Origin of the sequence: Sphingomonas sp. QA11, from assembly GCF_028473665.1 — a bacterium.
In the GTDB taxonomy this organism is placed as follows: domain Bacteria; phylum Pseudomonadota; class Alphaproteobacteria; order Sphingomonadales; family Sphingomonadaceae; genus Sphingomonas; species Sphingomonas phytovorans.
Genome location: NZ_CP098774.1, coordinates 3,910,211 through 3,965,995 on the forward strand (window position 1 = coordinate 3,910,211; position 55,785 = coordinate 3,965,995).

Genomic DNA, 55,785 nt, shown 5'->3' on the forward strand with positions numbered 1-55,785 from the left:
GACGAACCAGATGACGAAGCCAGCGACGCCGAGGAGCGCGAGCGCGAGCAGCGCACGCACCAGCGGCGGATCCCTGCGCGGGATCTCCGCTGGCCAAGGCAGCGTCAACGCCCGCAGCGGCGCGACGAAGGCCGCGGTCGCGCCCGCGACACGAACCCAGTCTAGGGCGATCCAGCGCTGTGTCATCGCGATCGACTGCGCGTCGGTAATGGTGTCCTTCGGGGAACTGATGCCGTGATAGTAAAGCGCTGCGTTCATCGGCCAGAAGGCGACCACCGTCAGGATCAGCAGCAACAGGATGCCGACCGACGGTAGACAGAGCAGCCACCGATAACGCCAGGGTGTGCGCCATCCCGTGACCAGCGCGCCGAAACCCGCGACGAGCATTCCGGCAGACAGTGGGATGAAGAAGACGCCGGTATCGACTGGCCACGCCCTTCCATAGGGCATCATTGCTAGAGACGTGGGTGGATGAGCGCTCCATGCGCCAGCCAGCACAATCAGATCGAACAGCTTCGCTCCCAGCAGCGGGCCGCCCGACAGGACGGCCAGCCAGAGAAACGCGCGCGTTATGCCTTGCCTATCCGCCATGTCGCCCCGCATCCGTTGGATCGGCCAATAATCCGGGAGCGCGGCCGCAATAGCAATGCTTACCAATTCGCGTTTCACGATCGTTTACGGAACGGCAGCTATAGCCATCTTGGCTCGGTAACCTGTCTATCAGCAGTCCACTAATGCCGACTATAGGAGTGCCTTGCTCCGCCGACCGCTTAAATGGGTAAAGCGCGAAGCTGACTGAACTGCGATATTCGTTGCCGAGGTGGCTCGAACAGAGTCCTGGCGGCGTCCGCGAGACATTGACCGATCGGGGCCAGACGGGATCCTCCGAAAATTGCGACCAAGAGTACGCTCCTCAGGAGTTTTTGCATCCGCCACAACGACAGGTGTGAGCCCGGCGGTGCCGGCAACGCAGGGGGGAAAAGCGAGGCTGTCGGCGACAGCCTCGTCGATCAACGATCCGAAAATGAGATACGCAGCAAGCCATGAGCGAGCGAGTTGGCTGTCACGCGCCGGTAGCGCATCGATCCCGAGCCCGCTTTTAAGGCGCTTGAACGCCAGTTCGATCTGCCAGCGCAAGCGATAGGCCGCGATCACATGATCCGCAGGCATCTCTCGCGCGGGTACCGAGGTTAGTAACAGGAGAAAGTCCGCCGACGCTACCGTCAAAGGATTCGGATGCGCGCCCACCCGCTGCTTCCGTCTATGGTCAAACCATATCGCCTTGCGCGTCCGTTCTGACGCAGCCTCGTCTTTGCGCCGAATGATCAGACGGGCGCGAAACGTCGAGGCGCTGGACGTTTCTCGCTTGTGGCCGGAATAATCAACAAGCACCTCGTGTTCGGATATCTGCCCTGGCTGCATTCCAGCGTAATATGCACTCCAGTCCAGCCTTGCACCGTTCGGCGTCAGCAATCGGATCGTCGACCAGCCTATCCGCATGATGAAGTCCGCTCCCATCTCCCGCACATGTAGCAATCCCGGTGTGCGGGCGTATCCTCGGTCCGCCAGAACAAGATCGCCCTTCTCGAATGTGTGGCGTGACAGACTCTCTCCACCATGCGTATCGTTGATCTCAAGTTGGCTGAACCGCCCTTCGGCTGGATCATAGGTCGCGTGGAGCCGCCAGCTCGTGCCGCCCTTGCCTGACGAGCGGATCACGCTGCCATCGACGACCCGCAGCCGTCGCCCGGCCTGCCGGGTGCGAACATCATCGCCAAGCAACGATGCGGCGATATAGCTCAACCAGTCGTCTGCCCCTTTGAGGCGCTTCAACAGTCCGACATCCGACAAATCCGCAATACCGCATCCAGCGGCCCATGCCGCTGCAGACCGAAGGCTCATCCCCCCTGGCCCATAGGCCAGTGCCAATCGAAGCATGGTCGCGCCATCCCGAACGATCCGCCTGCGCTTCAACGCGCCGTAATCGCGTGCGCTTTGATCGAGATCCAGATTGGCCGGCAAACGCGACAGCAACTCACGCCATTCAATGTCGAGATGGGGATGGGTTTCGGAGTCCATCCTCCTCATGAATCACAGACTGAGTCTTGCCGTCCACCTCTAAGTTAGCGCCTATGGGAGGGTTTTCCCCTTGCAGGATCTGACACGGCGAAATGTTGATCAGAATCTCGTTCGAAAAGGTCCGACCGATTTAGGGCGGTACACTGCGCCCAACCTGAGGCGCATTCGCATAGCCGCGGGCATGGTCGACACGCTCCGGTATGCGCTCATGGTCGAAATGGAACATTTTCTCGCGAAAATAGAAGTCTTCGAGGAGTGTAGGGCCTCGAGCACCCTGTTTAAGGCTATTCTGATCGTCCGCGACCGGAATGCCTTGCGCTGTGGTGAGTGTGGCAACGTCGTCGCCAGCGACTTGATGCGCTCCGGTTCCGACGCGCTCGTCGAATACGGGGCTGTCAAAGATATCGGCTACCACTCGACTGGCCTCGGTTGCGCGTTTCGTCGGCACGCGCGATTTCGCCGCGCGGTGGGGTCTTTGCCATCACGAATTCTCACCTGTTTATGGTCTGACGGGCCAATCCGGGCCGTTGCCGACATGAGCGGCTCGTTCATCGATCGGTTTCCGCAATATCTTCACGATTCACATAGATCATGACGAATTACGGGACGGTGCGGGATCAGTAGCGGATCACGACGGTTTAGCCCAGGTCAACCTGGTCAGGGATTCTGCGCGTTCTAATGTTTATGGACCGACTTCTCATGCATCGTCGCGGTGTCGAACTGACGCAGGATGAGCATGCCCTCCTGGAAAACGCGATCAGCGAGGTGCGCACACTCAATGCGCGCTCGACCTTGATCGAGGCCGGCCAACGGGTCGATGTCAGCACTTATTTGATCGACGGGATCATGTCCCGCTTCATCGACGACAAGCATGGATTGCGACAGTTGGTCGCCGTGCATGTTTCGGGCGAGTTCGTCGATCTTCACGCCTATCCGATGCGCGAATTGGATCATTCGATCGGCGCCCTGACGACGGCGACAGTCGCTATCGTGCCGCATAGCGCACTCAGGGAGATTCTCGATCCGCGCCCCGACCTTGCCCGCAAGCTCTGGTTCTCGACGCTGATCGATGCTGCCATGCACCGCGCCTGGTTGTTCCGGGTCGGGCGGCTCGATGCGGTCGGCCGCGTGTCGCATTTTTTATGTGAGATCAATACGCGACTTCACGCGGTAGGGCTGTCGGATGGTCACCGCTTCGCGCTGGCGCTGACCCAGGCGGACATCGCCGAAATTTGCGGTCTGACGACCGTTCACACCAACCGCTCGTTTCGTCAACTGCGCGAGGCCGGGCTCTGTCAGATGCGCGGGTCGTTTGTCGAAATCACCGATCCAGTCGCGCTCGCTGCGCGGGGCGATTTTTCCCCGGACTATCTCTACCTCGCGGTTCCAAATCTTGGAGAACATGATGCCCGATAATTCAGCGACCGAGCCGTTTAGCGAACCCGGGGTTGCGACGGTTGAGGAAGGCTATGTGATACTTGATGGACCGGACGGAATTGCCATCACACTGACCGCTTGGGCCGCAGTGGAGACCGGGCGCAGCTTGGTCGCGGCTGGGGAGGAAGCCTTGCGTCAAGCCGGCATTCCTTGAATATCGGCGTGGCCACGGTCGATGCAGTGGTCCCGATTAACTTTAAGCAATATGATTTACCCGTTCCGGCCATGATTGGGCCGGAACGAGCTCCGGCGGCAGTGGTTTAGCGGCCATGACAAAATCCAGCTCGTTGTTCCCGTGGAAGTCGCCCGAAGAGAGCGCGCTGCCGCAAGCCCTTTTTGACCGTGTCGCTGACGCGGCGTTCCCCTGTGTTGGCGCCAAGGCGGCAATGGCGCGGGGTTCCTTGGAAGTGCTCGTTGCGCGTGATCTGCGCAGTGCGTGGGACGATGTGCGCATTCACGACCGGCTGATCCATTTCGCCGAGGAATCACGCCAGGACGAAGGCCTGTTCAACAGTCTCGCGGTCATGTTTGAAGGCCCCGACACGCTGTCGGAAAACGAATTCGAGCACCATTTGTGGAACCGCGTGCAGTCGCTGTCCGACAAGGATCTGTGGCGCGGTCAGGCATATGACGGCGCGGTCAGCAGCGACCCTGCCGACCCGCATTTTTCACTATCTTTCGGCGGCGAAGCATTCTTCGTCGTCGGCTTGCATCCGCGAGCGAACCGCCCGGCGCGGCGCTTTCCCTATCCTGTCATGGTGTTCAATCCGCACGCCCAGTTCGAGACGCTGCGAGCGCAAGGCAAATATGAAGGCATACGCGAGAAGATCATGGTTCGTGATGAAGCGTTGGCCGGATCGCGCAATCCGATGCTGGCGCGTCACGGCACGACGAGCGAGGCGCGACAATATTCGGGCCGTCATGTCAATTCCGACTGGAAATGCCCCTTTCAGTATAAGGGCGCACAATGAGCGAGATCCATGAGATCGCGGAGCGCAGTGGCACGGCGTTCCGGCTCGGCCGGGGTGATCGCCTTGTCGTCATCGATCCGCGCGGCGAGCAAGTCGCCGACCTGCTCGCGTTCGACGCCGATGATCCGACAGAGGCGATATCATCGGGCCGCACGCTCGACTATGCCGAAACCATTTATCTTACGACGGGTCACAAGCTCTATTCCAATAAATCGCGCGTGATGCTCGAGATCGTCGAAGATACGGTGGGCCGGCACGACTTTCTGCTGACGCCGTGTTCGGTCGATACTTTTGTGCATTTCTATCCCGACCTGCCCATACATCGCGGCTGTTTCGGGAACCTCGCTGCGGCGCTCGCCCCCTTCGGTATCACGCCCGATCGTATTCCGACCGCGTTCAATTGCTTCATGAATGTACCGGTCGATGGCGAAACCGGCAAATTGCGCGTGCTCCCACCGATCAGCAAGGCGGGCGACCACATCACATTTCGCGCCGAGCGCGATCTCATCATTGGGCTGACCGCCTGTTCAGCGCCAGATTCCAACGGGGGTTCCTTCAAGCCGATCCACTACCGCATCGACCTCATTGAAGGGATGAGTGATGGGTGATTTCCTGTTCGCGGCGCCGGCTACAATGAAGCCCGTCGATGCTAACATGGAACGACGAAACACGCTGACCATTCTGGAGCGCGCGATCTATCGCGGCCCCAACATCTTCAGCAGGCGACCGATGATCCGCATGCGGGTCGACCTCGGCACGCTCGAAGATCGCCCGACCGATACCTTGCCCGGGTTTAGCCAGGCACTGCTGGCGCTGCTGCCCGGGCTGCGACAGCATCATTGCAGCAGGGGCCAGCCCGGCGGCCTCGTAGAACGCCTCGCGGAAGGTACATGGCTCGGTCATGTCACCGAGCATGTCGCGCTGGAGTTGCAAAACCTCGCGGGCGCGCCGGTCACGCGCGGCAAGACGCGTTCAGTGGCCCGCCATCCCGGCGTCTATGACATTCTTTTCGACTATCGCGACGAGCAAGCCGGATTGCTCGCCGGACTCCACGCACTGCGGGTGGTGATGCGGTTGCTGCCGCCAGGCCTGTCGTCGCTCATCGGCGAGCAGGTGCTCGTGAAAGATGCACTCGACCATGGCGGCGATATCGATGCCATCGTCGCCGCGATCCGGAGCGCGCTGCGCAAAAGTGCTTATGGCCCGAGCACGCAGGCGATCGTCGATGCGGCGCGGCGGCGCGGCATTCCGGTCACCCGTCTCGACGAGCGCAGCCTGATCCAGCTTGGCTATGGCCGCCGCCAGCGCCGTGTCCGCGCGAGCCTCACCGGCCAGACCTCGCATGTCGCCGTCGAGTTGGCCGGCGACAAGCATCTGACCCGGCAGTTATTGCTCGGCGCAGGCGTACCCGCTCCCAAAGGCGTCGTCGCGCGGACCCTGGACGATGCACGCCGCGACGCGGCGCGGCTCGCTCGTCCCCTGGTGGTCAAGCCGCTGGACGCCAATCATGGGCGCGGCGTCACCCTCAACATCATTACCGACGCCGAATTGGCCGACGCCTTCACGGTGGCGCGTGCGCATTCCCCCCGCGTGATCGTCGAAGAACAACTCTCTGGCGACGATCATCGCTTCCTTGTCGTCGGCGGCAAGGTCATCGCGGCCGCGCGGCGGATGCCCGCCTCGGTAACTGGCGATGGCACCTCCGATATCAGCATGCTGGTAGCCCGAGAGAATCAGGACCCGCGCCGTGGCGTCGGCCACGACAATGTCCTCACTCGCCTCGTCATCGACCCGGCCGTCGAGCGCGTGCTCGCGGCGCAGGGTTTTGACGCTCAATCGGTGCCGGCACCAGGCGAGGTCGCTCGCCTTCGCGAGACCGCCAATCTGTCTACCGGCGGTACCGCCGAGGATTGCACAGACCAAGTGCATCCCGACACGATAGCTGTCGCCGAACAGGCCGCCGCGATCGTCGGACTCGATGTCGCGGGCATCGATTTGCTCTCGCCGGACATCTCCCGGCCTTTATCGGAGACTGGCGGCGGTATCATCGAGGTGAACGCGGCGCCCGGCCTGCGCATGCATCTGTCGCCGTCTTCGGGGCAGGCGCGCGACGTCGCCGGACCCATTGTCGATCTCCTTTTCCCACGCTCGCACAGGAGCCGCATTCCGGTGGTGGCCATTACGGGCACCAACGGCAAGTCGACCACGGCGCGGATGGTGGCTCGCATTCTGCGCGAACACGGCTGGACCGTCGGCCTTACCAACACCAGCGGCGTCTATATCGGCGACCGGCTCGTTCGCGCGGCTGACGCGAGCGGGCCGAAAAGCGCGCGCATGGTGCTGACGAACCCGACTGTCGATGCCGCCGTGCTGGAAACGGCGCGTGGCGGCATCCTGCGCGAAGGGCTCGGTTTCGATCGCTGCGATGTCGGTTGCGTGCTCAACGTCACCGAGGACCATATGGGTATCAAGGGGATCGACACCGTCGAAGATCTCGCCAACGTCAAGTCGGTAGTGATCGAAGCGGTCGCGCGGCGCGGCTTCAGTGTGCTCAATGCCGACGATCCGCTGACGGTGAAAATGGCGCGACGTGCACGCGGCCAGCTATGCTGGTTCTCGATGCGCGGTTGGCAGGAACTGGTCGAGGCGCATGTCGCCAGCGGCGGCATGGCCGTAATATTGGAGATATTGGACGATCGTCAGCATATCATGCTGTACCAAGGGAGCGTCAAAACACCTGTCATCGACGTGGCGGCCATTCCGGCGACCCTGAACGGCGCGGCCGCATTCAACACGGAGAACGCGCTGGCGGCGGTGGCGATCGGAGCCGCGCTTGGTGTCGGGCCAGAAACGATCGCGGCGGCCCTATCGGATTTCGCGACCAGTTTCGCGGACAATCCGGCACGCCTCAACATCGTCGATCGTCACGGCATAACCCTGATCGTCGACTATGCCCATAACCCGGCAGCGGTAGCGGCACTCGGGCGTTTTCTGGCGACGCTGCGACGCCCGGGACGGCGAATCATCGGCACGTTCAGCGTGCCCGGAGATCGCCGTGACGCGGACCTGATCGGCATGGGCGTGCTGGCTGCCTCGATCTTCGACGAATTGGTGTTCCGAGAGACGCCCGACGGCCGCGGCCGTCCACGCGGCGAGATCAATGCAATGATGACGCAGGGCGCGCTCGCCGGCGGCATGGCGGTCGAGCATGTCCACCGCATCGTCGAGGAAGGCGAGGCGACGCTCTACAGCATGCGGCTGGCCAGACCGGGCGATATCGTGGTGTTGAGCCCGACCCAGGTCAATCTAGTTTGGGGCCTCGTCTCCAGCTTCGTGCCGGACTTTGCAACCGACGCCGCGGCGGAGGTCGTTGGTGGCTGAGGCTCTTTGGTCGATTGCGATCCATGGCGGGGCGAGGACGATCGCGCCCGGCCGCCATCAGGCCAATCGCGACGGCTGTCTTGTAGCGGTCGGCGTCGGAGCCAAGATTTTACGCGACGGCGGCACCGCGCTTGACGCCGCCGAGCAGGCAGTTCGCACGCTTGAAAATGACCTGACGTTCAACGCCGGGAGCGGATCGGTGCCGACCAGCGCCGGTACCGTCGAGCTTGATGCCGCGATGATGGATGGTGCGACCCTCGATGTCGGCGCTGTCGCTGCCTTGAGCGGCGTTCGGCATCCAGTCAGCGTCGCGCGGTTGCTGCTGACCGATAGGCCGGTGCTTTTGGTTGGCGACGGCGCCCGCGCCTATGCGCTGGAACACGGTGTGGCATCATACGATGTTCCCGCCGCGGCCGAGCTCGAGCCGCAGCATGACACGGTCGGCTGCGTTGCGCTCGACCAAGGCGGCAACGTCGTCGCCGCGACCTCGACCGGCGGGTTGCTCGGACAGCTGCCCGGCAGGGTCGGCGATGCACCGATACTGGGCTGCGGATTCTATGCTGACAATCAGGCCGGCGCCGTTGCGATCTCCGGGGACGGGGAAAGCATCCTGCGCGTGCTGCTGGCAACACGAGTCGTCGACCAGCTCGGGCGAGGCTCGCCAACCGACGCCATAGAGTCCGCGCTGGCGCGACTTGGCAGGGTCGGCGGCGAAGCCGGGATCATTGCGCTCGATACTCGCGGTCGGATCGGGGTAGCGCATAACAGCGACCATTTCGCGGTCGGGATTGCGGCCAGTTGGCTGGCCAATCCCGTTGCCGCCGTGCTCCGCACCGAACTCCAGGATTATCTGAATGACTGATGCACCCGGCCCGATCATCGTCATCGGCGGCCATGAGGACAAGGACGGCGACCGTCTCATCCTCAAGGAGGTCGCGGCGCGGATCGGCAAGGGCAAGCTGGTCATTGCGACCGTCGCCAGTCATGAGCCCGAGGGCTATTTCGATGCCTATCAGAAGGCGTTCGGTGCGCTTGGCGTGACGAACCTTGTCGAGCTGTATGTCAACGAGCGCGACGAGACTCGCTCGACCGCGACGCGGGAAATCCTGGCCGACGCAGCTGGCGTGTTTTTCACGGGCGGCGACCAACTGCGTATTTCCAGCCAAATTGGCGACACGCCGGTCGAGGAGATGGTGCGCGAGATTCATCGTCGCGGCGGCCTGGTTGCAGGTACGTCGGCAGGAGCATCGGTGATGAGCGAAACCATGCTGGTGCGCGGCTCCAGTGGCGAATCGCACCGCATCGGCGACCTCAACATGGCACCCGGCCTCGGCCTTATCCCCGCCGTCATCATCGACCAGCATTTCGCGGAACGCGGACGGATCGGGCGGTTGCTTGGCGCGATCGCGCAAAACCCGCGGGTGCTCGGTATCGGCATTGACGAGGACACCGCAATCATCGTCCACAAGGAAAGCTTCAAGGTGGTTGGAGCAGGCGCGGTGTATGTCGTCGACGGGGCGGACGTGACGCATTCGAACGTCGCCGAAGCGCGACGCGCAGAATCGCTATCGATCTTCGGCGTCCGGCTGCATGTCATCGCCAATGATGATTGTTTCGATTTGACCACGCGGCGGCCACATGTCGCGGGTTGACGCGAGATGGTCTCCCCGACTGGCCAAGGGATAAGTCGGACCGCCGTCGTGCGTGAAGGAAGACGTGACGAGCGCTGAGACCGATATCCTGTGGTTGTGGACTTGGCCCTGGCAGGTGGCGAAAACGAATATGGCGATTGCAGAGCTTTGCAACAGCGTGCCCACTGTCATCGCCGCTCGGATGCCGACCATCGAAGCGGCCGTAGGCGATCCGCTGTCAGCCGATCATCGGGAGTTGACGCGGATGCCGCAGGCGGCGGGGTGCTTGCCGGATGCCTGCTATGGTCCTTCTTTCCCGGCACCTCGGCCGCGCGCTCCCGGCAAGCTGGCATCTGCCCAAACGTCTCGCCGCGCATATCATCGGGGAGCCGACTTTATGGGAATCCGGTATCCGCCTGATGCGCGCAGGCTCGCCGCAGGCATGGGAGGCGATCACCGCCGCCGCGCAGATGCGGCATGACAACCGCAATACCATCGCCGCGTGCGAACAGGCCGCCGCCAAATCCAGGCAGCCGGTGCGATGCATCGTACGGATCGCTAGCCCCTCATCATGACCGCGTCATATGGGAGAGAGTGCGAAACTGACCGTATGGTCGGCTCTTGCCAAAAACCGCCGCTGATAGGAGCTAGCCTGATAGACAGTGCTGCTGCACGTTCTTCCTGGCAGGCGAGATACCTTCGGTCCGATCTTCTTCGGCAAGATGGCCCGATTTCTCGATCAGGTCATAGAGGCGGAGATAGGTTCGCCAATTGGCGCAGGCGTCGCCAAACCGACCATGTTTCCCCTGCTCGTCCGCCAGGTTGCCGAGCGTGACGGCATAGTTGCGCAGGCTACGCATATCCTTCGGGTTCCGCTGCCAGGCCCAGCGATACTCATCCGCCGAACTGCGCATGACGGCAAAGCCTTTGTCGAGCTGACCGAGAATGACCAGCGTTTCCCCGCGCGACTGTTCAAACATCGCCAGCCGCCGCTGTGCGTCATCGTCATCCGGTTCGAATGCCAGCACGACACGGATTTCCGCCACCGCGCTGTCGAGCAGCGCGAGGGCTTCGTGAGGATCGCCATAGTCCATCAGCGCGGTCGCCAAATTCCAGCGGATGTGCGCCAGCCTGCGCCGTACCTCGATATTGGCGGGGAAGCGCGCCAGCGCCAGTTCCAGCGGCACCACCGCCGCCCGATAGCTCGCCATCGCCTCCTTGTGGCGATGGAGGTAATAGAGTGCGTCAGCCTTCCGCTCAAACACCTTTGAACGCAGCTTCAGCGTGTCGAAATCGTCACTGGCGCGCAGCAGGGCGATGGCCTGATCGGCATCGCGGATCGCCAGATCGTTGTGCGAAGCCCAGCGATCTACCGAAGATTGAGCGAGATAATATCGGCTCTTCCGGTAGTTCGAGAGAGCGGAGCCGTCGGTGAGCATCGTCTTCGCCGACGCGAGATCGCGGGCCGCACGCATCTCGTCGCTTTCCCCGTTCTGGGCAAGAAAGGCGGAATCGAGCAGGGCGTCGAACAAGATCGCGCGCGCGGCAGGATCGTTCCGGGCCTGTAGCAGCGCGATCGCCGTATCGATGTTCCGGCGCGATGCCTTGCCGTCGCCCAGACTGGCCATGCCGGGGCTGCCCTGAACATTGGCAAGGCGCAACAAGCCCTGCGCCGCCTCCAGCTTCACCTCAGGAACCGTCGATCTGCTGCCCGCCAGTCGATCCAGATATCGTTGCGCGACCCCAGCCACCTGCCGCCGCAGCTTCAGGGTGCGGGGATGCGCCACAAGCTCGTCGTAAAGCGTGAACAGCAGATAGCGCGCGGTGCCGCGGGCGTCGTCGAACCGCGCGCTCGCCTCGATCCGTTCGCGCTCGGCCGCCTGATAGCTCCAGCCGGCATAGCCTAACACGCCGAGCAGGGCGGCGGACACAAGCAACCCCTTCCAGCGCCGACGAACGAACTTGCGCGCCACGTAGAGCCACGTGCGCGGGATCGCGGCCAGCGGTTCGTCACGCGACCAGCGATCGAGGTCGGCGGAAAGATCAGGGACGCTGGCATAGCGATCCTCCTCATCGAGCGCCGTCGCCTTGCGTGCGATCGCGGCAAGCTCGCGACCCTGCGCATCGCCTGCCGATACCTCCAGCAACCGCCCCAATGCGAATACATCGTCCGCGATGGAGGGCGGCGCCCCGGCCAGCCGCGCGGGACTCGCATAGCCGCTGGTCACCACACCGGACAGCAGGACGGCGCCTGCCTCGTCGGTCAGCAGACGGGCGATACCGAAGTCGAGCAAACGCGCGCGGCCGTCTCGATCGACCAGGATGTTTCCGGGCTTGAGATCGCCATGCGCGACGAGACGGCCATGGGCATAAGCGACCGCGCCCAACATCTGACGAAACAGTGCGATCCGCCCGGCGAGTGGTAGCGACGCACAGGCTGCATCGAGCGGTTCGCCATCGACATATTCCATGACGAGACAGGCGCGGCCGTCATCGGTGTTCCCGCCGTCGATGAGCCGGGCGATGTTCGGATGTTCGAACCGGGCGAGGATGCGGCGTTCCGCCTCGAACGCCTCGCCCGCACGCACCCGCAGATGCGACTGGATCAGCTTGATCGCGACCGTCTGGTCGAACAGGCCATCGCAGCGTTCGCCGCGCCACACCTCGCCCATGCCGCCCGACCCCAGGGGCGCGACGAACCGGAACGCGCCGAACCGCTCGGGCGGATCGGCGAACATCACGGCCAAGCCCTCCGGCCATTCGGTCGGCATCGCATCCGATAGCGACGCCATGCCGATGATCCTGCGCACCCGATCGACCACCGCCGGGTCTTCACCGGCGAGCAGCCGCGCACGCAGGTCCGCATCGTCCGGATCGTCCGCCAACTCCTCCATGATCTGCAGCACGCGACGCTCGATCTCGCTGCCGCCGATGTCGGTCACGCCCGGCTCCGATGAACCGTCGTGACCGACAAACCCGCCCCTCCGAACATCTCGCTGTTCCCCAATCCCGTCATCCGCCATTCCCCAATGCGCGAAACAGCGGAGAAATGGCCACGACGCGGACGACTATCGAGCGGGCGCCCTCCGCTCACGCGGCGATGCGATCGAGCAGCCACAGCCGCGCGGATTGCCAACGACGGGTCACCGTGCGCTGCGACAGCCCCGTCGCAGCGACGGCCTCGGCGAGCGACAGGCCGAGCATGAAGCGCAGTTCGACGATCTCGGCATGTTCGGGCGAATGGGCGGCAAGCGCCGCCAGCGCCTCGTTCAGCGCCTCCAGATCGATCAGCTTCCGCGAATCCGGCAACATCGTGATGATCAAGGGCGCCTGACGCTTGCCGGCCATCGCCTTGCGCGCCTCACCGATCAGTATCTGGCGCATCGTGCGCGCCGCCAGCGCGAGCATGTGGCCCTGGTCCGCCACCCCATCCAGTTTCGACCTGAGCAGGCGGATCGCCGCCTCATTGGCTAGTTCGGTCGGCTGGATGACCCGCGCCGCCGCATCGCGCTGCACCAGCCGCCGGGCGATCCGGCGCATATCGCCATAGCAGGCGGTAATCAGCGCCTCCGGCAGGGCATCCGTTCCGGGATCGTCGCGCACGTCGAGCAATATTCGATCTCCCGCGACCGGAGCGGCATGTCCCACCGATCGGCCCGACCCGATCATAGGTCATTTCAGCGCCGCCGCTTCAAGTGAATTTCTTGGTCCTGTCGGAATTTCATCGATGGTTCGGCGACGGCGGCGAAAATATTTTCGCCGGTCGTGGCCAGTTTTCGCGCCGTTCGCACATTCCGAAATGAATGGGGTGGTTGAGCGTGCCTCGCGGCGGCCTGCGTCCCCACGCATGGGTTTGGGGTCAACATCGCCTTCCGGGCGGAGGATCGGAGTTGCGTTGTGAAGGGGGCTTCATGAAGAACAGAAAAATTTCGAGAACTGCAATGCTGCGCGGCGCGACCGCGCTCATGGGCAGCCTGGCAGCCAGCCTGTTCCTGGCCTCGCCCGCTGAGGCTGCGACCGGGCAGACGTGCATCATCAACGGCTATCGGGTGGCGTTCAACACCGGCAACACCCCCATATTCGATGACTCAAGTGTCTATGCCACCGGCAGCCCGACAGTGTGCGATTATGCCGTAGCCAATCCGTCCAGCCTGACACTAGTAACGGATAGCCACGGGACATATTATCATTCGACCGTTCCGGTCGATCTCTATTCGGACCCAGTGAACAGCACGCGTTACTATCTGGCGAACACCCAGACGCTGGTGATCAACCCGGCCACGCAGGCCACGACGACAGTCAACACCTATGCGACGACGATCCAGGGCAAACTGCTCGGTGGCAGCCTGCTCTACAATCAGAGCTTCGACCAGCCTTATGCCAGTGCGACGGTCCAGGCGGGGGTCGCTGCGGCAAGGCTCGCCATCACGACCGCCGGCGGCCCCGGTGTGGTGCTCTCGGCGCCCACTCTCGTCTCGCATACGGTTGCGACAAGCTCGGCCACCACTTCCGTCTACACATTCAACCACGTCGCGACGGCCGACCACATCACCACCGTCGAATATGTGGGCGGCCCGGGCAGCCTCCCGCTGATCTCCCTCACTACCGGGCTGTCGCTGGTCGGCGATCCCGCCTATAATGGCGTGCAGACCGTTGGGGTGAACGGCGTCAACAGCACGACGCCGGTCCTCGTCGGGCAGCTCAGCGACTGCAGCGCGGCGGCGGCGACGCAAAACTCGACGACCAAGCCCGTCTGCACGACACTCGCCGGCCATCAGGTGCGCTTTGGCTGGGGAGCCGTAGCCTACGTCGCTACCACCAACGACACCTATTATGTCGACAAGGCTGACACCGTCACTACGACGACGCTGACCAGCGAGACCTATCTCCTTCAGGGCATCGTCAAGCCGATCGGCGTCATCCATGCGATCGCGGCACAGGCCGCGTTCGATACGAGCGAGGGATTCTGGCAACGCAGCCTCGACCGGTTCGGCGCCGATGGTGGCGATCGCTGGCGGCCTTGGATCGCCTATTGGGGGCAGTCACGCGGCACGGCCGGGCGCGGCGGCGCAGTCGGCGACTGGCGCAGCGGCACTGGCGTAGAGGGCGGGCTGGCCGTCCGGATCACGCCAGGCCTGATCGTTGGTGGAGGGATCAGCGCCGGCACGGGCCATCTCGCGCTCGACGACGCCAGCGAGAGCGCCCGGCTCCGACAGGTCGATGGCGGCATCTTCGCACGGATCGGCCGCGCCAGGGGGCTGGCGTTGCGTCTGGGCGCGGGCATGGGCGGTGGCCATGTCTCCTCGATCGTCACCATTCCGATGGTGACGGACAACGCCGCCGCGCGCGAAAGCGTTCAGACGCGCTGGGCGCTTGCGGAGGCGAGCGATCGGATCGCGGTCGCTGGCGGGCGAATGGTCATCACGCCGCTCATCGGCATCGGCTATACCCGCGTGCGGCTCGACGGTTTCACGGAGAGCGGCTCCGACTATGCGCTCACCGCCGGAGCCGCAACGCAGCACCGGCTTCGCGAATGGGCCGGCGGGGAGGTTGAAATCCCGGTCGTGCCCGCCCTGACGCTCACCGCGAGCGTCAAGGCGATCCACTATGATGGAGACATCGCGCCAAGCCGCGCCGTGGCCTTCGTCAATTATCCCGGCAATGCCGCCCTCAACGTGACGGCGGCGCCAATGGCCCGCTGGGGCGCCGCCGGCGCGCTCGGTTTCGAAGCACGTCTTGCACCCGCGATTTCGCTGTTCGGCACCGGCCAGATTCTCGCGCAGGACGGCCGCACCGACAAGGGTGTGACGCTCGGACTGCGGGGCCGCTTCTGAACGCACCTGCTCGCAACCACGATCGTGAGGAGCGCACCATGAGACCAGCCAAGGCGTTCGTTTTCCTGATTGCCGCGATCGCGACGGCACGCGGCGTCATCAGTGCGCCCGCGTGGGCCGAAGACCTTGAGCGGAAGGCCTGTTTCGTCGATGCCAAGCGCCTGTGCCCGACCGAGGTGAAGGCGCTGAGCCGGAGCCGGGTGCGCGTCTGCCTGCTCGCCAGGGTTGAACAGACCTCCCTCGGGTGCCACGCATTCATCCTCAAGGCACAGGCCGACAAAAAGGCTGGGACCAAGGGGGCTGCACGGTGAATGCGGTCAGCCCTGCCGCCACGCCCGCACTGAACATGCCGGACCTGGACAGCCCCGGCGTTCGGGTCTGGCTGGGCTATGGGCTGATGTGCCTTGGCTTGTTCATGGCGATCCTCGACCTGCAGATTGTCGCGACATCGCTGCCGACCATCCAGCGCGGACTGAACATCAATCCCGACCAGATGAGTTGGGTGCAAACGGCCTACCTCACCGCCGAGGTCGTCACGATCCCGCTGTCGGGGCTGATGATGCGGGCACTTTCGCTACGATGGTTGACCGCACTCGCAATCGGCGGCTTCACAATCGCATCGGCTGCCTGCGCACTCAGCACCGGTTTCGAGATGCTGGTGGTGACGCGCATCGTCCAGGGTGCGTTTGCCGGCATGATTATTCCTCTCGTCTTCACCGCCGTCTTCATGCTGTTTCCCTCGCGCCTCGAAGCGCTCGCGACCTCGATCGCGGGCGCGCTGGCCGTGCTCGCCCCGTCGCTCGGTCCCGTCGCGGGCGGCTGGATCACGCAAAGCTTCAACTGGCACTGGCTCTTCCTCGTCAATATCGCGCCCGGTGTTGCGGCAACAGTCGGAACCGCGTGGCTGCTGCCACGCGGCGACAGTGACTTCAGGCTGTTGCGTCACTGCGACGGTGTCGGCCTCGGGCTACTCGCCGCAGCGCTCGGGCTGCTGCAGGTCGGGCTCAAACAGGCCCCATCGGACGGCTGGTTGTCACTGACTGTGATCGGTTTGCTCGTCGGCGCGCTTGTGGCGATGCTTGCCTTCGTCCGGCACAGCCTGGCGCGGCCGGCTCCGCTCGTCAGGCTCGCGGTCCTGCGCGACGGCCGCGTCGCAACCGGCAGTGCGCTTAACTTCGCGCTTGGCGCGGGAATGTTCGGGGCTGCATATCTGATGCCGCTGTTCTTGGCACTCGTTCGCGACCTCGATGCGCTGGCTATCGGCGAGATCATGCTGGTGACGGGCGTCGCGCAATTGGTGGCGACGCCGCTGGCGGTCATTCTCGAAAAGCGTGTCGAACCGCATCTGCTGAGCATTTTCGGCTTTGCACTGTTCGGCGTGGGGTTCCTGATGAGCGGATTCCAGGCGCCAGACAGCGACGCGGCGGCGATGTTCTGGCCGCAGATCGTGCGCGGTGCGGCAATCATGCTGTGCATCCTGCCCCCGACGCGGCTTGCGCTCGGCCATCTTGCGGTGACCGATGTGCCCAATGCCAGCGGATTGTTCAACCTGATGCGCAATCTTGGTGGCGCGGTGGGCATCGCGCTGATCGACACTATCGTCTTTAACCGCACCCCGACGCTGGCATCGGGGATCATCGCGCGGCTGCACGCCGGCGACGTTCCGACCGCGCGCTTGCTCGGCCTGCCAATCGACGAGTTCCTCGCGCGACACAACGAGCCGATCGATGCCGATACGCGCGCGCTGATCGAGCCGCTGATTCGTCATCACGCGCTCACGGGCGCGATCAACGAGGCATGGCTGGCAATCGGGACCATCATGCTGATCGCCGTCGCCGCCACGCTCGCCATTCTGGTTCACAGGCACCGCGATCGTGCGCCGGTCAATCAGTCGGCCGCGCTGCACCCGAGCCACGAAATTTCCTCCCGAGATAGCAACCCGTTGACCCAAATGGAGATAAACGATGTACAAGCAGTATAGCCTGTCGGCGAAAGCCGCGGCCGTCTCGGCCGCCGCCACTTTGATTGCCGCGCCGATCGCCGCACAGACGGTACAGCCGAGTGCGCCGCAGGCCGCCGCCACGAAGATCAAACCTGCGAAGAAACATCGTCTGCGTCTGAGCACGGCGTTGCCGGTCGTCCTCGTCGGCGCGGCAGCGGCGGGCGGCGTTGCGCTCGCAAGCAACGCGAAGTCGTCCTCGCCGAGGTCTACGCCGACCCCAACTCCGACGCCAACTTCGACCCCAACGCCCACGCCGACACCGACGCCGACACCGACACCCACTCCGACGCCAACTCCGACGCCAACGCCAACGCCAACGCCAACGCCGACACCCACTCCAACGCCAACGCCAACGCCAACTCCGACCCCAACCCCAACTCCGACACCCACGCCGACGCCGACGCCAACTCCGACGCCGACGCCGACGCCAACGCCGACGCCAACTCCGACCCCAACGCCAACGCCGACCCCAACGCCAACGCCAACGCCGACACCAACGCCAACGCCAACGCCGACACCCACTCCGACGCCAACGCCGACACCCACGCCGCCGCCAACCAGCTACATGCCGCCATCGAATACGTTCTCGAGCTTTCCGGCGCCGGGAACACCGGGTGCGACTCCGCCGACGACTGCGGCAGGCGGCTATCAGACGGCGACTTCAAGCGGTTACAGCTTTTCAGATGGCACGACCAAGACGCCCGACAACATGGCCTCGCCCCGACAACTACCGCGGAACCCAGCACCCGCGGGAACCGTCTTCGCGCTTACCCAGTCCGCGATAACCTACGCGGCGAGCGGGCAGACGCTCAATTCGCTCGGTTATGCCCAGGGCGGCAGCGTCTCATTTGCCGCCGATACAGCAACCAACGCTGGCGGTGCGACGGTGACGGTCGGTGCATTGCAGAGTGTCTACGACGCATCAGGGGCGGGACCGATCGAGAAATATATCCTGACGATCAATATCCCCAGCCTGGGTATCAACCAAACCTACGATGCAAGCAATACGATCACGGTCGGCAATGCGCAGTCCACCACCACCACCGGCTATGTCCAGATCACCAGCGGCGCGAGCGCGGGCAAATATCTCGACTTCAACATCACATCGCTCGCCTGGCTCGCGACGGGTAGCTGGAATACGACCAATGTGGCGCCCCCGGCCAATGGCAACGATGCACTCAACGAGGCGGGCAGCGCCAGCACCTTTCTCCTCGGCTACCAGACGCCGGTATCGGCGATGCCCACGACCGGCCAGGCAATCTACTATGCCGGCGCGAACGATCCAAATGGCAATCCCGTCACCAGGGTTTCCATCGGTAGTTTCTTCAATGGCAATGGTGGCCCCAATGCCGCGATCGCCGGTGTCGTCACCATCACGGCGAGTTTCGCGGCGGGCGGCGGAAACATCACCGGAACTGTCAACAACACGACCGCGACTTATCTGACGGGATATAACGCCTCCGGGTCGGCGGTCTATGCCACCCAGCCGTGGAACAATTTATCGCTGACAGGCAACATTGCGGGCAACCTGATCTCGGGCACTGCCAATGTCACCAGCAATCCGGCGAACTCGACCTCGCTCGCGTCCGGCGCGTCCGGCGCGATCAAGGGTGGCTTTTACGGACCAAACGCTGATCAGATCGGGCTGATCGTCAACCTCAACGACTCGAAGAGTGCGTTCGTCGGGGCGATCGGGACCGCGACCAAATCCAACGTCATCATCCTGCCTTAGTAAGGCGCGGATGACAATGGTGAGGTTCGCCCAAGTCTGTTTGGGGGCGGTGGCGGTTGCAGGCGGCGGAGGTGCAATTGCCTCCGCCGCCGAGCGTCCGGCTCCGCCGCCCCAGGCAGTTCCCGCGCCCATCGCGCGGACGATGATGAGCGACAACGATGCCGCCGCGCTGATGATGCAGAACGGCGATATGGAAAACGCGCGCAAGCTGCTGCTCCGCGCCGAAAAGGAACGACCCGACGACCCGCAGACCCAATTCCTGCTGGCGATGCTTGATCTGGCGGCGGGCGATTATCCCGCCGAGATCCGTCGTCTTCGCCGTATCCTCGTCCGTCACCCCAAGGCGGCACGCGTGCGGCTTGAGCTGGGGCGCGCCTTCTTCCTGGCGCGCGACTATGACAATGCCGAACGGCAGTTCCGCTTTGCCACCGCAGGAGGGCTCGAACCCGGCGTCCAGACGAACATCAACCGCTTCCTGATGCAAATCCGGCAGCTGCGGCGCTTCACCTATAACTTCGCGATCGCGATCGCCCCAGACACCAACCTCAATGCCGGCCCGGCGATCGACTCGGTCAATCTCTACGGCCTTCCGTTCCAGCTCTCGCAAAGCGCGCAAAAGACCAGCGGCGTCGGGCTGTCGCTCGATCTCGGCGGCCAGCTGGCACTGCCGGTCGCGACGAACGTCAAGATGGTGCTTAGCGGCCAGCTCCATCGCTCGCAATATCGTGACGGCATGTTCGACGACATGACGCTCTCGGCGGGTGCGGGGCCGCGGATCGTGCTTCATCGCTGGGACGTCAGCGTGCAGGGCTTCGCATTGCGCCGCTGGTTCGGTGATCGAACGTACAGTGACACGATCGGCGCGGGCGTCGATGCGACCTACTACGCCAACGCCCGGCTCGGCGTGCAATACGGGCTGTCGCATCAGCGGATCGATTACGCCGTTAACCCGCTGCAGAGCGGCACCGGCACCACTGTGTCGCTTGGCGGATTCTACACACCCAATGCCAGCACGATCCTCAAGGCAACGATCGCGCAAACGCGTCAGGGGGCCGAGGTTCCAGGCTATGCGAACCGCTCGACGCAGTTCGGTGTGACTGTCTATCACGATTTCAAGGGCGGCTTTTCGGCGTCAGTTCAACCGAGCTACACGCTGACCCATTATGACGGAGTACTAGCGGCGTTTGGCATCGCGCGGCGCGACCAGCTCGCAGCAGTGCAATTGACGCTCCTCAACCGCCGGCTCGACTATTTTGGGTTCACGCCCAGGGTCATCCTGTCCTTTGCTAACAATCGTAGCGACATTCCCCTCTACACCTTCAAACGGGCCCGCGTCGAAATGGGCCTGACTCGCATTTTCTAATTGCAGGAGCACGGCCGCCAGATGGATTTGACCTGTTATGTGTTTCCGGAGTGGCAGCCGCGTATCCGGGCCGCAGTCATGCAACGCGACTGGATGGACAGGTCACCCGAATCCTTCGCGTATCGCTGCCTTCCCCTCGGGATTGCCAACGCCCACGGCTGGGAAATCCTGAGCCCCTGTGCGTTCGAGGCCGAATGGAACGGCGGCGGGCAGCCCGAAGACGTCACGATCCGCATCGACGAAGGTTGCACATATCCGACAAGGCCTGTCGCTCTGTTCGGACAGGGCACGCTGACCTTCCATATCGAAGGGCTGATCAAGACACCGCCGGGTTGGAACCTGTGGGTCGGCGGCTGCCCCAATACTGCGAAGGATGGCATTGCGCCGCTTGGCGGGGTGATCGAGACCGACTGGTCGCCCTACTCCTTCACGATGAACTGGCGCTTCACACGCGCGCTTCACCCGATCCGGTTTGAGGAGAATGAGCCTTTCTGTTTTTTCTTTCCGGTCGAGCGGCGCACGATCGAAGCGATCCGCCCGGCATTCAGGTCGATAGACGACGCGCCCGAACTCAAAGCGCAATTCGAGACGTGGAGCCGGTCCCGCGACGCCTTTCAGGCCGCGGTCGCGGCCTCACCGCCCGCCAAGCCCGCCGACAAATGGCAGAAGCTCTACTATCGCGGCGTCGATCCATCGGGGTTCGCACTTATCTGCGATCATCAGACGAAGGTGCGGGCCGCCGAATTCGATGCGGAATTGGCTGCCAGCTACGTCTCACCGCCACCTGCCGGACAGACATCCGATGCTAGGACGGTGGTCACCCCCGCCGACCAACTGACAGTGGCGTTATCCAAACGCAACTGGCTCCTGCGCACGCGGGCGGAACTTCGCGCGCTTTCCCCGGCGGCGAGCGGTATCCACAGGAAAACGGGGTTGTCGCCGCGGTCTTTTCTCGACGGGCATTACGCCCGCAATCATCCCGTCGTGCTTGGCGATGTCGCCGCCGGCTGGCCCGCGCGCAAACGCTGGTCCGCCGCCTATCTCCGCGACCGGCTGGGCGACGCAGTCGTCGAGGCTCAGTCGAACCGCACAGCCGACCGCAGCTTCGAGCGCAATAAGGACGCGCACCGGGATGAACTTACTTTCCGACAGTTCATTGAACGGATCGAGGTCGGCGGGAACGATCTCTACATCACCGCTTATAACTCCGGTGCAAACCGCGATGCGTTCACCGTCCTTGCCACCGACATTGGGCAGATCGACGGGATCATCGACCCCGAATCTTCAACCGCCACGGGCATGATGTGGATCGGGCCGGGCGGCACGTTCACGCCCTTGCACCATGACCTGACGAACAATCTGCTTGTCCAACTGGTCGGGCGTAAGCGGCTCGTTCTGGCGGCGCCCGACGAAGTTTGGCGGCTCTACAATGACCAGCACGTATTCAGCCAGATCGATGATCTCCGGGGCAGCATCGATTTCGCCGCATTTCCACTGCTCGAAGGGATCACGCTGCATGAGATCATCCTCAATCCCGGCGATGCCATTTTTCTCCCCGTGGGATGGTGGCACCAGGTCGAAGCGCTCGACTTCAGCGTCTCGATTACGTTCACCAACTTCGTCTGGCCAAACGATTCCTACGCGCATTATCCGTCTGCCGCCGTTGCAGAATCAGCTTAGCTTCCAAACGGACTGGTGCTCGCTGCCGATCCTCGGCTGACAGGCCGCCACGGTCAGGGCTGTTTCAGAATCACAAACAGCGGCGTTGCCGCAATCATCCAGCGAGCACGCGACGTTTGAGATCTCGGTGAACTGGTGGCGTGTCGGCGCCGCCTGCGCGATCCCCCCTTCAGGCGTGAAATCATAAAAGCGGAATGGTCGAACGCCGTGCGAGAACGGCATCCCATAAAAAGGAAGAGCGCGAGCGCCTCTGGCGTTGACATCCCGGCACGCTCCACCACCGCCGCTCATTCTCCCTAAGCCTCTCACATTAAAAACATCTTCCCGTTCATGGCAAAAAATTCATGCAACAGGGTTGAACGCAAGGCGTTTGGGCGACGTCCCCTGATGCAACGGGGACTCCATAAATGAGGAACCTGACATGGCTACCAACAAGCACGCGTCCAGCGATCACCATCACACCGCCGCCTCGCATCACGAAGCAGCCGCCCACCACCATCGCGAAGCTGCCCACCATCACAATCATGGCCGCCATGACGAGGCCAAACAGCACGCCGCGTCTGCCCAGGAGCACAGCACCGCGGCTCATGGCCATTCGAATACGGCGCACGGACACTCCACGAAATAGCAGCAGCAACTCCTTGGGCCGCCGCTGTCGAGCGGCAGGCTCAAGGAGCGGCGCTGGAATCCGGCCGGCATCGCCCTTTCGTCGCTCGCCTTCTACGCCAAAAATGGTGCCACGCCACGGAACGTCGGGCGTGCCGGAGGGTTAAGGGCAAGAGATTTTGCGAGCCCAGGACAATCGCAAGCACTGGACACGCGTCGCGGGGAAGCAATGCCCAAAGCATTTCACCTCGAGACAACCAAGTATCTCGATAAGGCGATCAAGTCTTACTACCCTTCCGACGTCAATGAATGCGCCGCCGGATTAGCCGCGGACATAGCGAGATCGGTGATTCTCCAACTTTCGTGAGAGGACATTATATGAAATTCCTACCAACCACCTTGCTCGCGGGCGCCCTGGCAATAGGCATCGGGAATCCAGCCTTGGCGCAAGGCCAGGCCAGCCCCGCTGCCAGTCCCCACGCCCAGCAGAATCCAGCGCTGAAATCGCCGAAACGGATGACCGGGGTACCGCTGGCCAAAGGTCATAACTCCTTCACCAGCACAGAAGCCCGCAACCGGATTCGGAAGGCTGGATATAGCGATGTCCAGAACCTGAAGCTGGATCCCGACGGCCTTTGGCAGGGAACGGCCTTGCGTCGCGGTCAAAGGCTTCATGTCGCTCTCGACTACAAAGGCAACGTGGCCTCGCGATAAGCACCGGATTACCCCTCCCCTTCAAGCCGGCGTGCCGGCGAAAGGAATTTTATGAACCACATCATCACCCGGCTCTTTGACGATTTTGCCGATGCGCAGCATGCCGTTATCGAGCTTGAACGCGTGGGCGTATCGCATGGCGACATCAGCCTGGTCTCGCACAAGTCCCACCCGAAGCACGCCGGCGTCAAAGTCCGCGAGCCTCATGACCATACCGCAGGCGAGGCCAGCGCGATTGACGGCGGCGTCGGTGCCGCGACCGGCGGCGTTCTCGGCGCGGCGGGCGGAGCGTTGGCCGGCCTCGGCCTTCTCGCTATTCCAGGTCTCGGACCGGTCGTCGCCGCGGGCTGGCTTGCCTCGGCTGCGGTCGGCGCGCTCGTTGGCGGCGCCGTCGTCGGGGCCGCCGGCGGCCTCGTAGGTGCGCTGACTCATGCGGGCGTGAGCCAGGAAGAGGCCGACGTCTATGCCGAGGGCGTACGCCGCGGCGGCACCCTGGTCAGCGCCAAGGTCGACGACGAGCATGTCGCCCTCGCCGAAGCGGCGTTGGACTCCACCCCGTCCGTGGACATTGCCACGCGCGGCGCTGCCTATCGACAAGCGGGCTGGACCGGTTTCGATGCCGAAGCGGCACCCTATTCCGACGCGGAAATATCGGCTGAGCGAACACGGTACGTTAGTCGCGTTTGAGGGTATCGCGGCGGGAGAGCACCTGCCCAGGCGGGTGCCTTTCGGCAGATGAGTACGCCTCGGCGATATCGCGGCCCGACACCACGTGTCGGGTTGAAAAAACCGCGTGTCTGAGCGCCTGCAAGGCGCGTAGACACGCGGCCGGTGCCGTGTTCATCGCTTCACGGAAGCTTCTGCACCACCGGGGCGTCCAAACATGCTCCCCAAAATTCATGTCATCGGTAAATGCTCGCCAGAGATGAGGCGAGTAATGCGGCGAAGCCGATTTCGCAGAGCATATCGGTCCCATTGCTCTGAAGTCGGAAACGGTCGGAACCGCTTGAAAGCAGCTATCCTATGTGATCGCTCCTTCGTACCGGTGCCCGCACCGCGATGAACCGACAGTTCTGAAGGTTGTTGTAGGCGGTCGGTGCGCGTGTTGCGAGGCGCACCAGACGCGCGTCAACTTCGATCTGGGCGGGCAATCATGGTGGGGATCCTGTGCGCCAACCCGGCAAGCCAGTTCCGCTCGATGGCATTTCCGCGCGCGCCGGTTATTCGACATGCGCCGCCCTAACCTGGAAAGACGACCATCGCGACGGCGGCGGCCCCCATCACGCCGGTTGCAAGCCAACCAAAAAACTTGAGCGACGTGGAGGCCACGAACTCACCCATGATGCTTTGTTTCGATACGACGATCATCAGCCCGATGAGGACGGGAACCGCCACCACGCCGTTGATGACCGCGCTCCAGAACAATGCCTTCATTGGGCTGACAGGAGACCAGTTGATCGCGAGGCCGAACAGCATGCCAAGCGTGATCACGGCATAGAAGGCCTTTGCCCGCATTGGCTTATGCTCAAGGCTGGCGTTCCAGCCGCCGATCTCGCAGATCCCATAGGCCGACGAACCTGCCAGAACCGGCACCGCCAGCAAGCCGGTTCCAATGATGCCGAGACTGAAGACGGCGAACGCCAGATTGCCCGCAACAGGTTTGAGCGCCTGGGCGGCGTCGGCGGCACTCTGAATATCGGTCTTGCCGGCGGCGTGCAGCGTCGTCGCGGTGCCTAGAATGATCGCGAGCGCGACGATGCTGGACACCGCCATGCCGACAAAGGTATCCCACCGGATACGACTGAGCGCATCGGGCGCCTGTGTCGGCTTCTTCTTCAGCGGCTCCCGCTCGTCACTCTGGTCGAGGTCTTCAACCTCCTGCGCCGCCTGCCAGAAGAAAAGATAGGGACTGATCGTCGTGCCGAAGATGGCAACAACCGTGGTGACCGCTCCTGCCCCGACAATCGTCGGAATAACCAGGCCTGTCGCCGCTGCGTGCCAATCCACCTTCACCATGAAGATCAGCGCGATATAAGCGAAGAGGATGAGCGTGAGCCATTTCAGGATATTCACGTACCGGTGATAGGGCACGAACAGTTGGAGGAGCAGCGAGAGGATCGCGAAGAAGATGGTGAAGCCGTGAGTCCAGCCGCCAACGACCAGAGAAGACGCCTCGCCCATCGCGGCGAGATCAGCCCCCACATTGATCGTATTGGCAATGAAAAGCAGCCCGATCAACAGGATGACAAGCCAGCGCGGCATGATCTTGCCGAGGCTGTTCCCCAAGCCCCGCCCTGTTACGCGCCCGACCCGCGCACTGGCGAGTTGCACGGCAACCATGAGGGGATAGCACAGCGTCATCGTCCACATCAGGCTCTTGCCAAATTGAGCCCCGGCTTGGGAATAGGTTGCGATCCCGCTCGGGTCGTCGTCGGCAGCCCCCGTCACAAGCCCCGGGCCAAGCCGCTTGACCTTGTCGAACATGCTCATGCTTTGCTCCGCTCGCTCTATCGTAAGGGAGCAGCCCAGGTCAGTGACCATGCCCTCCCTTTATTATGTTTCACAAGCGAAACGCTGCTCATGAGACGGAGTTGCGCAAGCCGGCCGAATTCGCATTGATCACGATTAAGGCGCCCACGATATCGGATCGATGGGGATGGTCGCGCGGACCAGGTAAAGCATTCTGTATCCGGTCGTCGACCCCTCTGAAGTGCTGGCCATGCCGCATATCGGCATCGGCGAAGCTTGGGAGTTCGGCGCTGCTAGAGCGCGCGAGTTCATCGGCGGCTAGCTCGTACCAGGCGCGACATAACGATCCAGCTGCCATATTCCTTCGCTAGACACTGCGGTGAGTGCGGGCGCAGAGTTGCGGGGTAGCATTGCGATCGTCAGGACCGATGAGTTGCCGCGACATGCCTATGCCTTCTCGCCAGCCGGCATACACTCATGGGGACGCGACCGCGTGTTTCATCTGATCATAAACCGCGCCGTCGCGCATCCAACGATCGACTATCGACTATCGACTATCGACTATCGACTATCGACTATCGACTATCGACTATCGACTATCGACTATCGACTATCGACTATCGACTATCGACTATCGACTATCGACTATCGACTATCGACGCATCATAATTCATTATTTCAATTAAATAGATGAGTTTCGTTTTTGCTTATATTACATCACGGAAATCCATGTCGTTATTTAGCATGGCGCCGTCGCCGGCCAATCACCAGGGTCGATATCGTCAAGGTCGGCGAGCTTACGCTCGCCCCCATCGAGGCAAAGCGCGCCGTCCGATACCCGAAGCCACGCCCACGGCAGTGCGACATGCCGACCGCCCCTGTCCGTCGCGTTACTGATGCGCGCGACGATATAGGCGAGTTTTCCGCTGCCTGCCTCGGCCATCGCGCCCATGCTGCGTGCGAGCGCGATCCCGTTGCGGTCGTTGATTTCCGCGCCGTTCAGCAAGGTGATCGGAAAGAGCGTCGGTGTTTCGCGTACGGCGCTCGCCTGAAGAGCGCGGGCCGCCCCGTCGTCGAGCGTCGCTTGGCGCCCGAGCCAGCGCCAGATACCGATGATATCGACCAGTCCAAGAAAAACGTTGCTCCACAGAAGATTGGACTGACCGGTGGCAAGCGCGACGGTAACCCAGGCGATCGCGCCGAACAGGAAGACCACGAACCCCCAGCCGGTAACGCGGGACCCAAGGTTGGCCGCAGTCATCATGGCCGCCATCATCGTCGCGATCGGGGCGACCCATCCAGCGATATCCGTCATGTGATTCTCCTCTTCGCCGAAAACGAGCGGAGGTGAAATTGGGCGCATCTTCCGCTAATTTCTCCGGCGAAAAGAGCAGACACGGCTGGTGACGAACAATCGATCTTTGTTGAGAGGGTTACAATATAGAAATGAAATATGGTTCCGGTGCCAGATCACTGGAACATACCGCTCGGTTGCCCCGTTCCAAGTCCAGAAAAACAAATCGACAGGGACTGGGTGTGGACCGACAGGGTGTCAGCCTATTAAAGATCTTTGCGATCTTCTGCGCCCTGCCCGTCGCGTTTCCCGATACGCCGGCGACAGCGCAGGTCATCACTGATCCCACCAAACCGCAGCCGCCAGCCGCACCCCCTCCTCCCAAGCCCGCTTCGGGACCTCCCTCGCCCTTCACCTTTACCGCAGCCTATACCGCCGATCTGGTCGATACCGTTTCCGGCGGCAAAAATCCGGGGCCGGGCTATATTCATCTCATCAAGCTCTCGGCCGCTTATGACGGCAACCTTGCCGGCCATGGCGGATTAAGCGGCCTTGTCAGCGTGGTGAATCTCAACGGTTCGACCTTCACGACCTCGAAGGTCGGCGGCGTGCAAAGCATATCCGCCTCCGAAGCACAGCCCGCCGCCACGCGACTCTACGAAGCGTGGCTGCAACAGGAAATCCTGCAAGGACGCGGTGGGGTGAAAGCGGGGTTTGTCGACATCAATACCACCTTTGATGTTCAGGAGACCGCGGCGCTCTTCCTCAATGCCTCGCACGGCATCGGACCCGATCTCAGCGACACCGGCCGGAATGGGCCTTCCGATTATCCGACACCCGCCCTGGCGATGACGGCATTTTACCGGCCCGCCGATGGCTGGACAGTGCAATTGGGTATCTTCGACGGTGTCGCCGGCGCTCCCGACCATAAAGCCGCCTTTCTCGCCGTGAAGCTGGAGGGGGCATTGATCGTCGGCCAGGTCGAAAAACGCTTTGGCGACGCGGCACGCGTCGAAGTAGGGGCGTGGACCTACACCGCGTCATTCCCGGCGCTTGACCAGGGACCGGCCGGGACTGCCCCACGCGCTCTGCACGGGAACAGCGGCCTTTATGGCCTTGTCGAGGGGCGGTTATTGAACGCGCCGGGTGATCGCGAAGGGGGACTGAGCGGCTGGGTTCGTATCGGCATTGCCAACGGCGCCATCAATGAGATCGACCGGTATCTGGGAGCTGGCCTCGTCTATACTGGCCTGATCAAGGGACGTGACAAGGACGAAGTCGGCATTGCCATCGCCAGGGCGGGTTTCGGATCTCCGGCACGGTCCGCCGAAGCGCGGCTCGGCAACGATCTTGGCAGCACTGAAACCGATCTGGAGCTGACCTATCGCTATGCTTTCAAGGACTGGCTCAACATACAGCCGGATATTCAATACGTCATCGATCCCCACGCGGACCGGCATCTACCCAACGCACTGGTCTTCGGTTTGCGCTTCGCATTTACCTATTCGAAATAGCCGGACAGGGTGGGATTGGTCTCTATTGCGGTCGGGCAAGAGGGGAAGGAGCGGCAATCACGGCCTTTACGGGGGAATTGATCGGACAAGCCTTGCCGCGGTCGAAACAGGCGCGCACCGCTTCCCCGTCCGCCATGGTCCAGGCAACGCGCGCTACATACCGGGTACAGGCCTGGTCGGCACTCCGGTAGATCGCGCCGACGGAAGCATGCGCCGTTTGCAGCCGATCTCCACCGACCCCGATATGCTCCAGGCGCACGCCGGAAGGCGATAGCAATGTCGTCCTTACCCTTCGGCATACACGACCAGCAAGTTCCATCCCGTTTTCGACCTTGTAGGCCACAGGTGCGCCAAGGCTGAAATACGGATTGCCCGAAGCCTGTGTCTGAATATCCACGGTCGACCCCGAGCTTGCGCAACCCGCAAGGCATAGGGCGCCGCCAAGATAGGCACTCATCGCCCGACCTGTGATCATCGCTCGCCTCACGACATCACCTCCATATGCTGCGTTCAAAACTTCACCCCATGTTTCAAGAGGTTCTTGCTTTGCAAATGCGCCGCAGCTCCTGAGCATCTGCCCGGTCAGATCGCAAAACGCTTGGTGCTTCCTTAAGGCTCCTTCTCTCTTTGCGAATTTCCATTCGTTCCTAGGGGTCAGCAGCAGTTTTCCGGACGAAGCACGGCTCTCGATCGCCGCATGCGCCACGCCGGCGTCGGCAAGCCCAAATTCCCGCGCTGGGGCGAGCGCCAGCTTGCCTGTCCGCGCCCAATCAAACAGCCGCGCCGTTCGCTCTCGGAGTAACGTCGGCGTGGAAATGTGGTCGGAGAAAACCGCGTAGCCAAGCTTGATGCTCTTCGGCAGCGACATGATGTCGATCGTGCTTTGCGCGCCGAGAACGGGACCGTACCAGCAAAAGGTGCCCGACCGCCGCAGCGAAGCCATCGACCCTGCGAACGTTGCCGGCCCGCTGCCGTCAAAGACGACATCCACTCCCGCGCCGCCGGACGGGCGGATCGCCGCATCGGCAAAATCACCTTCGGCGTCGACAATGACGTCAACGCTCGATGTCCGGCTAGGCGGTCAAGATGGAGGCCGAGCCGAAGTACGTAATGTCATCGACGCGTCGGCCTTTCCGCCGACCAACGGCCACCGCATCTTCGTCGACTACCTGCGCAATCAGCGCGGCGCGACCGCCGTCATGCCTTACAACGCGCGCCCGTTCCGGCGCGCTGGTCGCCGCACGATCAGCTGGAAGGAAATGGAGACGATCGACACGCCAGCGCATTGGCATGTCGGCGATGCCGCGGAACTGGTGAAGCACGCTGGATCGAAGACACTTGTCAGGTGGGGCCGTACCGACCAAGTGCTTCCGGAGCTATGAAGATCGCCACCTACAATGTGAACGGCGTCAATGGCCGCCTGCCGGTTTTGCTGCGCTGGCTCGAAGAGGAAGAGCCCGACATCGTCTGCCTGCAAGAGCTGAAAGCGCCGCAGTACAAGTTCCCCGAGGCGGCGATCCGTGATCTTGGCTATGACGCGATCTGGCACGGCCAGAAAAGCTGGAATGGCGTCGCGATTCTCAGCCGCGTGGGCGAGATTCACGAGACGCGCCGTGGACTTCCCGGCGATCCCGAAGACAGCCATCACCGATATATCGAGGCCGCGATCAACGGCATCCTGATCGGCGGACTCTATCTGCCGAACGGTAATCCGAAGCCCGGTCCCAAGTTCGACTATAAGCTCAAATGGTTCGACCGCCTGATCGAGCATGCGGCGTGCCTGCTCGAAACAGGGCTACCGGTCATGCTCGCGGGCGACTTCAACGTCATGCCGACCGATCTCGATGTCTATAAACCGGAGCGCTGGCTCGACGACGCGCTGTTCGCTCCCGAAGTGCGGGCGTCTTATTTTCGCCTTCTCGATCAGGGCTGGACCGATGCGTTGCGAACTATCCATCCGGGCGAAGTGATCTACACTTTCTTTGACTATTTCCGGAACGCCTATGCCCGCAATGCCGGCCTGCGGATTGATCACCTGTTGCTCAGTCCGGTCCTCGCCGATCGGCTCGTCGATGCCCAGGTCGATCGCCATGTTCGCGGCTGGGAGAAGACCAGCGATCATGCGCCGGTATGGATAGAGTTGGGCGACAAGCCGAAGCGTCAGCGCAAGCCGGCAGCCGCTATCGGGATGGAGGCACAACTATGAAGGTCGAGCGCTTCGTGTTGTCCGAGCATGACTGGGTGCCCAACAACCCCAAGTTGCCGGTGTTGCTCTATCGCTGTGCCGTCAAGGTCGGAAACTGCGACGAAACCGCCAAGGCGTTCGAGACGAAGTTCGAGGCCAATGGCTGGCCTCCGCAATGGCGCGACGGCATCTACGATTTTCATCACTACCATTCGACCGCACATGAGGCGCTCGGCGTCGCGGCGGGTTCAGCGACGCTGACGATCGGCGGGCCGGGTGGACGCGAAATCGATGTCGCCGCAGGCGACGCCCTGATCCTGCCGACCGGCACGGGCCATTGCAGCATCAAGGCCAGCGAGGATTTCCTTGTCGTCGGGGCCTATCCGCAGGGCCAGGATTGGGACATTTGCCGCAAGGCGCCGAGCGGAGAGGCACGCGAGAGGATGGCGGCCCTCCCAATTCCCGGCGCCGATCCGATCGAGGGCCAGCAGGAACGCTGACGGAGCAATGGAAATAGCGGCCGGACATAGCGCGCCTCGCGTCGACGTCTAGCGCAGCTGGCTATCCTTGCTGGCGCGCCGATTGATTCCGACGCTGCGAACGGATGCATCGCGTTTCGACTGGCAGGCAACACAGGTTCGCGTGCCCGGTAGAGCGGCCCGGCGCGCCGCCGGAATATCCTCGCCGCAATCGTCGCATTCATCGCTGCCGTCACCAGCAGGCATCGTGACCCGCGCGCGCATCACCGCATCCATGACGGTGTCGTCGACCTGATCCTGGACGGCGCCGTCGCGCGCCCAACCATTGGCCATCCTGTCCTCCGCTTCGCTCCATTGTTTCAACGGTTTAGATAAGAACTGATGGCCGGATTCAAAGATAGGGACTGTCTCTGATGGTTCGTCAGCTTTCTTTTCCGAGCGCCTCTCGAAAGCGGTCCCCCAAGCATCGCGATCAGGAATCACCGGTCTTCGCGAACCATTCCGCGTAAGGACTGTTGCGCGCCATGTGCCGGTTGAAGTCGGACTTACCGTCGCCCCACCAAACCGGGCCGCGTTCGCCGAGTTCGTGCTTTGCCAGATCCACAGCGGCGTGCGCCGCCGCCTCGGCTGATTGATCGCCTTTTCGCTTGGCCGCGCCGACTGCGCGACGCGCGTCCATCAAATCCTTGACGAGCCGATCGCGGACCACCGGATCGAGTGCCGGATTCGACCGGCGCCACAGGCGGCCCCGCACTACGAAGTAGCGACCATCCGGTGTAGTCGGATAGGTTTTGTCAGTCCTCGGACGCTCAGCTCTTTTTATTGGGAAGGCCTTTGCGCTTGGTGCTGGCGAAGTCTTCTAGCTGATCTTCCGACATGGACCTTTCCATCTGTTTGGAAGCGCCCTTCAGCTTGGACTTGGGCTCTTCGCCCCGCTTGGCGGCGAGCGCGGCGCCCGCGGCTTTCTGCTGTGCTTTGGAGGTGGCTGGCATGATCGGTCTCCTTCGCCTGGCATAACGCGCGAACGATCATCGCGTTCGAGAGACAGCGCGTTCTTTATCGGAAAAGGTGCGAAAGGTGACCGAACGACGCGGGGATGCGATCGGCGCGATACTATGTTCCCAGCCGTGCCGCACCTCGCCCGCGAGATGATAGATCGAGCGCGGCATAAGAGGCACGGTGTACCGCTCGAAACCCGTCGCTGTCCGCGGCCGCAATAATCCCGCCATCAGTCAATGCTCTTTGGAGCAAGGGAGCCAACGCTTCGCAAGGAGCATCGGCCCTGTGCCATCAGGCATGGCCACTTGTCGGGAGATATTGCGATTAGGAATTTTTCAAGCGCCGGCTCCTAGGACAGCCCTATGCTCTACGGGGGTCATGTTCGGCGAACTTTCGCACTGGGGCTGCTACTGGGGCTTACCGCCCTGGCGCTTGCCGGAATGACTGGCGGATTGTCGCGCAGCTTCCTCGATCCCGATGAATCCGCGCACTATGTCAACACGCTCTTCATCGCCGATTGGCTGCGCGCCGGCTTGCCAGCGCCGATGACCTTCGCGCGGGACTTTTACGCGCACTTTCCCAAGCTTTCGATCGGTCATTGGCCGCCGGGCTGGTATGCGCTGCTCGCACCGTCATTCGCGATCATGCGGCCCTCACCATTCGGCGCCGCAATGATAAGCGCGTTCATTGCCGGTCTGCCGGCCGTTCTGACTGGCTGGGGACTGTTCCGGTCGGGCGCACCGCGCCTCGCCATCGCCGCGGCTTTCGTCGTGCTGTTACTGCCGCTGACGGTGGAAAGCGCGCGCTATTTCCTGCTTGATCAGCCGGTGGCGCTTGTCGTCGGCATTGCCGCGATCGCCTGGCTCGCCGCTGCTGAACATCCCTCCTGGAGGCGCTACGCGCTGTTCGGCGCGCTCGCGGTCTTCGCCACCCTGGTCAAGGGCAATGGCACGCTGGTCGTGCTCATCCCCGCGATCGAGATCGGCCTGTCGCGACGATGGAGGCTGCTTGCGGACAAGCGGCTCTGGACCGTTGGGGCGATCACCTTTCTCCTGATCCTGCCCTGGTATCTGATCTCCTTCCGTATCTCGGCCGGCGGCTTCAACTACCAGCCGGGATTCGTCTATGCATGGGCCTCGCTTGCGACCAATTGCACGGCGGTCAGGGACAATATCGGCTGGGTAGGGTTGCTCCTCGCGTCGCTCGGGGCGATCCATGATTGGCGGGATCCCCGTTCGGGACCGGTCGTTAGAATCGCTCTTGCTACGATCCTGGCGACGCTGATCTTCCAGGCCGGCGTCCCGGTCGCACTGGCAGATCGCTATATTTTGCCGTTGTTGCCATGGTGCGTCCTCCTGGCGGCGCTGGGTGTCCGAGCGCTGTGGAACGTTCATGGCCTGGGACGTCTTGCCGCGGCAGCAAGCGTTGCCGTTGCTTTCATCGTGCCGATCACGACCTTGATGCATGCGACCGTCAAGCCTGATCTAGGGGCTCCGGCGATTGCGCAAGCAATGGTCAATAGGCCGGGCGTCTGGCTGGTCGACGGCCGCGCGGGCGGTGAGGGCGCGGTGATCGCCGCCGCTGCCTATGCCGATGGCGGTCGACGCCGCATCTGGGTTGCGCGCGCCTCGCAATGGCTGTCTACCAGTGACTTCATGGGGCGCGGGTACGCGCTGACCGCACGCTCGCCGCGCGAAGCGAGCGCCATACTGGACCGGCTCGGTGTGCGCGGTGTCGTTCTTGTCGGCGAACGGAGCAAGCTCGCCTACCCGCACAGCACTGTTCTCCAGCAAGCCCTTCGTCGATCGGCGTTTCATGGAAACACACGCCCATTCGCCGCCGGTCGTGGTGCTACCCTCGTCGCCGCGCGGGACGCGCCGGTGGTTGCACGCCCAGATCTGCTCGCTGCCGGTAGCGGCTCGCATAATTTTTCGATGATGACCGCCGGGACGCGATAAAAAAATCGACACGGCTTTTTTTGACAGATTTCGGCAGAGCATTGTTGATGGATGAATTTTAGGTAAACTCTCTGCTGGTGAGGCGCCTGTAAAGCGAGACAACACAAAAGAGGCGGTTAAAGTGATCAAAGTGGTTTTAGTCGCGATCGTAGCCGGATTTGCTTTGCTTGCGTCCCCACCAGCTTCGGCGACCTTTTCAATCGTGGCCTGCGACTCCAAGAATTGCGGCGCGGCGGTTGCCACCAACAATCTCGCGGTGGGTGCCACGGTCATCTACGCCAAGGCCGGCGTCGGAGCGGTGGCGTCGCAATTCGAAACCAATCCCTCCTACGGGCTCAAAGGCCTGGCTCTGCTTGAAGCCGGGCGCGGCGCCGAGGCCGCGCTTAGTGAACTCCTACGAACCGACGACGGTTTCGAAGGACAGGATATCTCGTTCCGGCAGGTCGGCATCGTTGGCATAGTGGGCAAGGGCGCGGCTTATACCGGCGAGGTCGCTGCTGGTTCGCCCTGGGCAGGCATGCTGACCGGCCCAGGCTATAGTATTCAGGGCAACGGTCTCGCTGGTCATATGGTTCTGGAGGCAATGCGTGAGCGTTTCCTGAAGACCCGGGGTACGCTCGCAGATCGCCTGATGGCGGCACTCGAAGCAGGTCAGGCGGCAGGAGGCCAGACGACGGGCAGACTCTCTGCTGCGTTGTTGGTCCGCACTTCCGAGGGCGGCTTTCAGGACATCGATCTTCGCGTCGATGCCGCTGATCAGCCGATTCCCGCGCTGCATCGCTTGCTTGGAATGCATGAAGCGAATGATGAAATGGTACGCGCAGAACGCGCGCTCCATAGCGGCCACATCGACGCGGCGAAGGCCAGCCTCGCGGATGCCGTCAGGCTTGGAGCGGGATGGGATCGCATCTGGCGCCGCGCCGCCCGGCTCGAAATGTCCATGGGCGACAAGGGCGCCGCGCTTCAGGCACTGGCTGCGTTCGCGAGCATCAACCCAGTGTGGGCACGAAGCGAGCTGGATGATCCGGTTTACGCAAGCTTGTGGCAAAATGCGGACGCCGTCGAATGGCGGCAAGGTTTACGGTAATGCCATGGACGAGACATCATAGGACATTGAATGTTGCGCCTGCCCCCCCAAAAGGCCGATCCAGCAAGAGATTCTGCAACGCCGATTGAGCTGCTGCCTCGTTCGCTTGAATAACAACCTTGGGCGCGATTGTCTCTGCGGCGATTAACTCGCTTTGCGAAATGCAATCCCTTCTGCGACATCGCCAATTGAAGGGCCTTTTGTGCCCCACAATGAGATGCGAACGGAGTAAGCGTGGTCTGAAACCGCCGTTCTCAACCAGCCCCGATGGCTAGCAGTCGTTTGCGGCGTGCTGGGCGAACGGCGGGCTGTTGCCGACGACGACTCCTTGTATGGCGTAGAACTCGCGTGGGATGCTGTTAGCTATGCGATACAGCGCCTCATCCTTCTCGTTGCCAAACCAGAACGAGATGTCGCCATCATCCCGGTGTTCGACGTAGATCGGCGTAAAGCCGCGTTCCTCGAATAGGCGAGCGGCTTCGCCCGCGCACCCTGCCTTGACTCTAATCCTCGCGCCTACGCGCTTCTTCGAGGGAGGCTTACCATCGTGCGGTGCTACCATCGTGCAAATCTGAACGGAAAGGAGCCCGACCACAACTGGTCGAATAGGCAATGTGCAACTCGCCCAAGACCGGGCGTCAGAATGCTGGGCTATCCAGAGGCTTCAGCTTCAGCCTTGCACGCTCTTGCGCGACGATTCCGTTCACTTTGCTCATGAATGCGTCGGGATCGGTCAAGAACGGCAACAGAGGAGCGGCGCGCCCAATGACCCGGTCATCAGATAGGCCGTACAAAAAACAGCCCGCTTCTTCGAACCTGACGACTAGCATTACAGTTGCGTCTTTGAGAGGATATGTGCGCGCTGAGCGGCAGCTTGGTGGGCTCGCCGCCAGCATGACCATGCGATGATGTGGGCGGGACGTATTCGTCTTTGAGCGAGCCTGTTGGCGATGCGGCGTATTTCCTGGAGCGACCAGCGGATCAGAGGCGGGTTATCGTCGTCGGCATGCTTTTTGGGGGCGATGCCTGGTTTGCGCGGTGTCGGATCGCCGCCATCATGGCGAAGGCGAGCATGACCAAAGACCCAACCAGACCGTATGTCGGCACGTCCAGATACTGCGGCGGCCGCGAGGCAGATCCGACCTGATCATGAACGCGCTCCCTCCCAGGACAAGCGTCATGAGCAACGAGGGGACGCCCAACAGCCACCCGAAATCTGGAAGCCGCGGGTGACGATCCGCCGATGGTTCAAAGGCGGACGAGGGGTAAGCCGGCTAGACAATCTCCGCGTCTTTTGTGGCAATGGTATCAGCAAGGGACATGCGAAAGCGTCCGCACGTTGCCACCATCATCCGGTATCAGAAGAGCAGAAGGCCTTGATGGGTTGTCAAACCTGTAAAAGAAGCCCGTAGTTGCATTGCCGACACGGAGATTGTTGCCACTTGCATCGTACCGCAAGTCGTTGACCGTATTTATTGCCGCATCGGTTTTTAGATAGAAGAAGCGCACGATTGACGTGTTCTGACGTGTAGCTACGACAGTTGCTCGGCTTCGGGTTAGAATGAGCCTGTTTGGACCCGAGCCATAGCATCCAACGAACGCTGATGGATCACCTAGATCGGGACCGTTCCTAGCCGAGTTCCAGATACGAGGTAGAAATACCAACCCCGCGATGAGCAGGACTAGAACGCCTAGAATGCCGGCCCGGCTCATTCTCCTCGCACCTTACAGTCATAAAGGCGAGTCCCCGAAGCAGTGAGGGAGAGGCCTACCTTGAGCGTTCCGAGACCCAGTCCGGCGCTCTTCCCAGCAGGAGTTATACCTCCCTTACCGAGCGATCCGTTTGCAGAGAATGTCGCAATTCCCGCACTAGCGTTGAAGGAGGCCCCGCCTTGATTCAATAGCGCCAGGCTCGATGCTGTTCCCACAACTTCCGCTGTCCCGATATCTGCCCCTCCGCCAGCGCCAACAGAAAAGAAACTCCCGGTTGTTCCGGTTCGCAGGTTGATGAAACTCCCTCGCGATCCGGTAATTCCGCCTAGGACAACCAACGATCCTGTGGTGGCCTCGAAGGCAATGTCCCCATCTTGAGTCAGGGCCAATTTACAGTTGGGATCGTCATTCGGCTTTTGCGACGCTCTCGCACCCACACCGCCTCCTGCTAAAGCTGCGCCCCCTCCAACTCCGCCGTGCCCTAGGGTCCCATTCAGAATGACGGAACGTCCGCTGCCATCACTGAAATTTCCGCCGTTACCATCCGGCGTTACCGCCGGCTGCATGACGACCTCGCATCCAATTTCAGCTTTGTTGCCTTTGCGAGGGCAGGTCTGCAATCCGAGCGGATCGACGCTATTCATCGGGTCGCTGCCAACATAATTGTACCAATTGACGCCGTCGGCATATCCCATCGGATCGGTCTGCATGAATCGGCCAAGCGTGGGCGAGTACATCAGCAGGAGCTACGACACAACTTCGGTAGGCTACTGCCCCTTGATTATCGGATCGCGCTCAATATCTTTCCGGCCAATGACACATCGAACGCGAAAATAAAAAAGACAATATCGAGCAATATCGCAAACGAAAGCACCACCCAGAAAAGTGCCGGGCCGTCCTCACGTCGAATCCCGTTCCCGTCAGGTGTCAGACTGCCGATAACAGCGGCTCGCAGAATAACGACGGCCCCGAACAATCCTACAAATAGCAACTGGTAGTTCATGATGCCTAAAATCCTACTTGTTCGTGCATCCGAATATCTCGGTATCTGTATACGTCGCCACCACACCAACCGAAGGAAGCGACGCAGAACCTAGATCAATGGACAGACCGGAACCCGTCCCAGAATCATTCGATGAACTCGCATACCCTAAGCCAATACTCAAATTCAAAAGCGGTATGGGCGCTGAGAAGCCCGCCGAAATGCCGTCAGACATACCAGTGAAAGCCGATATACTCGAATATAGTTGCGGGCTGAATGTGCCCCCCACAGCCAAACCTGCACCGAAGCCCAAGAACCTATAGTAGCCGTGCGCACCAGTGCTCAGATTCTTCCAGGTGCCCACCCCGCCCAGTAGGCCGATTGCTCCGACAGCCGTCAGGCCAACGCTGCTCGCCTTGATCTTTCCAGCCTGCTTCATCGCATCGGCGCATGAGAACGGCTTCGGCTTTTGCGACGCTCTCGCACCCACACCGCCTCCTGCTAAAGCTGCGCCCCCTCCAACTCCGCCGTGCCCTAGGGTCCCATTCAGAATGACGGAACGTCCGCTGCCATCACCGAAATTTCCGCCGTTACCATCCGGCGTTACCGCCGGCTGCACAACCACCTCGCATCCAATTGCAGCCCTATTGCCTTTGTGGGGGCAAGTCTGCAACCCGAGCGGATCGACGCTGTTGATCGGGTCGCTGCCAACATAATTGTACCAATTGACGCCGTCGGCATATCCGATCGGATCAGTCTGCATGAACCGGCCAAGCGTGGGCGAGTACATTCGCGCCTTGGAATATTGGAACCCCAGCTCCGATAGCCAGATTTGCCCGGCATACTGGAACCGCCCTGCGTTGCCGCTGCCCGGGATGCCATATTCGTCATATGTGTTCACGGCGACTGCGTTACCGGCATCGTCGCTGACCCTGACGATCGAACCGCGCTCGTCAGCGTCGAGCCAGGTGCGGCTTCCGGTACCGGCGCCGCTATAGGCCACGAGCGGCTCATCCACGCCAGCGCCGTGCACGTAACGTTTCGCGATCACGCCGCCCTGGTGCTCGGCCACAAGCGCGCTGCCGTCCCAATCCCAGGTCAGTCCCGACTGCGTCACCTGGTCGATCCGGCCCGCCGGATCATAATAGATATAATTGCCGTTCGCGCCGGAGAGCTGGTTCTTGCTGTTATAGAGATAGGTAGATGCACCGCCTGTTATGAGATTGCCGCGACCATCATAGGTCGGCGCCACACTTCCCGAGGCGGTGTATTGGTTGAGGCCATTGGCGCTATACGGGCGATCGATATTCGTCGCCCCCGTCCAGGCGAATCCATCGTTTGTCGCCGTTCGCGATGTGATCTGGCTTGCCGCATTGAAACCGAAGGTCATTGCATTCGGTTGCGTGCCGCCATTGAGGTTCAATGCGGTCAGTCGCGAGACGTTGTCATAGCCATAGCTCGTCGACGTACCGTTGCCGAGTGCCCGCGAGACGCGTTGCCCGAGATTGTCGTAGCCATAGCTTGCGAGCAGAAACCCGCCATTTTCACGGATCGCGGTCATGTTGCCAATTGTATCATATTCATAAGTCACGAAGAACCCGTCCCCCCAGGTCAACCGGGTTCGCCGGCCGGCCACATCATACTGGCTCGCCAGGGTCGCCCAGGCGCCGACCTCGCTCGTCGCGCGCCCTAGCGCGTCGTAGCCGTAGCCCGTCTTGTGCCCGTTGCCGTCCTGCGCCAGCAACAGATGGCCCAGGAGATCGTAGCTGTACGTGACATTCGAATCCGTAACGTCGACCGGATTATTGAAGGTCGTCGAGATCTGTCGATTGAGGGCATCGTAACCAAAGCCGATCGACTTGCCGTCCCGCAGGCGCCGGCTCAGCACATTGCCGTTGGGATCATAGCCTATTTGCTCATAGTCCGCAGGTCCACCGGCGCAGGCTGCGCTTGTCGTCACCTGGAAGCATGTCCGCGACAGCCGATCGAACCCGTCATAGGCATAGCTTGTGACGTTGCTGTTGGCATCGGTTACCGTCGCCTGCCTGCCGTTGTTGCTATAGGTGATCGTCGCGTCGTCCGACGCATCCGCGGTGCTGTAAGCCGTTGTGATTTTCGTCTGCCGGTCGGCATTGTCGTACGTATATTTGACGATGCGATCAGGACCTGCGCTACCGGCGGTCTGCAACGTGCAGGCGGATGCCGGTAGCGAGCCCCATGCCGCACTGTTCAACCGGACTGCGGTACAATCGAGCCGCTGGTGGTCATAGCTGTTCTGTGTCACCGCATAGGTTGTGCCACTCGCGCTCGTCGCCTGGCTGAGCAGGCGGTCGCCGCCATCATAGGTGGTGGCAATCTGCTGCACCGTCGAAAAGGCGCTCCACGCCGCGTCACTTGCATCGGTGACGGTGCCGATCTCGGCCAGGGTCACCCGCCCCCTGACATCGTAGGTATTGCGCCGCGCCTTGCGAACGAGCGGCCCGGCACCGTCTGGGTCGGGCGCTACGATACCCACCAGTTCGCGATCGGCGTCGTAGCGATAATAGATGGTGTCATCGCTTCCCGCGAGGGGGCCATCGGCGCTGGTGACATTGCCGATACTGTCATAGCCAAGTGTCGTGGTGGCGACGATCGACCCGTCGCCCGCCTGTTTCGTCACGGTCGCCGGCAAGCTGTTGGCATTGTAGCTGATGCTGGTCTTCAGCTCGTTCGCCGTGCCGGCGCAGCTCGCGCCGGCAAGGCAGGTCGAGGTGCCTCCAAGGACCTGCGCGCCATTGACCGTCGTATAGTTGTAGGTCGTGGTTGGCCGTGTGCCGCCGGTGCTTGCCGCCGGCGCCTGAACGGTGAGGACATTCCCGGTGGCGGGATCGTAGCTGTAATCCGTCTGATTGCCGTTGGCATCCTTCGTCCAGTTCGGACTGTTGCACTTGGCGACGCTTGAGCAGGTTCCGTCATAACCCGCCGTGCTCACCACATCGCTCAACCCCGATCCCGCCTTGGCCACCTGCCGCAGCTCGGTGACATTACCGCGGGCGTCATAGCTATATTGCGTGTAATTTCCTTCCGGCGCCGTCACCTTCTGCAGAAGGCCGTTCGTGCCGTAGCTGTATGTGGTCGTCTTGCCCTCGCCATTGGTCGCCGAGGTGGGCCGACCGACGGTCATATTGGATATGATTGTCCTGGTGTGCCCCAAAGGATCGGTGACCACCGCGGTGCGCACAGTCCCGACATCCGAGAAGGAATATGTCCATGTCCCAAGGTCGACGACGCTGGCCGAGGAAACGCGAGAATTTGCGTCATAGGCAATCGTGACATCGTCGCTGGTGCTGCCGGGCTTGCGTATTTTCGACAACGGCCCGCCATAGCCGGAAAATTGCCATTGCCTTCCAGCGGGGTCCACGACGACATAGTCGGTGGAGGCCGGATAAGTGACTGAGGGGCAGCTGCTTCCACAGCTGGTCTTGGTGTTGCTGTATTGCGCGCTCGTTTTGATGAACCATCCGGTCGACGGCGCAGCGCCCGTGATCGCGCTGCTCGAATAGGTAAAAGCGAGCTGATACCCCGCACTGCTGCTGATGCTCGTCAACCTGTAATAGGTTTTGCCGCCACAATTGAAGCCGGCGGTTCCGTTGGGGCAACGCGCCACCCTGTTCCAGACGTAAGTGTAGGTCAGGCCATTTGGTTTGACGATCTTGCTGGGCAGCAGGCACGTGCCCTGATCGCCGGCACAAGAGGCGAGATTCACCACATAACCGGTCTCGTCGATATTATAGCTGGTGTACGTCGTGACCGTTCCATCGGCAGCGGTATAGGTCAGGTTCGCGGGGCCACCACCAAGCGTCGAACCGGTCCCCTGCTGGTTCGTGAAGGTGCTGCCTGACTGGATGAACGCCTCCGAAAGATCGCCACGTTCGACATACCAGGTGGTGATGCCGCCAACCGTCTTGCTGAACGCCCCGCCGGTCCAGTTATCCGTCCATCCCGCTCCCGACGTCCAGGTCCTGGTGAAGGCAATGCCGCCGTTGGCCGGACCGATCGATCCTTCCGTGAAGCTGATGTTCGGCTGCCCCGTCGTCAGGTCGATGCCGAGGTCGTCGACATTGTTATAGCGTGGAGGGGGCGCCGCCTGGCTGGTCTGGGCGAACGCCGGGGCGGCAACACCGGTGCAGAGCGCCGTCGAGAGGGCAAATCGCATCAAATGGGCGCGCACGGGCGTACCTCCAGCGGCAACCGAATCCTTCATACCCACCTCTGTTGATTGAAATACCGACTATGGGGTGTGCGCCCGAGAGCGCCCCTTTACGGTGCGCCAGATACCTTGACGTTGGCGCGGTTATCCGCCTTGTCGTGCGTATAGTCGACGGTCACCCCGTTATTGACCGTGCCGCTATGGACGACCTTGGTCAGGCGTCCCTTGGCATCATAGGTGTAGGTGATCGTTTCCGTCGCGCGCGCCGCGGTCGCGCCGGCTACGGCTGACATCACGATCACAACAATCCATGCCGCCTTCAACTGCATCATGACCGCCCCTGAATGAGTCCCCTCAAATCTATAGAGCACAGTAAGAAAGAGTGTTCAACGAGCTACTCCACATTATAGAAAATAAATCACTTCATTCATATTATTATTCAAAATATGCTGAGAACATCACGTTTCCCAGCCTGTCCAATATTAACAGTTTGATGAAATTGCATTCAATATGGATATATTTGTCTCTAAACCGAGGGGTCGCCCGCTGTGATTGACGGCATCGTGACGTGTGGCTTCCTCTCAATTTCAAGGAGGTTCGCGCTCGCGATCTCGGGTTCATCCGGGAGAGAGTCCTGACGCGTTTTCACCAAGGTAGCATCGTGGAACACTTCTCAGCTTCTCTTGCCGATCCGACCGGAGCGAGCCCGCTGGTCGCCGCAGTGCAGTGGTTACAGGGCACCTTGCTCGGTACCGTTGCAATGACGGTCGCGGTGATGGCGATCGCGTGGATCGGTTTGATGATGTTATCCGGGCGAATACACTATCGACGCAGCGTGACCGTGATACTCGGCTGTTTCGTTATCTTCGGGGCTTCGAGCATCGTGGCCGGCGTGACTGCGACCGTGTCCGGATCGAGGGCGCCCCAAGCTGGAATCAGCCCCTCGATTCCCCAGCCGGAGACGCCGCGAAACACACCCGCCAATCCAGCGCCTCCAGCGCCCCGAAGTTATGATCCCTACGCAGGAGCATCCGTGCCGTAGCGCCGGATTAAAGCGTTTTGCCATTGAACTGATGGGTGGATACGCCCCATCAGTTCAATGGCTTGGTTACGGCTTTCTCCAAAAGCTCATCACAGATGAGACATTGATGCGATGTATCTTCTCGTCTGCGCCGAACTGGTAGAAGGTCGATCGGGTAACTGGGCGCGGATCGGCAATCATCGTAGCAGGTAAATTATCGCGTCGAACGCTGTCGAAGGTGTCGATAATGAGAAGAGTACCTAGGTCTCCTTTCCAGCCGGAAGAGTATCCCAATACATTGGGTTTGTGGGCGCAGCCTGATTGCATCGAGATCCATTTATCGACTCCCTGTCCAATCAGAACGCCGTTCTCCTCGACCGTCAGGTCAGACGCGAATAGATTGCGATACGCATCCGATTCCGGAGGTAACGACATGATGGTTTTGGTCGCAGCGCTCACATAGGGTGGCGGCGGGGGCAAGGGGCCGGCAGAGGCTGCGCTTGCGGCCGCGAATACGACAACGCCGATAAAGTTTTTCATTGATGTCTCCTCTGTATTGTCCGGCGTCGGACATTTGGCCGAGGTGGCGTACGTTACCGAAGTGGATCAAGGCGACTGTAGAATGGAATCCAAGTAGCGCTGAACTTCTCGTGTCCAGCTTGACGGATCCGCATCTGCCAACGTGCGGTGGCCATCATCGCGGAATGACGATAACAGCGCAAAAACAACTGGTGATGAAGATGCGGTGCTGTACGCCGAATGCATCGACTTGGCGAGCACCGGAGGAAAGTAGCGGTCATTCTCTGCGTATAGCCACAATTGCGGCAGTCGATTGTGCTTCCCGAAGACCGACATAGCATGGATCAGTTCGGACGATCCCTCGCATATGTGCCCCGTGCCGTTACTACCGCGGCCACCTGCAAAGCTGATGACGCCTATCACCCCTGGCGGCGGTTCGTCTGCCAGCGCTACGGCGCCGAACCCGCCAGCCGACTGCCCAACTATGATGATTCGATGTGGGTCGACGCCGGGAAGCTGCGCGGCGCTCTTGGCAATCGCCGTCTCGACCGCAGCGGTACGGCGACCACCCGCGATATAATCCAGGCGGTCACAAGGGCCGGCGCCTTCCAGATAAGCGCCTTCAGAGGCGCCAAAGCCAGGTCGGAGCACAACCAAGACGATGAAGCCCTTCGAAACGAACCACCGCGCCGCCTTACCGAAGCCAATCTTTCGGCCTGCAAGGTCTGACTTCTCAGAAGGTGTGCCGTGGTTGATAATGACCAACGGGAATGGTCCGGAGCCGAAAGGCGTATAGATCATAGCAGCGAGATTATAGACTTCCGATCCCATTCGGATAGGTAGAGTGATATGGTTTGCCTGCTCTGGCACACTCGTCACTTCGGATTGAGATATAAAAATGCCGACAGACGGTGGGGCCGCAGCCCTGCCATCCACACTACATAGAAATGACATAGATATCAAAGATAACGTCGTAATTTTCATCTAGAATCCGAGAAAGTTATAAACATCACGATGATGGCAGAGGCTAAAAATAGCCTCAGCCAGTTCTCATCAATGAAGCTAATCTCTATCTACCTCCAAATATCAGTTTATTTTTAGGATTTTCCTTGCCGTAGTAGAATAGATTTATAATGGATTTGCCGCCATCGAATATGTAAAATTTCGTATCTCTCTCTAATATCACTCGCCCATTGCCATCTGATTTAGCCTGTTGAAACTGGGCTCTAATGATATCTGGTTGCTTCGGATCGATAAAATAATGCCTATCGTAGTTGGAAAGGGGCTTGGCGCCATTCGGCAACATGAGTGTCTTTCCGATAGATTGCTCGATGACAGAAACCTGGGCTTCCGATGGTGTGGTGGCAGGCGCAGTCATGCTCATGGCAGAAACTCCAATTACCGCAGTTTGAAAGAGACTCATGGTGTGCTCCTCTGCATAGATATTACCAAACAAGATCCAATCTGTGCTTTCGACGATCGTATCGGCAACAATCGGATGAGGCGCTTCCGGTATCAATTTCTGGCTTCTGATACCGGAAACACTTGCGACGTCCTATTCAGCTCTACGCAAATTGTTCCCGCTTCAACGCTAGCAATCCAGATCAAAATCTTGAAGGCGGGGTCGCCGCTAGCTGAAGAAGAGATGTGACTCAGCCGTAATCCGGCTCGTCACCCTGGTAGCCACCGTCGCCACCGTCGCCGCCATCGCCGCCGTCGCCGCCGTCGCCGCCGTCGCCGCCGTCGCCGCCGTCACCGCCGTCACCGCCGTCACCGCCATCGCCGCCGTCACCGCTGCCGCCGTCCCCAGTTTGACCCGAGTCATATGGATCGTTTCCATTCCCATTGCCGGTATCATCGGCCGGCGTGTGAGAGTAGGTTGGATCATTGTTATTGACGTCGGTCCCGCTGTGATCTGCCCGGGTCGGTTCGCCCAGTTGGTCCGCTGCGGGATTCTCCAGCTGAGTGATGACGATTCGATCGCCGACTGTATCATACTGCGAATCGGCGGACGTATCATGCCCGTTCTGTTCGACATCATGGCCAACTTCATGCAAGAAGCCGAGCGCAGCACTCTGCACGTTTCCATTACCTAGATCCAGAGCCGAATCCGGGTCCCAATGTATCGTGCCGTCAGCAAGAGTTTCGTCATGCCCATCGTGAACAATAACGACCGTTGTTCCGATAGCTTCGTTGAGCGCTTGCGACGCAATTGAGGAATTTTGCAGATACTGCAAAGACAGGCTAAATTTGTTCATGTCCGCTGTCGAGGCACCAACTACGTTGAAATCATTGGTACTGACATACTTATCGGCGCCGGACACATAGTCGAGTTCAAGAATGCTCAAAGGACGCATTGTCACTCTCCAATCAAACTGGCCAAATTTCTATATTTTTAAATCATAAATTTTATGTACTCGGCATTTCTTTGTGAATCTCCTCTTGATAAAGTGAATTATGGGGACTGCGGCCGATCATTACGCATCGATCAGCAGTAGCGATAGTACTTGGGCGATGAGCCACAATTACACGAGCCATCCCCAAGCTCTTTATTGAAGCATTCACCTTCGCTTCCGTTGTGATGTCGAGATGAGCGGTGGCCTCGTCCATTACGAGAAGCTGAGGCCTACGGTACAGCGCGCGAGCAAGGAGCACGCGCTGCTTCTGGCCACCCGACAATGCCGAACCCATGTCGCCGACGAGGGACTCATATGCCATCGGCATCGCCATGATATCGTCATGGATGATCGCGAGACGTGCAACTTCCTCGACGCGCTCTTGGCTGATCTGAGGATCGAAGAAAGCGATATTCTCCGCGATCGAGCCGGCGAAGAGCGTGTCATCCTGCATCACCGAGCCGACCCCGTCACGATATGTCGCAAGGTCCGAGCCCGTGAGCGGTTTGCCGTTGACGAGGACTTCCCCCGAAATAGGCGATAGCAGACCGAGAAGAATTTTCAGAAGGGTTGTCTTTCCGCTACCTGATGCTCCAGTAATAGCTAAAGTTTCTGCCTCCTTGATGACGAGATTTGTGCCAGCGAGGATAAGTGGTTCTCCGGGTCCGTATGCAAAGCGAACATTGCGTAACTCAACTGTTCTTATTGCGCTCGATTGCGAAGTAAACGAAGCGGCAGGCTCTTTCGGAGTCAGCGCTATATCGCCGATGCGCCCGAGTTGGACATCAAGCATTCTATAGTCTGCGATCTTGCCGACGACATTGAGACTCGCCGAAAGGAACTGCTGCTTATAAGCGCCGAACGCGGTTATCATTCCAACGGTGAAGCCACCGGCGAGGTTGAGCCGGATCGCTATGTAGACAAACAGGATATTCTCGACCGCAATGACGGCAGTATTGGCGCTTGAGAAAACCGCCTGTAAACGAGCAATGCCTACGCTGGCATTGACGACGGAAGCACGGCGCGCCTGCCAAACCCGCAAACGATCCTGCTCCCGACCAAATAGGCGGATCGGAACGATGCCGCGGATCGTCTCGATAAGCACCGCTTGCTCACGCGCCTGCGCTTGAATGACGCTGACGTTACGCATCCTGAGCACGCCGAAGTACGCATAGCGGATGACGATGTAGAGCAGGAGCCCGGCCACGGTGACTCCCGTCAGCAGCGGCGAGTAGACCAGCATCAGGATCAACGTGACAATCGTCATGATTCCGTCGACTACAGCTTGGACCAATCCGTTTCCGAGCAGTTCGGTAATTGGTTGAGACGCATTGAAACGGGTCAGGACGTCGCCCACCGATCGCTTCTGGAACCAGCCCACGGGCAGTCGCACGAGATGCCGGAATAGATTGGAGACGATCCGGTAGCCGAGTTCGTTGGATAGCCCGACAATGGCCCAACTCCGCACGAAGCTGGTCACCTGCGAAAGAATGGCGAGAGTCCCAAAGCCGATTGCTAACGCGGTTAGAAAATCGAGGTCATGCGAGGGAATGACGCTGTCGAGTCCGATTTGAAGATAGAAAGGCGCGGCGAGTGAGAATAATTCGATGAGCAGCGACAACAGGAGGATGCGACCAAGTGCTCCTCCAAGGCCGGGCGCTCTACTCCACAACTGCCAAAGCGATAGCTTCGACCGCTCCCGTCGGGGTTTGAACGCGAGCGAAGGCGTCACGTCGATCACAACGCCGGTGAAGTGTGCCGACATCTCGGCTGCGCCTACGATCCGTTCGCCGCCGGCGGGATCGTTAATCGTGTAGCGTCGGCCCTCTCCTCGTCCGTGGATGCGGGTCAGAACGACGAAATGATTGAAGCTCCAGTGTAAAATCGCCGGAAGCACGATTTCATCGAGTTCGTCAGGTTCGCAGCGCAATGGTCGGGTATCAAGCTGAAGATTTTCTGCGATGCGGAGGAGCGTGGTGAGGGTCATGCCCTTGATGCTGACCCCGAAACGCGCCCTTAAAGCGAGTAGATCGACTTCGTGACCATAATGTGAAGCAATCATCGCCAAGCATGCGAGGCCGCATTCGGACGCTTCATCCTGATGGATCATCGGGGTGCGGCCTCGTCGCGCTAGCGCGAGCACCGCGTCGTTCATGACCGCTCCCTTATTGCCCGGATCGGCTCCAGCACCCAGTCGAGAAAAGAGCGCTTGTCGAGGATTACGTCCGCAGTGAGCGTCATCCCCGGTTCAAGCGGGAGTTCCTCACCGAACGCGTTGATCTTCTGATTATCAAGGGCGACGCCTACCTCGTAGACGGGCTCATCCAGTTTGACTGGCGTATCCACTTCGTTCGGTGCCAGCACCGAGTGAGAAATTCGTACGATATGACCGGTAAATGAGCCAAAGCGTTGATAGGGAAAGGCATCATACATCAACCGCACGGGCTGCCCGATCCGGGCCATGCCGATCGCGCGGGACGGCGCATAAAGCGTGGCCTGCATTGCGGCTCCTTGCGGCACGATCGCCAGGAGTGGCAGTCGGCCATCGGTACTGCGACCTGCCATTGCCTGAACGGCGGTCACACGACCGGAGATTGGCGCGGTGATAGTGAAGGAGCGCGCACCTTCAATATCGATTCGGTGTTGCACCAGGGTGTCGAGACTGTTGTGAAGATCGGCGATCTTGTTTGCGTGGTCGGAGGGTAGTTTAGCGAGGCTTGATTCTGCTTCGCTACGTCGTTCATCGATTTGAGCGATCTGTTGAACTAACGCTTGAAGTTGTGTCGCCGCAGCCAGCCATGTTTGCCGGCGCTGCTCGTATTGGGTGCGGCTTTCAAAGCCTTTATCGACCAGTGCCGTCATCGCATCGAATGATGTGCGCGTGGACGTCACCGCCTGTTTTTGGAGGTCGATCTGAGAGGACATCTGTGCGCGCTCCGCGCCGAGGTCTCGGATTTGGCGTGTCAGCCGAACGCGTTCCTTGTTCGCGCGGTCGTCCTCATAGCCGAGTTCGCGGTTGGTCAGTTGCGATTGCTCGGCTACCGAAAAAAGTCGCTGATCATCAGGGGAGGCGCCTCCCTCCAAGGCTTGCTCGGTACTAATCGTCGCGATCGGTTGTCCCTGTCGCACGATGTCGCCATCCTTCACGCCCAGCCACCTGAGTTGGCCAGGCTTGTCCGCATAGACTTTCGACAGCACGCCTTCGGGAGTCAGCGACCCCGTAACGGTCTCGGTTCGCGAATAGTGCCCCATGATCGCCCACGTCGCGATGAAAATCGTGATGGCGGTGAGCAGGCCGATAGTGACCGACAGCGGAAGCGAACGCGTCAGCGTAACTTCACCCTCAAGACGCTGCCGTCGATGATTCATTGCTTCGGGTCTGAACAACGGAGACGACATCGACAGGTAGCCTCCCGAATCAACGTTCTAGGATTGCTATTTCAGACCGGTTTGTTTTGCAAACTCTATTGAGAGAGCTGATCCAAAAGATTTCTCATCGCCGCAAGATATTCGGTAAAAGCCTGTTCTCCCGTCCGCGTCATGTTGATGGTGGTTCGCGTCTTGCGATCGACGAACGTCTTGTCCATTCGCACTAGACCAGCTGCTTCGAGCTTAGATAAGTGGCTGGAAAGGTTGCCCTTTGTGGTCCGGGTTACCTCGATGAGCGTCATGAAGTCCGCGCAGCCGGCGGTGCTGAGATAGGCAAGTACGCCCAAGCGGATACGACCGTGCACCGTCTCGTCGATCCGTTCGAGCGGCGCGCTTATGCTTTCCATTCTTCACGAAGCAAGAAGAGGCCGGGGACGATCTGTAGCACCGCAGCCGCGAGCGCCAGGATGAGTAAAAGAGCGTTTTCGCTGGCAGCTGAAAACAGGGCGAGAGCAACCATCATCCAGCCAATGCCGATATAGGAAAGCATCCTCCGGTTCGCGAGTTCCCCTGTAGCCATAGCTGCGACGGCAAGAATTAGCGCAGTCGCTGCTTCGGATTCGGATTGCAGACCTGCTCGATGAAGCTCCTCGCCAATGTTGAAGACGACGATCGCCGCGCCGGCCGCGACCCAGATGCGATGCAATGCGCGGGACCGCCAGGTAACTGCCCGCCCGTCAGAGCGAGAGAGCTGGATTGCAAACAGGCTGACAAGATAGGCAAGGAGTACCGGCACAATCCACGCAGCAATGGTATAAGTTGAGTGTTGCGATAAGTGTTCGGACAATGCGGCAACCATGATCGCCACCCCCCAGATGACCATGATGGGACCGGTGTTCACGATGCTCGAACGACCGCGATGAGCCATCTCGCTGAGTTCACTCAGTTGTTCGATCACGTCCGTCTTCAATCCGTCCTTATCGGTCATGCTTGCCCCGTGACGTTAAAAGATCACGCTTCCTATCATGCCGGATGCCCGCGTGACGATGGAGGTTCGTTCGGCCCGACATCACGGTCTTCCGACCATATGCGTTGAGAGCGCGCTCGCGTGTCGCCTGGAACCCATGCTGTCCGCGCTATCCTCCAGACTCAGCAGCATCAATACGCTTGCGGTAGCCGGAATCCGGCTCACGACGACTTATGGGTAATTGAAAGCTTCAGACCACGCTTACGGTTCAAGGGCCGCTTCTCGCAAACTGATCGAAGCGCCGCAGAGTGCGTTCGTCATCAGCGCGCATCACCCGTCCACCCAGATTCGGCACGCCTGCGCGTATCAGGAATTGTCGCGCCTGAAGCGGCCGGGCGGTGTGGCCGCGAAGCGTTTGAAGAAGCGGATCATATGCGCCTGATCGACATAGCCGCTCGCAATGTCGACCTCGACCAGCGACATCTTTGTCGTTTCAAGAAGGTGTTTTGCCCGCTCGTATCGCCATCTTGTGCGAGGACGAAGAAGGTGCGCGAGGCGACTGTCCATGTCCAGCGGCTTGCTCCCCGTCGCACCACAGGCTCAATATATTCATCTCGTCTATGTGCCGACATCCTTCGCCTCCGCTTTCGGCTCCCCTGGTTTGCGCGCGCGGATACCAAGCGCCATCGCATCGAGCGCGGTCGCCTTTGACCACAAGAAACCAGCCCGCTCGGTGTATTTCTGGGTTATCAGGCAATGCTTCCGCTGCTGGGCAAGCCCTCGCGCCCCGTGTGGTCGCGGGTAAGCCATTGCTATTATTTGGTTGCGATTCATGACGGATTGATGACAGTTTCATGTTGTATCGGGGCCGACATCTCGCGCGGCAGGGTCGAGCGAGTTGGCGGTGATTGCGAGCGTCGAGATGAATGACCGCGCTGGCCCATTGACCGTGGAGCATTGCGACTCCTGCTTCGCCGCCCTCAAGGAGCGTGATCGTGGTTGCCTGCGGCTGGTTGCCCGCAACTACAAGACCAAGGAAATTGCCCGGCAGCTCGGACTCTCCACGCACACGGTCAACAAGATCATCTTCGATATCCGCAGCAGTCTCGATGGCGAGTATCGGGGCTCGGTGGCACGCTTGTTCATTGAATGGGAGGCCCGGCAAGCGGATTTCTCCAAGGACCAACGCCTCCCGCCATCAGCCCCCACGCCGGGGGGCGTGGTACCGCCGGATCGCAACAGTGAAGACAGATCCGATGAACCACCGCCGGCGGGGCCCAGGCTCACCGAGCCGCAGCGAGCCTATGTCGTGTCGCGCATCTCCACACATATCCCGTTGCGCGTTGGCGGAAAGCAGGCGAATCATCTGCCCGCCAGGGAAACGCTCGTCACGATAGCGATCCTGGCCACAGCGGCGCTTGTGGCGCTGGGATCCGCCGTATCGCTGCTCACCGGTTTGAGCGGTCTGATTCACTGATCAGCCCGAGGATTCCCGGATGAGTCGACACACACCCGGGGGAGTATAACCAGTGCGCGATTACGCTGGCGGTACGCTCATCTCATGACAATGCATTGGATTTGTGGGTATATTTATAGACCCATTTGTTAGGCCTTCCCCAGTCCAACAATTGCGCCTCTGCTCTCCCCATCGATAACCACGCAGACGCACCGGGCATGCACAGGAGCGAATACACGGCAATAGGCCGGTCAAACGCCTCCCCTGTCCGCGCCCGGTTCGTCCCAGACGGGTGGGAGAGACTCCAATGACCTGAGTTCCGGGAAAGCCTTGATCGCCGCTGCGATCGCGACCGGCGCGGTTTTACCGATGTCGGGTCCATCATGCTGCTGCTCCGGGCCGGACGTGCCATTTGATCAGAGCAGCATCCTGTCATTGTCCAGCAAAAGGCCCGCTTTCTCATGAAAGTGGGAATGGGAAAAACTATGCGTGCTCAACGCCAAGCCATTGCCCGCACCGTTGCCGAGCGCCTCTTCGCAGCCGAGGAGGCCCTCGACGTGGCGGCAACTCGGATCGCCGAACTCAATGCCGCCCTGCCCCTCGCGCGATTGAACGTCGGCCTCTCGGCCGTCATCGGGCAGAACGCGCTCAACACTTCGGCTTCCGCCGTAAAGCTCATCGCCAAGACGCGCGAGAAAATCGTGGCGACGCATGCCAACCTCAAGCAAGCCAGTGACGATATCGGCCTCGCCGAGATCAGCTATGGCGACCTGATCAAGCCCAATAAAGGCGCGCTGGCACCGCATGCGCCGCACCTGCGCGCTGCTTGAAGCTTCCTCCGGAGCAGTTGACTAGCTCGACGGTTCTTGTTCCGGTAGCGTCATGACGAGACAGGTCGCGTTCCTGGTGCTGTTGGTTGCCAGCACCCTTTATGCGGAGTTGCGCGGCGGTCGCCCCGAGCAGATCGGGGCGGCCACCCTGTTCGCAGGCGCTTGGATCAGCACCCTCGTCGTGCACCCGCTTGGTCTGCGCTTCTTTCATGTCGAGACCGGCGTGCTTGTGACCGACGTGATGATACTGGGTGTTTTCCTATGGCTTTCCGTTCGAAGTACACGTTTCTGGCCACTCTGGATCGCCGCAATGCTGACCGCGGAAGTAGTCGTCCATATCGGCCTGATCATGGCACCGACGGTCCATTGGTGGGCCTATATGGATGCGACGGCCCTATGGGGCTGGTTGGCGCAACTGATGTTGATCGTCGCGACATGGCGAGCGAGCGCCCGGCGGACACAGCTGGGTGCCGACGCGCCCTGGAAGCCCTGATCGGGCTGACCCGCCCGGATCTGGCGCAGGATTTATCGGATCGATTGATCGCCCGCTTCGGGTCGTTCGGCGAAGTGATCTCCGCGCGTATCGAGGATCGGGCGCCGGTCTTCGATCGCCTGCCGGAGATCGAGCAGACGCTGCAATCCGTCCAGTTGGCGCTCAATCACATTTTGAGCGATCAGTTCGCGCGCCGCCCTGTGCTGTCCAGTGACCAGGCGGTTCTCGATTATCTTCGCTGCCACATGGCCTATGAACCGGTCGAGCGGTTTCGCGAGCTGTTTCTCAACGCGGCAAACGAGTTGCTGGCAGACGAGGTCATGGGTGTCGGCACCGTATCGGCTGTCCAGACCTATCCGCGCGAGATCCTGAAACGTTGTCTTGAGCTTGGCGCCACCGCGCTGCTGCTCGCGCACAACCACCCCTCCGGCAACCCCGCTCCCTCGAAGGCGGATCTCGATCTGACCCATCGCATCGCAAACGCGGCCCGCTGGTTCGACGTGGTCGTCCATGATCACCTCATCGTGGCAAGACATGGTTGGACCAGCTTCCGCAAGGCCGGGTATCTATGAGGTGGCCTTTAGATCGTGGTGCGCACAGGGCGCTCGCGGGCGGGGCTTCGTCGCCATGAACGCGTCTGGTGCCACGGAAGATTTCCCCACCTCGCTTCGCGCTGCCGCATGCCGGGGACTGATGCGTCTTGATGCCATGATGGAACGAGCCGTCGGCAAGGCGCTTTCGACGCGCCCCTATTGGGTCTTCCTGTTGGAGCTATATCTCGCGGACATCGAAGGCAGGACCATGTTTCAATCGTGCCTGGCGACCGAGGGAGCACCCGCGAACACGCATCGCCGCGCGGCAAAGCTCGCCGATATGGGCATATTGATCCGCGAACCCGATCCGGATGACCATCGCAGGGTGGATCTCAGATTGACGGCAGCGAGCAGGGCCATGCTTGAGCACGCGCTCAATGCGGCGGTCACGCTCTATCGCGCGATGGCGCATGAGATGCTCCCCGATTCTGACATCAACCAGAAGTTGATGGATCGCCCAAAGATATGGTACGAAAGCGTATTCGGTACCAAATACGAGGATCGTGCCATGGGCATCCTTCGCGGCAAAGTCATCGCTGGTGGGCGTATCGCCCTGCCCGCCGACGTACGCCGTTCGCTGGGGCTGCAGAATGGCGACACGGTGCTGTTCGAGATCGAGGGCGACGAGGTGCGTATTCGTCCCGCCCGTTCGGCGCTGAGGCGCGTGCAGGAACGACTGCGCGCCTTTGCGCCAGATGAGGGGCTGGTATCGGACGAACTGATCGCCGAGCGCCGGACGGAGGCCTCGCGTGACTGAGACATCGGCCGATCAGCCCTATGTTCTCGACGCGTCGGCTTTGCTCTGCCTGCTGTTCGGTGAACCGGGCGCCGACCGGGTCGAAGCACGTCTCACCCGGGCGTTGGTCTCAGCGGTGAACTACCACGAGGTGTTCGCCAAGCTCACCGATCGCGGGGTCGAACCCGGCGAAGCGAAGGCGATGCTGGCGGAACTCGATATCGACATCATTCCCGTCGACCACGATCAGGCCGATGCTGGAGGGGCGCTGCGCCCAACCACCCGTGCAGTGGGTCTGTCGCTTGGGGATCGCACCTGCCTGGCGCTGGCACAAACACGCAACGCCGTGGCCGTGACCGCCGATCAGGCGTGGAAAACGCTCGATATCGGCGTTGAAGTCGAGGTGGTTCGGTGATCGCTCAGTAATATCGACCGACGACGAACTGTACGCGGCAGCCGGTAATTACTCCGAACATAAGATCGCTTTTTCCAAATTTATCCTGTCCTAGTGGTCAAAATCTGACGCTTGATACCCATCGCGACGGAGGATCTAATGACCGGACTTGGGTGGTCAGGCAACCGTCGGTTTTGCGCGAGGACGACGCAAAAGCTGTCGTTTGTGCATAGCTATGCGCCGACGTCCATTTCATCCCGTTTGGCCCGAAAGGCGGCCTGCACCGCCGGCATAACTAGCCAACTGATATCTTCATCAATAGCCTCAAGCTCCTTGGCGGTGCTGGAGGATATATGCAGGAACTGTGCGTCGCAAATGAAGTGCACCATCGGTATCGACGAATCGAGCCGTTCGGCTAATCCGTGAAGATTGAATTCTTCGTTGAAGTTGGTTGCCTCACGAAGGCCTCTGACGAGGTGAGTGGCGCCAATTGTCCGCGCATATCTTATTAGACTTAGATTTGTGTATTCGCCGATCTCAAGAGTGTCATGGAACAGAGAATCAGCTTCTGGCCAAAGTTCAGCGACAGATTGCCTGATTAGGTTCAAGCTCTGATTGACGCTAAATTCTCTCTGCTTTTTGACGTTTGTGCCGATGGCGACATGAACGCTATCGAAGGTCACTAGGGCTTTCCGGATTATGTCCAAATGGC

Annotated in this window: 57 protein-coding genes and 1 pseudogene (2 of these 58 only partly in view); 29 read left to right on the forward strand and 29 right to left on the reverse strand. The window is 60.9% G+C overall.

The window, feature by feature from the left end; all coding sequences use genetic code 11:
• From NDN01_RS17870 to NDN01_RS25995, 3 genes and pseudogenes are all read right to left on the reverse strand, one after another.
• On the reverse strand, positions 1–669 hold the 5' portion of the coding sequence (locus NDN01_RS17870) for a DUF1772 domain-containing protein (RefSeq protein ID WP_272623091.1). 12 nt of this gene lie to the left of the window's left edge; 669 of the gene's 681 nt are visible here — the first part of the coding sequence; the start codon lies at positions 667–669; its stop codon lies off the left edge, out of view.
• Between the two features lie 72 nt (positions 670–741).
• The gene (locus tag NDN01_RS17875) at positions 742–2,079 is read right to left on the reverse strand and encodes a transposase (protein ID WP_272623092.1); all 1,338 of its coding nucleotides are present in this window, start codon (positions 2,077–2,079) and stop codon (positions 742–744) included.
• Positions 2,080–2,248: 169 nt separating this feature from the next.
• Positions 2,249–2,494 (reverse strand): annotated as a pseudogene (locus tag NDN01_RS25995) (catalase); the annotation flags it as partial.
• A 263-nt stretch (positions 2,495–2,757) separates the two neighbouring features.
• On the opposite strand from NDN01_RS25995, the gene NDN01_RS17885 reads away from it, so the two are divergent.
• The 8 genes from NDN01_RS17885 (at position 2,758) to NDN01_RS17920 (ending at position 10,074) form a co-directional block, all read left to right on the forward strand.
• A complete protein-coding gene (locus NDN01_RS17885; protein WP_272623093.1) occupies positions 2,758–3,495 on the forward strand; it encodes a Crp/Fnr family transcriptional regulator in 738 nt (245 codons plus the stop codon).
• Entirely contained in the window at positions 3,482–3,670 is a 189-nt protein-coding gene (locus NDN01_RS17890) for a hypothetical protein (RefSeq protein ID WP_336298307.1), read from the forward strand. Before NDN01_RS17885 ends, NDN01_RS17890 begins: the two co-directional genes overlap by 14 nt.
• Before the next feature lie 115 nt (positions 3,671–3,785).
• Complete coding sequence (gene gntA / locus NDN01_RS17895) at positions 3,786–4,487, forward strand: guanitoxin biosynthesis heme-dependent pre-guanitoxin N-hydroxylase GntA (RefSeq protein WP_272623094.1); 702 nt, start codon at positions 3,786–3,788, stop codon at positions 4,485–4,487.
• Positions 4,484–5,095 carry an urea carboxylase-associated family protein gene (locus tag NDN01_RS17900; protein ID WP_272623095.1) on the forward strand — a complete coding sequence of 204 codons (612 nt, stop codon included), beginning with the start codon at positions 4,484–4,486 and terminating at the stop codon, positions 5,093–5,095. Before gntA ends, NDN01_RS17900 begins: the two co-directional genes overlap by 4 nt.
• On the forward strand, positions 5,088–7,868 hold the full coding sequence (gene cphA, locus NDN01_RS17905) for a cyanophycin synthetase (RefSeq protein ID WP_272623096.1): 2,781 nt from the start codon (positions 5,088–5,090) through the stop codon (positions 7,866–7,868). Before NDN01_RS17900 ends, cphA begins: the two co-directional genes overlap by 8 nt.
• A complete protein-coding gene (locus NDN01_RS17910; RefSeq protein WP_272623097.1) occupies positions 7,861–8,730 on the forward strand; it encodes an isoaspartyl peptidase/L-asparaginase family protein in 870 nt (289 codons plus the stop codon). The genes cphA and NDN01_RS17910 overlap by 8 nt, the downstream gene beginning before the upstream one ends.
• Positions 8,723–9,520, forward strand: a complete 798-nt coding sequence (locus NDN01_RS17915; protein ID WP_272623098.1) for a cyanophycinase — start codon at positions 8,723–8,725, stop codon at positions 9,518–9,520. The genes NDN01_RS17910 and NDN01_RS17915 overlap by 8 nt, the downstream gene beginning before the upstream one ends.
• 281 nt (positions 9,521–9,801) lie before the next feature.
• On the forward strand, positions 9,802–10,074 hold the full coding sequence (locus NDN01_RS17920) for a DUF6118 family protein (protein WP_272623099.1): 273 nt from the start codon (positions 9,802–9,804) through the stop codon (positions 10,072–10,074).
• A 72-nt stretch (positions 10,075–10,146) separates the two neighbouring features.
• Here the strand turns inward: NDN01_RS17920 and NDN01_RS17925 are convergent, their stop codons facing one another.
• Positions 10,147–12,441 carry a serine/threonine-protein kinase gene (locus NDN01_RS17925; protein ID WP_272623100.1) on the reverse strand — a complete coding sequence of 765 codons (2,295 nt, stop codon included), beginning with the start codon at positions 12,439–12,441 and terminating at the stop codon, positions 10,147–10,149.
• A gap of 148 nt (positions 12,442–12,589) precedes the next feature.
• The gene (locus NDN01_RS17930; RefSeq protein ID WP_272628292.1) at positions 12,590–13,102 is read right to left on the reverse strand and encodes an ECF-type sigma factor; all 513 of its coding nucleotides are present in this window, start codon (positions 13,100–13,102) and stop codon (positions 12,590–12,592) included.
• A 308-nt stretch (positions 13,103–13,410) separates the two neighbouring features.
• On the opposite strand from NDN01_RS17930, the gene NDN01_RS17935 reads away from it, so the two are divergent.
• The 3 genes from NDN01_RS17935 to NDN01_RS17945 are packed head-to-tail and all read left to right on the forward strand — an operon-like array spanning position 13,411 to position 17,314.
• Entirely contained in the window at positions 13,411–15,333 is a 1,923-nt protein-coding gene (locus NDN01_RS17935; RefSeq protein ID WP_272623101.1) for an autotransporter outer membrane beta-barrel domain-containing protein, read from the forward strand.
• Between the two features lie 38 nt (positions 15,334–15,371).
• Positions 15,372–15,644, forward strand: coding sequence for a hypothetical protein (locus NDN01_RS17940; RefSeq protein ID WP_272623102.1), 273 nt, complete (start codon positions 15,372–15,374; stop codon positions 15,642–15,644).
• The gene (locus NDN01_RS17945) at positions 15,641–17,314 is read left to right on the forward strand and encodes a DHA2 family efflux MFS transporter permease subunit (RefSeq protein ID WP_272623103.1); all 1,674 of its coding nucleotides are present in this window, start codon (positions 15,641–15,643) and stop codon (positions 17,312–17,314) included. Before NDN01_RS17940 ends, NDN01_RS17945 begins: the two co-directional genes overlap by 4 nt.
• Before the next feature lie 227 nt (positions 17,315–17,541).
• On the opposite strand, the gene NDN01_RS17950 is transcribed toward NDN01_RS17945, so the two are convergent.
• Positions 17,542–17,910 (reverse strand): hypothetical protein, encoded by a 369-nt coding sequence (locus NDN01_RS17950; RefSeq protein ID WP_272623104.1) that lies wholly within the window; start codon positions 17,908–17,910, stop codon positions 17,542–17,544.
• Between the two features lie 134 nt (positions 17,911–18,044).
• Here NDN01_RS17950 and NDN01_RS17955 point away from each other — a divergent pair, with 134 nt between their 5' ends.
• The 3 genes from NDN01_RS17955 to NDN01_RS17965 all read left to right on the forward strand — a co-directional run bounded on the left by NDN01_RS17955 (position 18,045) and on the right by NDN01_RS17965 (position 22,110).
• Positions 18,045–19,067: a transferrin-binding protein-like solute binding protein gene (locus tag NDN01_RS17955; protein WP_272623105.1), complete on the forward strand. Its 1,023-nt coding sequence runs from the start codon at positions 18,045–18,047 to the stop codon at positions 19,065–19,067.
• A 142-nt stretch (positions 19,068–19,209) separates the two neighbouring features.
• Complete coding sequence (locus NDN01_RS17960) at positions 19,210–20,430, forward strand: surface lipoprotein assembly modifier (protein WP_272623106.1); 1,221 nt, start codon at positions 19,210–19,212, stop codon at positions 20,428–20,430.
• Positions 20,431–20,451: 21 nt separating this feature from the next.
• Positions 20,452–22,110, forward strand: coding sequence for a DUF6065 family protein (locus tag NDN01_RS17965; protein WP_272623107.1), 1,659 nt, complete (start codon positions 20,452–20,454; stop codon positions 22,108–22,110).
• Here NDN01_RS17965 and NDN01_RS17970 read toward each other — a convergent pair.
• Both NDN01_RS17970 and NDN01_RS17975 read right to left on the reverse strand, forming a co-directional pair.
• A complete protein-coding gene (locus NDN01_RS17970; protein ID WP_272623108.1) occupies positions 22,102–22,332 on the reverse strand; it encodes a hypothetical protein in 231 nt (76 codons plus the stop codon). The two genes, NDN01_RS17965 and NDN01_RS17970, sit on opposite strands and share 9 nt — an antisense overlap.
• A gap of 106 nt (positions 22,333–22,438) precedes the next feature.
• Positions 22,439–22,720: a hypothetical protein gene (locus tag NDN01_RS17975; protein WP_272623109.1), complete on the reverse strand. Its 282-nt coding sequence runs from the start codon at positions 22,718–22,720 to the stop codon at positions 22,439–22,441.
• Between the two features lie 374 nt (positions 22,721–23,094).
• Here NDN01_RS17975 and NDN01_RS17980 point away from each other — a divergent pair, with 374 nt between their 5' ends.
• Together NDN01_RS17980 and NDN01_RS17985 are read left to right on the forward strand one after the other, a co-directional pair.
• Positions 23,095–23,430 carry a hypothetical protein gene (locus tag NDN01_RS17980; RefSeq protein ID WP_272623110.1) on the forward strand — a complete coding sequence of 112 codons (336 nt, stop codon included), beginning with the start codon at positions 23,095–23,097 and terminating at the stop codon, positions 23,428–23,430.
• Positions 23,431–23,481: 51 nt separating this feature from the next.
• Complete coding sequence (locus tag NDN01_RS17985) at positions 23,482–24,117, forward strand: hypothetical protein (RefSeq protein WP_272623111.1); 636 nt, start codon at positions 23,482–23,484, stop codon at positions 24,115–24,117.
• 552 nt (positions 24,118–24,669) lie between these two features.
• Here the strand turns inward: NDN01_RS17985 and NDN01_RS17990 are convergent.
• Positions 24,670–25,920 (reverse strand): NRAMP family divalent metal transporter, encoded by a 1,251-nt coding sequence (locus NDN01_RS17990; protein ID WP_272623112.1) that lies wholly within the window; start codon positions 25,918–25,920, stop codon positions 24,670–24,672.
• A gap of 718 nt (positions 25,921–26,638) precedes the next feature.
• Complete coding sequence (locus NDN01_RS17995) at positions 26,639–27,214, reverse strand: PRC-barrel domain containing protein (protein WP_272623113.1); 576 nt, start codon at positions 27,212–27,214, stop codon at positions 26,639–26,641.
• 131 nt (positions 27,215–27,345) lie between these two features.
• On the opposite strand from NDN01_RS17995, the gene NDN01_RS18000 reads away from it, so the two are divergent.
• Positions 27,346–28,707: a carbohydrate porin gene (locus NDN01_RS18000; RefSeq protein ID WP_272623114.1), complete on the forward strand. Its 1,362-nt coding sequence runs from the start codon at positions 27,346–27,348 to the stop codon at positions 28,705–28,707.
• 22 nt (positions 28,708–28,729) lie between these two features.
• On the opposite strand, the gene NDN01_RS18005 is transcribed toward NDN01_RS18000, so the two are convergent.
• Positions 28,730–29,698: a zinc-binding dehydrogenase gene (locus NDN01_RS18005; RefSeq protein WP_272623115.1), complete on the reverse strand. Its 969-nt coding sequence runs from the start codon at positions 29,696–29,698 to the stop codon at positions 28,730–28,732.
• 208 nt (positions 29,699–29,906) lie between these two features.
• Between NDN01_RS18005 and NDN01_RS26000 the strand changes: the two genes are divergently transcribed.
• From NDN01_RS26000 to NDN01_RS18020, 3 genes are read left to right on the forward strand one after another with little or no spacing between them, the layout of a single operon-like run.
• The gene (locus NDN01_RS26000; protein WP_443025255.1) at positions 29,907–30,089 is read left to right on the forward strand and encodes a hypothetical protein; all 183 of its coding nucleotides are present in this window, start codon (positions 29,907–29,909) and stop codon (positions 30,087–30,089) included.
• Positions 30,086–30,913, forward strand: coding sequence for an exodeoxyribonuclease III (xth, locus tag NDN01_RS18015; RefSeq protein ID WP_272623117.1), 828 nt, complete (start codon positions 30,086–30,088; stop codon positions 30,911–30,913). The genes NDN01_RS26000 and xth overlap by 4 nt, the downstream gene beginning before the upstream one ends.
• The gene (locus tag NDN01_RS18020) at positions 30,910–31,392 is read left to right on the forward strand and encodes a cupin domain-containing protein (RefSeq protein WP_272623118.1); all 483 of its coding nucleotides are present in this window, start codon (positions 30,910–30,912) and stop codon (positions 31,390–31,392) included. The genes xth and NDN01_RS18020 overlap by 4 nt, the downstream gene beginning before the upstream one ends.
• Positions 31,393–31,440: 48 nt before the next feature.
• Here the strand turns inward: NDN01_RS18020 and NDN01_RS18025 are convergent, their stop codons facing one another.
• From NDN01_RS18025 to NDN01_RS18035, 3 genes are all read right to left on the reverse strand, one after another.
• Complete coding sequence (locus NDN01_RS18025) at positions 31,441–31,704, reverse strand: DksA/TraR family C4-type zinc finger protein (protein ID WP_272628293.1); 264 nt, start codon at positions 31,702–31,704, stop codon at positions 31,441–31,443.
• 139 nt (positions 31,705–31,843) lie between these two features.
• Entirely contained in the window at positions 31,844–32,125 is a 282-nt protein-coding gene (locus tag NDN01_RS18030) for a hypothetical protein (protein WP_272623119.1), read from the reverse strand.
• A 55-nt stretch (positions 32,126–32,180) separates the two neighbouring features.
• Positions 32,181–32,363, reverse strand: coding sequence for a DUF3008 family protein (locus NDN01_RS18035; protein ID WP_272623120.1), 183 nt, complete (start codon positions 32,361–32,363; stop codon positions 32,181–32,183).
• 369 nt (positions 32,364–32,732) lie between these two features.
• On the opposite strand from NDN01_RS18035, the gene NDN01_RS18040 reads away from it, so the two are divergent.
• Both NDN01_RS18040 and NDN01_RS18045 read left to right on the forward strand, forming a co-directional pair.
• Positions 32,733–34,328: an ArnT family glycosyltransferase gene (locus NDN01_RS18040; protein ID WP_272623121.1), complete on the forward strand. Its 1,596-nt coding sequence runs from the start codon at positions 32,733–32,735 to the stop codon at positions 34,326–34,328.
• 121 nt (positions 34,329–34,449) lie between these two features.
• Complete coding sequence (locus NDN01_RS18045) at positions 34,450–35,415, forward strand: DUF1028 domain-containing protein (protein WP_272623122.1); 966 nt, start codon at positions 34,450–34,452, stop codon at positions 35,413–35,415.
• Between the two features lie 271 nt (positions 35,416–35,686).
• On the opposite strand, the gene NDN01_RS18050 is transcribed toward NDN01_RS18045, so the two are convergent.
• The 5 genes from NDN01_RS18050 to NDN01_RS18070 form a co-directional block, all read right to left on the reverse strand.
• Positions 35,687–35,977 carry a hypothetical protein gene (locus NDN01_RS18050; RefSeq protein WP_272623123.1) on the reverse strand — a complete coding sequence of 97 codons (291 nt, stop codon included), beginning with the start codon at positions 35,975–35,977 and terminating at the stop codon, positions 35,687–35,689.
• Between the two features lie 1,147 nt (positions 35,978–37,124).
• Positions 37,125–37,838: a hypothetical protein gene (locus tag NDN01_RS18055; protein WP_443025137.1), complete on the reverse strand. Its 714-nt coding sequence runs from the start codon at positions 37,836–37,838 to the stop codon at positions 37,125–37,127.
• A 71-nt stretch (positions 37,839–37,909) separates the two neighbouring features.
• On the reverse strand, positions 37,910–38,131 hold the full coding sequence (locus tag NDN01_RS18060) for a hypothetical protein (RefSeq protein WP_272623125.1): 222 nt from the start codon (positions 38,129–38,131) through the stop codon (positions 37,910–37,912).
• 13 nt (positions 38,132–38,144) lie between these two features.
• Positions 38,145–42,320: an RHS repeat-associated core domain-containing protein gene (locus NDN01_RS18065; protein WP_272623126.1), complete on the reverse strand. Its 4,176-nt coding sequence runs from the start codon at positions 42,318–42,320 to the stop codon at positions 38,145–38,147.
• Positions 42,321–42,409: 89 nt separating this feature from the next.
• Complete coding sequence (locus NDN01_RS18070) at positions 42,410–42,631, reverse strand: hypothetical protein (RefSeq protein ID WP_272623127.1); 222 nt, start codon at positions 42,629–42,631, stop codon at positions 42,410–42,412.
• A gap of 389 nt (positions 42,632–43,020) precedes the next feature.
• Here NDN01_RS18070 and NDN01_RS25900 point away from each other — a divergent pair, with 389 nt between their 5' ends.
• Entirely contained in the window at positions 43,021–43,341 is a 321-nt protein-coding gene (locus NDN01_RS25900) for a TrbC/VirB2 family protein (protein WP_443025256.1), read from the forward strand.
• A 66-nt stretch (positions 43,342–43,407) separates the two neighbouring features.
• On the opposite strand, the gene NDN01_RS18080 is transcribed toward NDN01_RS25900, so the two are convergent.
• The 9 genes from NDN01_RS18080 to NDN01_RS26005 form a co-directional block, all read right to left on the reverse strand.
• Positions 43,408–43,860 carry a hypothetical protein gene (locus tag NDN01_RS18080; RefSeq protein WP_272623128.1) on the reverse strand — a complete coding sequence of 151 codons (453 nt, stop codon included), beginning with the start codon at positions 43,858–43,860 and terminating at the stop codon, positions 43,408–43,410.
• Positions 43,861–43,926: 66 nt separating this feature from the next.
• Positions 43,927–44,640, reverse strand: coding sequence for an alpha/beta hydrolase family protein (locus tag NDN01_RS18085; protein WP_272623129.1), 714 nt, complete (start codon positions 44,638–44,640; stop codon positions 43,927–43,929).
• Positions 44,641–44,908: 268 nt separating this feature from the next.
• The gene (locus NDN01_RS18090) at positions 44,909–45,358 is read right to left on the reverse strand and encodes a hypothetical protein (protein WP_272623130.1); all 450 of its coding nucleotides are present in this window, start codon (positions 45,356–45,358) and stop codon (positions 44,909–44,911) included.
• Positions 45,359–45,491: 133 nt separating this feature from the next.
• Complete coding sequence (locus NDN01_RS18095; RefSeq protein WP_272623131.1) at positions 45,492–46,196, reverse strand: hypothetical protein; 705 nt, start codon at positions 46,194–46,196, stop codon at positions 45,492–45,494.
• A gap of 52 nt (positions 46,197–46,248) precedes the next feature.
• The gene (locus tag NDN01_RS18100; protein WP_272623132.1) at positions 46,249–48,390 is read right to left on the reverse strand and encodes a peptidase domain-containing ABC transporter; all 2,142 of its coding nucleotides are present in this window, start codon (positions 48,388–48,390) and stop codon (positions 46,249–46,251) included.
• Positions 48,387–49,622: an HlyD family secretion protein gene (locus NDN01_RS18105; RefSeq protein ID WP_272623133.1), complete on the reverse strand. Its 1,236-nt coding sequence runs from the start codon at positions 49,620–49,622 to the stop codon at positions 48,387–48,389. Before NDN01_RS18105 ends, NDN01_RS18100 begins: the two co-directional genes overlap by 4 nt.
• 77 nt (positions 49,623–49,699) lie before the next feature.
• Entirely contained in the window at positions 49,700–50,011 is a 312-nt protein-coding gene (locus NDN01_RS18110) for a winged helix-turn-helix domain-containing protein (protein WP_272623134.1), read from the reverse strand.
• Positions 49,999–50,592, reverse strand: coding sequence for a hypothetical protein (locus NDN01_RS18115; RefSeq protein ID WP_272623135.1), 594 nt, complete (start codon positions 50,590–50,592; stop codon positions 49,999–50,001). Before NDN01_RS18115 ends, NDN01_RS18110 begins: the two co-directional genes overlap by 13 nt.
• A 345-nt stretch (positions 50,593–50,937) precedes the next feature.
• Complete coding sequence (locus NDN01_RS26005) at positions 50,938–51,054, reverse strand: hypothetical protein (protein ID WP_443025138.1); 117 nt, start codon at positions 51,052–51,054, stop codon at positions 50,938–50,940.
• A gap of 421 nt (positions 51,055–51,475) precedes the next feature.
• Here NDN01_RS26005 and NDN01_RS18125 point away from each other — a divergent pair, with 421 nt between their 5' ends.
• The 6 genes from NDN01_RS18125 (at position 51,476) to NDN01_RS18150 (ending at position 55,094) form a co-directional block, all read left to right on the forward strand.
• A complete protein-coding gene (locus tag NDN01_RS18125) occupies positions 51,476–52,048 on the forward strand; it encodes a LuxR C-terminal-related transcriptional regulator (RefSeq protein WP_272628294.1) in 573 nt (190 codons plus the stop codon).
• A gap of 464 nt (positions 52,049–52,512) precedes the next feature.
• Complete coding sequence (locus NDN01_RS18130; protein WP_272623137.1) at positions 52,513–52,857, forward strand: hypothetical protein; 345 nt, start codon at positions 52,513–52,515, stop codon at positions 52,855–52,857.
• A gap of 52 nt (positions 52,858–52,909) precedes the next feature.
• The gene (locus NDN01_RS18135) at positions 52,910–53,350 is read left to right on the forward strand and encodes a hypothetical protein (protein ID WP_272623138.1); all 441 of its coding nucleotides are present in this window, start codon (positions 52,910–52,912) and stop codon (positions 53,348–53,350) included.
• The gene (locus tag NDN01_RS18140) at positions 53,293–53,922 is read left to right on the forward strand and encodes a JAB domain-containing protein (RefSeq protein ID WP_272623139.1); all 630 of its coding nucleotides are present in this window, start codon (positions 53,293–53,295) and stop codon (positions 53,920–53,922) included. The genes NDN01_RS18135 and NDN01_RS18140 overlap by 58 nt, the downstream gene beginning before the upstream one ends.
• A 121-nt stretch (positions 53,923–54,043) precedes the next feature.
• Positions 54,044–54,700 carry an AbrB/MazE/SpoVT family DNA-binding domain-containing protein gene (locus tag NDN01_RS18145; protein ID WP_272623140.1) on the forward strand — a complete coding sequence of 219 codons (657 nt, stop codon included), beginning with the start codon at positions 54,044–54,046 and terminating at the stop codon, positions 54,698–54,700.
• On the forward strand, positions 54,693–55,094 hold the full coding sequence (locus NDN01_RS18150) for a type II toxin-antitoxin system VapC family toxin (RefSeq protein WP_272623141.1): 402 nt from the start codon (positions 54,693–54,695) through the stop codon (positions 55,092–55,094). Before NDN01_RS18145 ends, NDN01_RS18150 begins: the two co-directional genes overlap by 8 nt.
• 212 nt (positions 55,095–55,306) lie before the next feature.
• Here the strand turns inward: NDN01_RS18150 and coaD are convergent, their stop codons facing one another.
• Positions 55,307–55,785 carry the 3' portion of a pantetheine-phosphate adenylyltransferase gene (gene coaD, locus NDN01_RS18155; protein WP_272623142.1) on the reverse strand. 61 nt of this gene lie beyond the right edge of the window, so the window shows 479 of its 540 coding nt (coding positions 62–540); the start codon falls outside the window, past its right edge; it ends in the stop codon at positions 55,307–55,309.

Excerpts from the sequence above, each read along its gene's own strand:
- NDN01_RS17990 (WP_272623112.1), bottom strand. The coding sequence starts at position 25,920 with ATGAGCATGTTCGACAAGGTCAAGCGGCTTGGCCCGGGGCTTGTGACG.
- NDN01_RS18145 (WP_272623140.1), top strand. The coding sequence starts at position 54,044 with ATGCGTCTTGATGCCATGATGGAACGAGCCGTCGGCAAGGCGCTTTCG.
- NDN01_RS17955 (WP_272623105.1), top strand. The coding sequence starts at position 18,045 with ATGGCCTCGCCCCGACAACTACCGCGGAACCCAGCACCCGCGGGAACC.
- NDN01_RS17940 (WP_272623102.1), top strand. The coding sequence starts at position 15,372 with ATGAGACCAGCCAAGGCGTTCGTTTTCCTGATTGCCGCGATCGCGACG.
- NDN01_RS17970 (WP_272623108.1), bottom strand. The coding sequence starts at position 22,332 with ATGCCGTTCTCGCACGGCGTTCGACCATTCCGCTTTTATGATTTCACG.
- NDN01_RS26000 (WP_443025255.1), top strand. The coding sequence starts at position 29,907 with ATGCCTTACAACGCGCGCCCGTTCCGGCGCGCTGGTCGCCGCACGATC.
- NDN01_RS18100 (WP_272623132.1), bottom strand. The coding sequence starts at position 48,390 with ATGAACGACGCGGTGCTCGCGCTAGCGCGACGAGGCCGCACCCCGATG.
- NDN01_RS17875 (WP_272623092.1), bottom strand. The coding sequence starts at position 2,079 with ATGGACTCCGAAACCCATCCCCATCTCGACATTGAATGGCGTGAGTTG.
- NDN01_RS18060 (WP_272623125.1), bottom strand. The coding sequence starts at position 38,131 with ATGAACTACCAGTTGCTATTTGTAGGATTGTTCGGGGCCGTCGTTATT.
- NDN01_RS18040 (WP_272623121.1), top strand. The coding sequence starts at position 32,733 with ATGCTCTACGGGGGTCATGTTCGGCGAACTTTCGCACTGGGGCTGCTA.
- NDN01_RS26005 (WP_443025138.1), bottom strand. The coding sequence starts at position 51,054 with ATGTCGCTGGTCGAGGTCGACATTGCGAGCGGCTATGTCGATCAGGCG.
- NDN01_RS18050 (WP_272623123.1), bottom strand. The coding sequence starts at position 35,977 with ATGGTAGCACCGCACGATGGTAAGCCTCCCTCGAAGAAGCGCGTAGGC.
- NDN01_RS17920 (WP_272623099.1), top strand. The coding sequence starts at position 9,802 with ATGGTCCTTCTTTCCCGGCACCTCGGCCGCGCGCTCCCGGCAAGCTGG.
- NDN01_RS18020 (WP_272623118.1), top strand. The coding sequence starts at position 30,910 with ATGAAGGTCGAGCGCTTCGTGTTGTCCGAGCATGACTGGGTGCCCAAC.
- NDN01_RS17965 (WP_272623107.1), top strand. The coding sequence starts at position 20,452 with ATGGATTTGACCTGTTATGTGTTTCCGGAGTGGCAGCCGCGTATCCGG.
- NDN01_RS17950 (WP_272623104.1), bottom strand. The coding sequence starts at position 17,910 with ATGGCGGCATGTAGCTGGTTGGCGGCGGCGTGGGTGTCGGCGTTGGCG.
- xth (WP_272623117.1), top strand. The coding sequence starts at position 30,086 with ATGAAGATCGCCACCTACAATGTGAACGGCGTCAATGGCCGCCTGCCG.
- NDN01_RS17900 (WP_272623095.1), top strand. The coding sequence starts at position 4,484 with ATGAGCGAGATCCATGAGATCGCGGAGCGCAGTGGCACGGCGTTCCGG.
- gntA (WP_272623094.1), top strand. The coding sequence starts at position 3,786 with ATGACAAAATCCAGCTCGTTGTTCCCGTGGAAGTCGCCCGAAGAGAGC.
- NDN01_RS18115 (WP_272623135.1), bottom strand. The coding sequence starts at position 50,592 with ATGACCGATAAGGACGGATTGAAGACGGACGTGATCGAACAACTGAGT.
- NDN01_RS18135 (WP_272623138.1), top strand. The coding sequence starts at position 52,910 with ATGACGAGACAGGTCGCGTTCCTGGTGCTGTTGGTTGCCAGCACCCTT.
- NDN01_RS18055 (WP_443025137.1), bottom strand. The coding sequence starts at position 37,838 with ATGCAGACCGATCCGATGGGATATGCCGACGGCGTCAATTGGTACAAT.
- NDN01_RS17960 (WP_272623106.1), top strand. The coding sequence starts at position 19,210 with ATGATGAGCGACAACGATGCCGCCGCGCTGATGATGCAGAACGGCGAT.
- NDN01_RS17980 (WP_272623110.1), top strand. The coding sequence starts at position 23,095 with ATGAAATTCCTACCAACCACCTTGCTCGCGGGCGCCCTGGCAATAGGC.
- NDN01_RS17995 (WP_272623113.1), bottom strand. The coding sequence starts at position 27,214 with ATGACGGATATCGCTGGATGGGTCGCCCCGATCGCGACGATGATGGCG.
- cphA (WP_272623096.1), top strand. The coding sequence starts at position 5,088 with ATGGGTGATTTCCTGTTCGCGGCGCCGGCTACAATGAAGCCCGTCGAT.
- NDN01_RS18080 (WP_272623128.1), bottom strand. The coding sequence starts at position 43,860 with ATGAAAAACTTTATCGGCGTTGTCGTATTCGCGGCCGCAAGCGCAGCC.
- NDN01_RS17890 (WP_336298307.1), top strand. The coding sequence starts at position 3,482 with ATGATGCCCGATAATTCAGCGACCGAGCCGTTTAGCGAACCCGGGGTT.
- NDN01_RS18085 (WP_272623129.1), bottom strand. The coding sequence starts at position 44,640 with ATGATCTATACGCCTTTCGGCTCCGGACCATTCCCGTTGGTCATTATC.
- NDN01_RS17885 (WP_272623093.1), top strand. The coding sequence starts at position 2,758 with ATGTTTATGGACCGACTTCTCATGCATCGTCGCGGTGTCGAACTGACG.
- NDN01_RS18035 (WP_272623120.1), bottom strand. The coding sequence starts at position 32,363 with ATGCCAGCCACCTCCAAAGCACAGCAGAAAGCCGCGGGCGCCGCGCTC.
- NDN01_RS18140 (WP_272623139.1), top strand. The coding sequence starts at position 53,293 with ATGGCGAGCGAGCGCCCGGCGGACACAGCTGGGTGCCGACGCGCCCTG.
- NDN01_RS18000 (WP_272623114.1), top strand. The coding sequence starts at position 27,346 with ATGAAATATGGTTCCGGTGCCAGATCACTGGAACATACCGCTCGGTTG.
- NDN01_RS17915 (WP_272623098.1), top strand. The coding sequence starts at position 8,723 with ATGACTGATGCACCCGGCCCGATCATCGTCATCGGCGGCCATGAGGAC.
- NDN01_RS17985 (WP_272623111.1), top strand. The coding sequence starts at position 23,482 with ATGAACCACATCATCACCCGGCTCTTTGACGATTTTGCCGATGCGCAG.
- NDN01_RS18130 (WP_272623137.1), top strand. The coding sequence starts at position 52,513 with ATGCGTGCTCAACGCCAAGCCATTGCCCGCACCGTTGCCGAGCGCCTC.
- NDN01_RS18025 (WP_272628293.1), bottom strand. The coding sequence starts at position 31,704 with ATGGCCAATGGTTGGGCGCGCGACGGCGCCGTCCAGGATCAGGTCGAC.
- NDN01_RS18095 (WP_272623131.1), bottom strand. The coding sequence starts at position 46,196 with ATGCGTCCTTTGAGCATTCTTGAACTCGACTATGTGTCCGGCGCCGAT.
- NDN01_RS17935 (WP_272623101.1), top strand. The coding sequence starts at position 13,411 with ATGAAGAACAGAAAAATTTCGAGAACTGCAATGCTGCGCGGCGCGACC.
- NDN01_RS18110 (WP_272623134.1), bottom strand. The coding sequence starts at position 50,011 with ATGGAAAGCATAAGCGCGCCGCTCGAACGGATCGACGAGACGGTGCAC.
- NDN01_RS18070 (WP_272623127.1), bottom strand. The coding sequence starts at position 42,631 with ATGATGCAGTTGAAGGCGGCATGGATTGTTGTGATCGTGATGTCAGCC.